This is a genomic window from Phyllobacterium myrsinacearum, assembly GCF_002980555.1.
GTDB lineage: Bacteria > Pseudomonadota > Alphaproteobacteria > Rhizobiales > Rhizobiaceae > Phyllobacterium > Phyllobacterium myrsinacearum.
This window is the reverse complement of record NZ_PVBT01000001.1, coordinates 856,249-911,252: the sequence shown is the minus strand read 5'-3', so window position 1 is coordinate 911,252 and position 55,004 is coordinate 856,249. Positions and strand designations below refer to the sequence as shown.

Genomic DNA, 55,004 nt, shown 5'->3' with positions numbered 1-55,004 from the left:
AATATTTCAATAGGTTGAATGGCTTTTTCAAAGCTGCGCGATGACGCTGCTTCAGTATGCCGGCTCCTGATAAAGCAGGCGTCCATTGTATTTGAGCGAGCGAATCTGGGCTTCACCCGAACCGGAGACGGCAATCACCGCATCGACGCCGCGTTCGCCCTGCACCTTCTCGACCGCACGGCCCCATCCTTCGGGGAGGTAATAGCGTTCAATGCCGTACTGCACCGCAAAGGCGCCCATGGCACCCGTCAGCGTCTGACCACGCATCTGGACTTCACCCGCCGCCAGATCCCGGCGCTTCTGCCAGGAGGCACCAGTAAGACTCCACCGGCCGTCCGCCCCCTCTTTCAGCGTGACATAGATGTCGGCAAGACCGGTGGTATCCGGCTTGGTGCCGCTCACCTTGTCGGCTTCGACGGATGAAATCCCATAGCCGAGCCGCACATATTCGCCGCGCAACAGGTCACGCGGATCGACCGGCTGCGTGGCCAGCGTGATCATTGTGCCATGGCGCAAAATCATCGCGTGCTTTTCCACCATGGCATAAAGCGCGCCCGACTGCAGAAGCGCAACAATCAAAGCCGGCAGCAAAAAATACTTTGTTTTCATGATGCTGCACCTTTCACCAGACTCTTTTTGTGAAGACGGCGCTCCATGCGGATAACGAACACCGCAAGCAACAGGACAAGCACGCCGACGGTCAGGAAGAAGCCCGCCGTGCCGATCATTGTGCCGATGGTCTCGAACGCGATGTAGAGGACCTCAAGCGAAAACAATCCATAGGCGCTCCACCGTATCGCGAGATTGCGATGCCCCGACAGGGCCAGACCGGCGATCGCCACGGCAAGGATGACAATACCCGTCATGACATCGCGAGTCCGGGCAAAGATGTGGTCATTGAACTGGAAAATCAGCAGCACCATCTGCACCGCGAGAAATCCATAAGCGCCAAGACCGATGCTCCATCCGGTCGCCCGGTCCAGTATGTCCGGATACAAGGCGTCGAGCAGAAACAGGCCAAGCCCGGCAATCAGCGTCATCCACAAGACGACAGTGACATCCCGGTCGAAGTGAACGATGCAGACAAAGGCCAGCACGAGGACAGCGAGAAAATGCCGGGCCACCTGCGCGCCCGTATACCATATCAGGCCCGCCGCAATCACCGCGAAGACCGGAACGATCCAGATATAGGACAGGCGCGATGCCGTTTCCGGTTCCAGGCTGGCCACGAGATAGAAACCGGCAATCACGATGCTAGTGGAGACCAGTGTCGACGAGCGCAACAGCAGCGCGGCGACAACCGTCCCTCCAGCCCAGAGCAGCGCCGCGGACGCCACATCCCCCGACAGATGATACATCTGGCCGACCAGGGCGATCCCCGCACCGAAGGCGATGGCCCCCAGGAGATAGAGCGCCTCACTGAAAATCGCATCGCCCTTGTTCGCCCGCCATGCGCCGCCGAGATAACCGCACCAGAGCACGGCAAAGATCAACCCGACGCGAACAAGGCGCGGCATGGCTTCCCAATTGGCGGCAATCAGCGACAGCAGGGCAGCGCCAAGCAGAATGACGCCCAGTATGGCCAAAACATTCCCCAGGCCGAAACCCGGGCCCTGCCCGGCAATATCCTTGCGCAGGCGTTCCGCCGTGGCGTCATCGATCAACCCGTCACGCTGCCACCGTGCAATGTGCTTGCGCAGGGTAAAACCGACTATCATGCATTCTTCTCCCGACTCGAGATGTAAGATTAGGGTCCTGCCCCTGATAATGCCAGCCACATTGAAAACGCAATTGCAGCCGGATTCGGGCTAAAGGTCATGAAGATGACATTTGTGCGACGCAGCAATTAAAATCGATTAATGATGCAATGCAACATATGCATAGCTGATCTGCAAACTTGGCTCTGCACATTCGCCAAGGCATCCACTATCTTCAGCTCAACGATCAAGAGTGATCAACGAAACAACTGAACCGAATGGTGAATGAAATGAACCTTATCCGCTCCTACAGCAACTGGCGCCGTTACCGTGACACGGTTTCCGAGCTGAACCGTCTGTCGACCCGCGAACTGAACGACCTGGGCATCTCCCGCTCGGACATCCCGTTCGTCGCCAAGAAGTCCGCAGTACGCTAATCGCATAACAGAATATCGCCGGGGTTCATCCTCCTCCCAGAGCCCCCGCGATCAAAGGCCGGCACTCCTCCTCCCAGCCGGTCTTTACAAAACGGCACCCACCGCACCTCCTCCCGCGGTGGGTGTTGTTGTTTCAGGGGTATGCGGTTCGAGACATCTGCTCACCGCCTGCATTTCAAACGACGTCCGTTGCAATCCACGCCTGCGACCATTCGGGTCAAAGCCAGGCTGGAAAGACGAACGCCGGAGTTCTACAGTCTGAGTCCCCCTTCACGTCCTCCCCGGGAGACTTACCATGCATAAACGCCCTCTTGGCCGCACAGGCCTGTCGATTGCTCCGCTGGTTTTCGGCGGCAATGTCTTCGGCTGGACCGCCGACAAGAAAACCTCCTTTGACCTGCTTGACCGCTTTGCCGATGCGGGCCTCAACACGGTCGATACGGCCAATGTCTATTCAAGCTGGGTTCCGGGAAACAGCGGCGGTGAATCGGAAACCATCATCGGCGAATGGATGAAATCCCGCGGCACCCGCGACAGGATGATCATCATCACCAAGGTCGGCGGCGACATGGGCAAGGGCAAGAACCTTCAGGCCGCCAATATCGCCGAGGCCGTCGAAGCATCGCTGAAGCGCCTGCAGGTGGATGCCATCGATCTCTACCTCTCCCATTGGCCGGATCCGGCAACGCCGCATGCGGAATCGCTTGCCGCCTACGACAAGCTGCTGAAAGCCGGCAAGATCAAATCCATCGGCGCGTCCAATTACGATGCCAACCAGCTGCGCGCAGCGCTCGACACCGCCAAGGCCGATGGCCTGCCGCGCTATGACGTGCTCCAGCCGGAATACAATCTCTATGACCGCGCCGGCTATGATGGCGCGCTGCGCGACCTGTGCATGGCCGAGGATATCGGCGTCATCACCTATTTCAGCCTTGCGCGCGGGTTTCTCTCGGGCAAATACCGCAGCGAAGCCGATCTTGGACAGAGCCAGCGCGGCGGCGCTGTCAAAGCCTATCTCAATGCGCGCGGCTACCGCATCCTCGCGGCGCTGGACGCGATTGCAGCCAAGCATGGCGCCAAGCAGGCCGAGATTGCCCTGGCCTGGATTATCGCACGCGAAGGCGTCACCGCCCCCATCGCCAGCGCCACGTCGCTGCAACAGCTGGAAAGCCTGATCAAGGCGGCGTCCCTGACACTCGACACGGCGGACATCGCCGAACTCGACAAAGCCAGCGCCTGACACACCGCAGGCCGCTGCGGAATATCCGCAGCGGCTTTTGCACCATTGAAGCCGGACGCCAAACGGTTTATTGGGGTCCTATGTCACACACACCCGTACACATCATTGGCGGCGGTCTCGCCGGTTCCGAAGCTTCATGGCAACTCGCCGAGGCAGGCATTCCCGTCATCCTGCACGAGATGCGTCCTGTTCGCGGCACGGACGCGCACAAGACGCAGGATCTTGCCGAGCTTGTCTGCTCCAATTCGTTCCGCTCCGATGACGCGCAAACCAATGCCGTCGGCGTGCTGCATGCGGAAATGCGTCTCGCCAATTCGCTGATCATGGCATCGGCCGATTCCCATCAGGTTCCCGCAGGCGGCGCCCTCGCCGTGGACCGGGACGGTTTTGCCCAGGCTGTGACGGCGAAGCTTGAAGCCCACCCGCTGATCACCATCGAGCGCGAAGAGATCACCGGCCTGCCCCCGGCAGAGTGGGACAAGGTCATCATCGCCACCGGGCCGTTGACGGCACCATCGCTGGCCGAAGCCATCGGCAGGCAGACCGGCGCCGATGCCCTCGCCTTCTTCGATGCCATTGCACCCATCGTGCACTTCGACAGCATCGACATGAACACCTGCTGGTTCCAGTCGCGCTATGACAAGGTCGGCCCCGGCGGCACCGGCAAGGACTACATCAACTGCCCGATGACCAAGGAGCAGTATGAGGCTTTCGTGCAGGCGCTGATTGCCGGCGACAAGACCGAATTCAAGCAATGGGAAGGCACGCCCTATTTCGACGGCTGCCTGCCCATCGAAGTCATGGCCGAACGCGGTGTCGAAACGCTGCGTCACGGCCCGATGAAGCCGATGGGCCTGACCAACGAACACAACCCCACGGTCAAGGCCTATGCCGTCGTGCAGCTGCGGCAGGACAATGCGCTTGGCACGCTCTACAACATGGTCGGTTTCCAGACGAAGCTGAAATATGGGGCGCAGACCGAGATTTTCCGGATGATCCCCGGCCTCGAGCATGCGGAGTTTGCGCGGCTGGGCGGCCTGCACCGCAATACCTACCTGAATTCGCCCATCCTGCTGGATCCGACGCTGCAGCTGAAATCCCGTCCGGGCCTGCGCTTTGCCGGTCAGATCACCGGCTGCGAAGGTTATGTGGAATCGGCGGCCATCGGCCTGCTTGCCGGACGGTTCGCCGCGGCGGAAAGACTGGGGCAGACTTTGGCACCGCCGCCGCTCACCACGGCGTTCGGCGCGCTGCTCGGACACATCACCGGCGGGCACATCGTCAGTGACGAAGAACCCGGCAAACGCTCCTTCCAGCCGATGAATGTCAATTTCGGCCTGTTCCCGCCGATTGAAGCACCGAAGTCAGAAGGCAAACGGCTGCGCGGCAAGGAAAAGACCAACGCCAAGAAACGGGCCATGAGCGCGCGCGCACTTGCGGATTGCCGGGCATGGCTGGGCCTGCCTGCGGTGGCCGAGGCTGCGGAGTAACGAGCAAAGCGTGTCGAAACACGCACAACGCTAACACCATCCAAGGCTAGCGCATGGATGCCCTGAACATCACCCACTGGCGCTTCAACGGTGAAACCACCGCTGTTTCATCGGCTGCGGCGGCGCCGCTGGCCTTGATCCCCTTCAGATAGGTTCTCGTCAGGCTGACCGGCAGATAGGCCGGACGCAAAGCGGCGGGGAGCGATTTTGCACCGGCCTCGTATTTGCCGAGATGATCTTCCGCCAGTGCAATCATCGCATCGATGGCGCGCTTGACCCCGTCCTTGTCGGCGCCGTCAAGCACTGTTTCGGCGCTGCAGCCGACGGCAGAAAGAATATCGGCCGGAATATAGACCTGACCGCGCCGCCGGTGCAGCGGCAGGAGACGCAGAAGGCCGGTAATGGCCTGCGCAACCCCCGCATGCCCCGCCATATCCGCATGGGCGGGCGCCTTTTGCGCATCGAGCACAAGACAGGCAAGCTGGATCAAGGCCGAGGCCGTCTCGCCGCAATAGCCCTCAAGATCGTTGCGGCTCGGCATCGGATCGTCATAGAGGTCGAAGATGCGGGCTTCGCAGTAATTGTCGAAAGCCGCGCGCGGCAGATTGTGGACCTTGATCGCCTCCAGCAGCGCCGCCGCCACCGGATTGCCGACGGCCTCGCCATGCTCCGTGCCGTTGATCAGATCGCGCCACCATTGCAGGCGCACCTCGCCCGGCAGCGGATCATGAATCAGGTCGCGGATACGGGCAATCTCGACATTAAAGGCGTAAAGGGCGGCCAGGGCACCCCGCTTGTCCTCCGGCGCATACAGCACCGAGAGGTAGCGGTCGGGGTCGGCATCGCGCAGCAATTGCAGGCAGTGGGTCTGGTTCGCGTTCATGGGGTTGAGATACAGAGAACCGCTGGTTTAATCCACTGCAATCAGTGCCGCAGCGACGGCGCGGTCTTCCGCCAGCAGAACATTGTAGGTGCGCACGGCCGCACCGGTGCTCATGGGATCGGAGGAAATGCGGTGCTCGCGCAAAAGGTCACGCAAGGCCTGCGGCAGGCGGCGCAACTCGGTGCCCGTTCCCACCAGCAGAATCTCGATATCGGCGGCCTCTTTGAACACGAGCGCCAGATCCTCCGCCGTCAGCGCGGTCTCGATCTTCGGTGCCCAGCCATGGATGCCCGATGGCAGGCACAAAATAGACCCGCGATGCGACATGTCGGCAAACCGGAATCCGCCATTGCCATAGGCATCGATGGGTGCCCGGCCCGGAAAATGCGCGTCGCGGATTTCAATGCCCTTGGCCACGGCCTTATGCCCCGCTCTGCCCGGCGGGGTGAGCATCGTCGATCACATCGCGTCCCTTGAGCCCGAACAGCATCAGCAAGGGTCCGGCAATGAAGATCGACGAATAGGTCGCAACGACAATACCGACCGCGATGGTCAGCGCAAAGGAGCGGACATCGTCGCCGCCATAGGCATAGAGCACGACCAGCGCAAGGAAGGTGGCCAGCGACGTCAGGATGGTGCGCGACAATGTCTGGTTGATCGAGGCATCGAGAACCGCCGACAGCGAAACGCTGTTGCCATGCCGCCGCAGGTTTTCCCGGACGCGGTCGTAAATCACCACCGTGTCGTTGAGCGAATAGCCGACAATGGCCAGAAGCGCCGCGATGCTCCAGAGATTGAACTCCATCTGGAAGACAATGAACATGCCAAGCAGCAGCACCACGTCATGGATGGTCGCGATGATTGCGCCAAGGGCAAAGTGCCATTCGAAGCGGAACCACACATAGGCGAAGATTGCCGCCAGAGAGAGCGCGACCGCCAGTCCGCCTGCCTTGGCAAGCTCGCCCGATACGGTCGGGCCGATGACATCAACCCGGCGGAATTCATAATCCTGATCAAGCTCGCCGCGGATTTTGACACCGACGGTCTGCTCGGCGTTTTCGCCCTCGCGCTGACTGCCGACCGTGATCAGCGCCCGGCTGTCCGATTTGAACGGCTCGATCTTCACATCGCCGATGTTCAGGTCATCCAGCCGGCTGTAGACATCGTCCAGATCGATCGGCCCTTCATTGGAGGCGATCTCGACCATGGTTCCGCCTTTGAAATCGATGCCGAAATTCATGCCGACGACAAGGAACAGCACGATGACGGCAATGCTCGACAGCGCGGAGAAACCCAGCGTCAGCCCGCGCAGGCGCATGAAGGGTATTCTGGTGTTGTTGGGAACGAGCTTCAGCGGCGCGCGCGGCACTTCCTTGGGCTTCGACCACTGCACCCAGGCGGATACCATCCAGCGCGTCAGCGTGAAGGTGGTGAACAGCGTGGTGACGATGCCGATGGTGACCGTGACGGCGAAGCCATGCACGGGGCCGGTGCCCAGGATAAACAGGACGAGCGCAGCAATCAGCGTTGTCACATTGGCATCGACGATTGTGGCCTGTGCGCGGGCAAATCCGGAATCGATGGCCTGAATGACCGAAAAGCCGGCGCGCCGGTCTTCACGAATGCGCTCATAGATCAGAACGTTGGAGTCCACTGCCATGCCGATGGTCAGGACGATACCGGCAACGCCTGCAAGGCTGAGCGGCACGCCGAATATGGTCAGAACCGCCAGGATCAGGACGATGTTGACAACAAGCGCGATGCTCGCAATCACGCCCAGCAGGCCATAGGTCAGCAGCATGAACAGGATGACGAGACCGGCGCCGATGAGCGCAGCGATCTTGCCTGCAGACACGGCAGCGGCGCCAAGGTCGGTACCGACTGAGCGTTCTTCAATCACGGTGACAGGTGCAGGCAATGCTCCGGCACGCATGACGATGGCAAGGTTGCTGGCACCGGACAGGTCGAAATTGCCGGTGATCTGGCCCGTATCGCCGGGAATGGCTTCGCTGATCACCGGTGCCGACAGCACCTGATCGTCAAGCACGATGGCGAAGGACTTTCCGATGTTTTCCTTGGTCGCCCGGGAGAACCGTTCCGCGCCGGCGCTGTCCAGCTTGAAGGTGATGACCGGCTGCTGGGTGGCCGTATCGACACCCGCCTGCGCCCCGACGAAATTCTGGTTGGTGACGATGGCTTCCTTCTTGACGAGGTAGGCCACGGGCGGATCGTCAAAGGAATAGACAACATCGGAGCCTTCCGGCGGCGTGCCGTCAATCGCCTGCTGCACCGGCACGGATGTATCGATCATGCGGAAGCTCAGCTGGCCGGTCAGGCTCAAAATATCCTTGAGCAGCTGCGAGTCATAGAGACCCGAAACCTCGACGAGCACACGCCCGCTTCTCTGGCTCTCCACATTGGGATTGGTATAGCCGAGTTCGCTGAGACGGCGGTTCATCACCTCGATGGCCGCGCCGGTCTGCGCCAGCTTGTCCTTGTCCACCTGCAGCCGGATGCGCGAGCCGCCTTCCAGATCAAGTCCGAGGGCAAGCTGCTTCTTCGGCAGCCAGTTCGGCAGGTTCGCCAGCTGGATGGGCGTAAAGAGATTTGGCAGAGCCAGGATCACGCCGACGAGAACAACGGCCCAGATGAGAAGTGTCTTCCAGCGGCTAAAATAGAGCATGCAGTCCCGACCTCAAGAATCAACAGGGCGGCCTGATGCCGCCCCGTCACTATGACTTATTTCTTGTTATCGGCAACCGGTTCACCTTTGACGCGCACGTCGGACACCAGTGCGCGGATGACGCGAGCCTTGACGCCCTCGCCGATTTCGACCTCGAGTTCACCGCTGTCATCGAACACTTTCGTCACCTTGGCAACGAAACCGCCGGTGATGATCGTATCACCGCGGCGGATGTTCTTAAGCTGCTCTTCGCGCTTCTTCATCTGCGTGCGCTGCGGGCGGATGATCAGGAAGTACATGATCACGAAAATCAGGATGAATGGCAGGATGCTCATCAGCATTTCCGGCGCACCACCGATACCTGTTGTCTGTGCATATGCGGGAGTTACGAACATAGAGACAATCTCCAGAGTAATACGTGTTTGAAAGTTTATAGAGCCTGCGCAATACAATGTTTGGAATGGGAAAAGCAACCGTGCAAAATCCCGTACCGCGCTTTTCGATTTCCCATCAACATGATAGTGGCTTGAACGTAGAAAAAACAAAGGCTTGATAAGAATGTCCGAGGAATTGCTGGCAGATAAGCTTGACCGTCTGATTGCAGTGCTGGAGCGCATGGCACCGCCAAAACCGCAACCCGTCGATCTCGATACGGCGGATTGCTTTGTCTGGAACCCGGACAAACTTGCCTTCGACCCCGTCAAAAAGGTCAACCGGGTCGATATTTCACTCATTCGCGGGGTCGATCGCGTCCGGGATATCCTCTTCGACAATACCAAGCGCTTTGCCGATGGGTTGCAGGCCAACAACGTGCTTTTGTGGGGCGCCCGCGGCATGGGCAAGTCATCCCTGGTGAAGGCCGTCCATGCCTCCGTCAACATGGCCGCACCCGACGATACCAGCACGCTGAAGCTGGTTGAGATCCACCGCGAGGACATCGACAGCCTCCCCTCCCTGATGGCAGCCATCAAGGACACGAAATATCGTTTCATCCTGTTCTGCGACGATCTTTCCTTCGACCATGACGATACGTCCTACAAGTCATTGAAGGCGGCACTGGAAGGCGGCGTGGAAGGCCGTCCCGACAATGTCATCTTCTACGCCACCTCGAACCGCAGGCATCTGTTGCCGCGCGACATGATCGAGAACGAGCGCTCGACGGCGATCAATCCATCCGAAGCCGTTGAAGAAAAAGTGTCCCTGTCGGATCGCTTCGGCCTATGGCTCGGTTTCCACAAATGCAGCCAGGACGATTATCTATCGATGATCGATGGCTATGCCGCGCATTTCGACCTGCCGATGCAGAAGGAACAATTGCATGCGGAAGCGCTGGAATGGTCGACCACCCGCGGTTCACGCTCCGGCCGCGTCGCGTGGCAGTTCACGCAGGATCTGGCCGGACGGCTCGGCAAGAAGCTCTGACAAACGAAAAGGCCCGCGCATCGCTGCGCGGGCCTTCTGATTCAAACCTGACCCGATCAGGATTCGAGAAATTTCGTCGGATCGACCGGGGTCGAGTTCTTGCGCACCTCGAAGTGCAGCTTTGGCGATGTCGCATTGCCTGTCATGCCCGACCGGCCAAGTTCCTCGCCGCGTTTCACCTTCTGGCCGCGCTGCACGTTCAGCTTGCTCGCATTGCCGTAAACCGTGACCAGACCATTGTCGTGGCGCACGAGAACGGTATTGCCGAACTCCTTCAGGCCATCGCCGGAGTAAATGACCACGCCGTTTTCAGCGGCCTTGATCGGCGTGCCCTCGGGAACCGAAATGTCGATACCGTCATTGCCCTTGCCATAATTGGCGACAACCCGGCCGCGAACCGGCCAGCGCATCTGCGATGCACCCGTGGCGGACGGTGCTGATGCAACATCCTTCTCGGCATCGTCGATCACCTTTTCGCTCGCCTGCGGCGGCGTATAGGGTTTTGCCTGGCCGTCGGCCTGCGGCGCAGCAATCGCCGCGTTCGGCGCTGTACTTGCAACAACCTTCGGCTGTTCAACCGGTGGCGTCGCGGCGGTCTTCACCTGATCGACGGAACCCTTCGATTTCATGTTGTTGGCGACATTCTGCGCCATCGAGGCACTTGACGCCGGAATAACCAGCGACTGGCCAACACGAACGGTGCCGTCCTTCATGTTGTTGGCCTGCTTGATGGCCTCGACATTGGTGCCCGTCTTGCGGGAGATCGCATGCAGCGTATCGCCGCTTTGAACCGTGTAGGAACCGGCATGGCTGGGTGGCGTCGTATTGTTTGCCGTCGTCGTTGCCGCGCCGTTCCGGTCCTTGACCTGCGGGGCCTGTGGAAGAATGGCTGCCGTGTTGGCGGATGCCTGCCCCGGTGTCGCCGGCTTGGTCGGCATGCGCGCTTCGCGGCCGTCCGGCGTCTTCAGCGTTCCCGCTGGCGCGGCAAGCGGCGGAGCCTGCACATTGCCCATGGGCTGCGCCGATGCCACCTGCTGGCGAACGGGGGCATTGTTGGCGACCTGACGCACCGGCTGCGAGGAGACCGGCGGAAGCGTCGAGGCGCTGACCGCACCCACCGGCGGCAAGGCGCCCCGCTGGACACCGCCCGCCGCTGGCACCGCATTGCGGTTGACCGAAGCCGTATAGGTTGAATCGACTGGAGGCGTGTAACCTCTTGCACCCGCATTCTGCGGCTGAATGATCGCACGCTGGTTGTCGCTATAGCCGGAGCTGAAGTCAGCACTGGTAAAGCGCGATACCCCGGAGCTGCAGCCTGCAGCCAAACCGGCAATCATGAGAATGCTGGCATTCAGTGCCAGCCGCCGTGACGCTTTGTCTAGTACACTCAAACGCATCGCTTATCCCGCCCGTACTCAATACAAGAATATTGAGCCATTAAACCGCGTTAATGTTACTCGACCGTTAAAACGGGCAGAAAATTTGTAAAAGATTCACCAAACCCGTAAAGGGTTGCGCCTGTCCTGCGGCAGAACGTCCGTGTCAAAGGGCTGTGGCGACGCCGTCCAGCAGCGGCAAAAAGCGCGCGGGCATCATATCCTCGCGCTCGAAACGGCTTCCGATCTTCGACAAGCGCGACACCACCTGCTTGCCGTCAACCGGACCGATCGGGGCAATCATGACCCCGTTCGATGACAGAAGCTCGACGAACTGGCGCGGCATGCTTTCAAAAGCGGCCCAGACGACAATGCGGTCAAACGGTCCGTCATGGGTCAGGCCAAGCTTGCCATCGGCGTGCTTGATGAAGATATTTTCGATCTTCAATGTCTGGTGGCGCTGTTGGGCAAGTTCAACCAGAGTGCGATAACGCTCGATGGACAGAACCCGTCCGGCAAGCCTGGCCATGATGGCGGCGGTAAATCCGGTGCCTGTGCCGATTTCCAGAACCCGGTGCGCCGGCTCAAGATCGAGTGCCTTGATCAGCCGCGCCTGCAGGTCGAGCCCTTCCATGAACTCACCGCATTCGATCGGCAGCATCCGGTCGCCATAGGCCAGCGTTCCCAGATTGCCGGAAACAAAGGCCATGCGCGACGTGGCTTCAAAGGCCGCCATAAGCCGCTGGTCCGACAACCCCAAAGACCGCATCCGCAGGACGAAGGCGGCAAAGCCCTCCCGTTCTGAAAGCGCAGGCTTCATGCGAACGCATCCTCCAAGGTCTGGCGCATCTCGTGTGCGGTCAAATCGAGCTGCAGCGGCGTCACAGAGATGTAGTTTTTGCGGATGGCCGCAACATCGCTGTCTTCCGCCGGTTCATCCTTGCCGCGGCCGTAGCGCAGCCAGTAATATGGCAGGCCGCGTCCATCCTGCCGCTCTTCGATGGTCAATCCATGGGAGAGCTTGCCCTGTGCCGTCACGCGGACGCCGGCCAGTTCGCCGCCGCTGCAGCTGGGGAAATTCACATTGAGAAGCACGCCTTTGGCCAGCGTGACGCCCAGAAGCTTTTTCAGGAGCGCCGGTGCCCGCTGTTCAACAATGTCCCATGGCAGGACGCGTGTCCCGCCATCCAGATTGTATTCCTGCGACAGGGCAATGGAGTTGATGCCGAGGAGCGTGCCTTCGATGGCCGCAGCGATGGTGCCGGAATAGGTGACATCATCGGCCGTGTTCGAGCCGGAATTGACCCCGGACAGGATCAGGTCAGGCGGCTCAGGCATCAGATGCTTGACGCCCATGATCACGCAGTCCGTCGGCGTACCGCGAACGGCGTAGTGCCGGTCATCGATCTGGCGCAGACGCAACGGCGTCGACAGCGTCAGCGAATGGGCCAGGCCGCTCTGGTCGGTTTCGGGTGCGATCACCCAGACATCGTCGGAAAGCTGGCGGGCGATACGTTCCAGAACAGCCAGACCTTCCGCATGAATACCATCATCGTTGGTCAGCAGAATGCGCATCGCCCTCTCCTATGCAGCTTTTTCGATTCGTTTCAGTCCACCCATGTAAGGCACAAGTGCTTCAGGAACTGTGACGCTGCCGTCCTCGTTCTGATAATTTTCGACAACAGCGATCAGTGCGCGTCCGACGGCAGTGCCGGAACCGTTGAGCGTATGGACGAAACGTGTCGATTTCTCGCCTTCCGGCCGGTAGCGCGCATTCATGCGGCGTGCCTGGAAATCACCGCAGACGGAGCAGCTGGAGATTTCGCGATAGGCCTTCTGGCCGGGAAGCCAGACTTCCAGATCATAGGTCTTCTGCGCGCCAAAGCCCATGTCGCCCGTGCACAGCGTCATCGTGCGGAACGACAGGTCGAGGCGCTTCAGCACTTCCTCGGCGCAGGCCGTCATGCGCTCATGCTCGGCAATGGAACCCTCGGCATCCGTCACCGACACAAGCTCGACCTTCATGAACTGGTGCTGACGCAGCATGCCGCGTGTGTCGCGCCCGGCAGAACCGGCCTCCGAGCGGAAGCAGGCCGTCAGTGCCGTCATCCGGATCGGCAGATCGCGAATGTCGAGGATTTCTTCGCGCACCAGATTGGTCAGCGGCACCTCGGCCGTCGGAATGAGATAGCGGCCATCGCCTGTCTTGAAGAGATCCTCTTCGAACTTCGGCAACTGCCCCGTGCCGTAAAGCACGTCGGCATTGACCAGAAGCGGCGGATTGACCTCGGTATAGCCATGCTCGGTCGTGTGCAGATCGATCATGAACTGACCGAGCGCGCGCTCCAGCCGTGCCAGTTGGCTCTTCAGGACGGTGAAGCGGCTGCCGGACAGCTTTGCTGCACGCTCAAAATCCATGTAGCCGAGGTTTTCACCAATCTCGAAATGCTCCTTGGGCTCAAAGGAGAAGTTCTTGAGATGACCGACACGGCGCGTCTCGACATTGCCGCTCTCATCCTTGCCAACCGGAACATTGTCGAGCGGCAGGTTGGGAAGCACCGCCAGCGCATCGTTCAACGCGCGGTCGAGCTGACGCTCTTCTTCCTCGGCACTCTGCAGGAACACCTTGATCTCGGCGACTTCGGCCTTCAGACGGTCGGCCGTGGCCTGGTCCTTGGCGCCCATGGCCTTGCCGATCTCCTTGGAGGCGGCATTGCGGCGTTCCTGTGCATCCTGCAATTTGGCAATATGCTGGCGGCGCTTCTCATCCAGTTCGATCAGGCGGGACGACTGCGGCTCGACGCTCCGTTTCGCCAAAGCTGCGTCAAGCGCCTGAGGATTCTCGCGGATCCATTTGATGTCGAGCATGGTAATAAAGCCGTCTTGAAGTGTTCGTTGGATTGAGGACGTGATTGTCCGGCGAAAGCTGGAGCTGCGTCAGGACGAGATATCGCTATCGCTGGACCCTGATTGTGCTTCGGCTTCAGCTGCCTCACGCTTTTTCTCGATCAGACGCGCCATCCAGATGGAAACCTCGTAGAGAAGGATCGTCGGGAGCGCAAGACCGATTTGGCTGAGGGGGTCGGGCGGGGTGATCACCGCCGCGACGATAAAGGCAATGACGATGGCATATTTGCGCTTCGACCGCAGGCCTTCATAGCTGACAAGCCCCACCCGTGCGAGCAGCGATGTCACCACCGGCAACTGGAACACCAGGCCAAACGCGAAAATCAGCGTCATGATCAGGCTCAGATATTCCGAAACCTTGGGCAGAAGCGAAATCTGCACTTCCCCGGCGCCGCCTGTCTGCTGCATGGCAAGGAAGAACCACATCACCATGGGGGTGAAGAAGAAGAACACCAGCGCGCCGCCCATCAGGAACAGCACCGGCGATGCGATCAGGAATGGCAGAAATGCCATCCGTTCATTCTTGTACAGGCCCGGCGCAACAAACTTGTAAATCTGCGAGGCAATGACCGGAAAGGCCAGAACAATGCCGCCGAACATGGCGATCTTGACCTGCGTGAAGAAAAACTCCTGCGGGGCGGTATAGATCAATTGCGCCTTTGCCGGATCAAAGCCGGCCCAGGACACGGCCCACTGGTACGGGATGACCAGAACATTGAACAACTGCCGGCCAAAATGGAAGCAGATCAGGAAAGCCACGAAAAATGCCACCAGTGCCCAGATCAGACGGCGGCGCAATTCGATGAGATGTTCGATCAGCGGGGCCGAGCTCTTATCAATGTCGTCGTCGGTCTTGCTCAAGATTTTGTCCCCGTATCGCCAGCTTTGGCCTTGGCACGCGGCTTGGTCGTTCTTTTCGCTGGTGCAGTCTGTGCAGGCGTTTCTGCCGGTGTTTTGGCAGCAGATGACCTGGCCGCAACTTTGGCAGGCGCGGCGGCCTTGGCCGCTGCCCTGGCTGGTGCCGCCTTCCCGGATACGGCGGCGGAAGCCGGTGTTTCAGCCGCGGCCTTGGGCTTGCTGGCCCGGCGGGCTTTCTTCGGCGCTGCGGCCGTCATCAAGGGCGCGACGGGCTCCATCGTCTGCGGCTGCAGCTGCGTCGCGCCGGGAGCAGACGGATCGGGTACGGCAATATTGGTTTTGCCAGCCGTGCCATCGTCTTTCAGAGATGAGCGGATTTCTTCGCCAATCGTGCGGACGGGATCGAAAACCTTGCGGATATCGTTGCGCGGATCGAGGCTCTTGGCATCGTTGATGATATCGCGCACATCATCAAGCTCCGCCTCTTTGAGGGCTTCATCGAATTGCCGCCGGAATTCACCTGCAGTCGCACGAAACTTTGCCGTCGCCTTGCCAAAGGCGCGCAGCATTTTCGGCAAATCTTTTGGCCCGACCACCACGATCACCACGATCACGATCACCAGGATTTCCGACCAACCAACATCAAACATTCATCATGCTCCGGCCGCAGCGAGGCAGCAAAGCCCCGCGCAGGAAAAAACTATATCAAGCCGCTCAGGACTTCGTTGTCTTTTCCTTGACGGAATTCACCGGCTGGTTCGGCTGATTGTCGATCGTCTTGGAATTGTCAGCCGTATCATCATCGGCCATGCCGCTCTTGAAGTTCTTGATGCCCTTGGCAACGTCACCCATCAGTTCGGGAATCTTGCCGCGGCCAAAAACCAGAAGCACGATCGCCAGGACGATCAGCCAGTGCCAGATTGAAAAACTACCCATTTTACCCTCGCATTCGCTCAACAGTTTGAGCTCATCTATGCCTTTTCCCCGTGCTTTTCAAACACAAGTGCATATTGTTGTTTCACATTCATGTAAGTTCGGCGCAAGTGCGAATTGAAATCTTCAGCACGAATTTTCCGAACCGGCATCTCCTGCGCCACCATTGCGCACAAATATGGCAAATAAAAATTCAATCGTGTTCGACACGCGGTGTCAAAAGGCCGAGTTCTTCCAGATCGATATCGGTTAGCGGATCTTCGTCCTCGGTCAGCTCATCGGGATCGTTGACCGGAATGGGAATGGCAAAATTGGCGGGCATGCGCGCGGACAACAGTCCGGCACCGCGCAATTCGTCGATACCCGGCAGATCACGCACTTCCTGCAGGCCGAAATGATCGAGGAACGAGGATGTCGTGCCATAGGTGATCGGCCGCCCCGGCGTGCGCCGGCGCCCGCGGAATTTGATCCAGCCCGTCTCCATCAGCACATCGAGCGTGCCCTTTGACGTCTCCACGCCGCGAATATCTTCAAGCTCGGCCCGCGTCACCGGCTGGTGATAGGCAATCACCGCGAGAACTTCGAGCGCGGCCCGGGACAGTTTCTTCTGCTGCACCGCCTCGCGGTTCATCAGGAAGGCAAGATCGGCGGCGGTGCGGAAGGCCCATGCGCCGCCAACCTGCAGAAGATTGATACCGCGCTTGGAATACACCGACTGCAGCTCGCCAAGCAGGGCCGGAACGTCGATCCCCGACGGCAGCCGCTCCTCCAGCGCCCGCACCGTCACCGGTTCGGCTGAGGCAAACAGGATGGCCTCGGCCATGCGCAGTGCATCGGATACGGAGATCGTCGACTTCCAGTCGGCCTCGCGGCTGTCGTTTTCATCATTGTCGGGCTGGATATGCAGGGGACCGGTTTCAGCCATTGACCACGTCCCTCATCGTCGTCAGCGGCGGCTGATCGGTCTTTTCCACTGGTCTTGGCGGCCGGTCCCGCAGGAAAATCGGCTTGAATGCGCCGGTCTGCTGGATTTCCATATGCCCTTCCCGCACCATTTCAAGGCTGGCGGCAAAGGAACTGGCAAGCACGGTGGCGCGCTCGCTGGGCGACGCGATGAAGTCGAGGAGGTATTGATCCAGCGCCGTCCAGTCCTTCATCTCGCCGACGAGGCGCATCAGGATGGTGCGTGCTTCCTTCAGTGACCAGACGCTGCGGCGGGCGATCTGCACGTGGGAAATCGCCTGCTTCTGCCGCTGCGAGGCATAGGCGGTCAGGAGTTCGTACAGCGTTGCCGAATAGATGTTGGTCTGGTCGACAATGACGGCTTCCGGCATGCCGCGCGCAAAGATATCGCGGCCAAGGCGGTTGCGGTTGACCAGCTTCGTGGCCGCATCGCGCATCGCTTCCAGCCGCTTCAGACGGAATTGCAGCGTCGCCGCCAGCTCCTCGCCGCTCTCGCCCTCATCGCCGGGGGTCTTCGGAATCAGCAGTTTGGACTTGAGGTAGGTCAGCCAGGCCGCCATGACCAGATAGTCGGCGGCAAGCTCCAGCCGCAAAGCCTGAGCCTGCCGGATGAAGATCAGATACTGTTCGACAAGGGCAAGCACGGAAATGCGGGCGAGATCGACGCGCTGGTTGCGTGCCAGATGCAGAAGCAGATCGAGCGGGCCTTCAAAACCCTTGATGTCGATCAGAAGCGATGGCTCGCTGACACCACGATCGGATGCACTTTCCCACAGCGCCTCCATGGGTGCCGCAGTCTTGCCATTGGTCTTTTGCTCCGTCGCCGTCAAATCTCTCTCGCTCTATGCCACCACTTCGAAGAAACGCTGGAATTCTTCCCGGATTTCCGCTTCATCCGAAGCATCCGGCTTTCTCGCATATTGGATTGCCCGCTGGGCCCGCTCCAGCGCCTTGCCGTTCAGCTCGGGCGTGCAGGAAGCAACGGCCGTCATCTGCTCCATAATGCCGTGGCAGTGAAGCACGATATCGAGGCCCGCCGCAAAGATTGCTTTGGTCCGGTCGAAATAATCCCCAGAAAGTGCATTCATCGACACATCGTCGCTCATCAGCAGCCCGTCAAAGCCGATATGGCCGCGAATGATCTCCTCCACGACCTTGCCGGATGTCGTCGCCGGATGCTTCGGATCGATGGCCGAGAAGATGACATGGGCGCTCATCGCCATGGGCAGATGCGCCAGAGCCCGGAACGGGGCAAAATCATGTTCGGCCAATTCATCGAGCGGTGTTGTCACGGTCGGCAATTCGTGATGGGTGTCGGCAAATGCGCGGCCATGGCCGGGAATATGCTTCATCACGGGCAGCATGCCGCCCGCCAGAAGGCCTTCCGCCGCAGCCCTGCCCATCGCCGTGACGATTTCCGGGTGGTTGCCATAGGCGCGGCTGCCGATGACCTCGTTGGCCCCCTCAACCGGAACATCGAGAACCGGAAGACAATCGACATTGACGCCGAGTTTCATGAGATCGAATGCGTGAAGGCGCGACAGCAGCCAGGCGGCGCGCAATCCCGCCTCCTCATCCTGCTTGAACAACGCGCCCAGCGCGGAACCGGCGGGGTAATTGGGCGCCAGCGGCGGGCGCAGACGCTGCACCCGCCCGCCTTCCTGATCGATCAGCACCGGGGCTTCGTCGCGCCGCACCAGATCACGCAGATGCGCGGTCAAATCCTCGACCTGCGCCGCTTCGCCGACATTGCGGGCAAACAAGATAAAACCCCACGGGCGTTCATCGCGGAAGAACGCGATTTCGTCAGGGGTCAGCTTCAGACCGGACGTGCCGGCAATCCATGCTTTTGATTCGCTCATGGGTAAAGTCTACTGCGTTGATGCAAAAAAGGAAAAGGCGGCCATTGGCCGCCTTTGCCGGATTACCGGATTGCGGATCACTGAGTGACGAAGCAGCTGCCGCCCGCTGACTTGAACTTGGTGCAGAGATTGACGGCAGCATCCTTGGTACCAGCCGGGATACGCACACGGTAGAACGTACCCTTGCCAGCAATTTCGGCCTGCTTGATATCGACACCGCGACCGGCGATCACACCGGGATAGCGCTGGGCGAGCGAAGCATAGGTCTTCTGCGCACCTTCCGCCGTCGGCTGCGAAGCCACCTGGATCAGATAGGTGCCCGGCGCCACGGCCGAAGCAACCTGCTGCTGCGGCTGACCGGCCGGCTTTTGCGGCGCAACGCGATCAACAACGTTGAGGGGCTGTTCAGCCGGACGGGAGTCGACAATCGGGACATTCTTCGGCGCAACGGAGGCAACAGTCTCTGCCGTGATCTTCTTGGTTTCAACTGTCTTGGCCGGAAGCTTGCCGGTTGCCGGAGCCTGCGGCTTGGCAACCAGGGGCTCAACTGCCGGTTTTGGCGTTGCAGGATTGCTGGCTGCCGCAAGCGAGCCGATCTGATCATTGCCGTCAGGCATTGCGCTGACCGGAGCCGGAGCTGCCGGTGCCGGACGTGCCATAGGCGCGGCGGCAGGGCCCGAGGCAACGGGATCGGCAGCCTGCGGAATAGCCGCAACCATGGTGCCATCGGGCTTCACCACCATGGTCTGAACCTTGCGCGGTGCGATGGCATCGTTCGGCTGGGCCTGCTGTTCGCTCGAAGCCATGTTGGCCGCTGCGGGATCGACCCTCTCCTCGGCCTTGGTTCCGGCAATATCCTCATCCGTATCGGCAGTCAGATCGACCGGCTTTTCCTGGGTCGTTACAAGCTGCTGCTGCTTTGGCGGAGACGTATCCGCGGTGGCACCCTTTTCATAAACGATCTTGTCCTGAGCGGGCGCCGTCGTGTTCGCCGTGGTTTCCGGCTGAACCTTGATCGGGGTTTTGTCGGCCATGATCACCACGGGCGCGCCGCCCGATCCGCTGGTCCATTTGTAGGCAACGGCACCGGACACCGCGAGGAGAACGGCCGCCGCTACGGCGCCCGGTACAACGAAGCTGCGCTTGCGGCTCACTGGCTGGGCATAGGTGGTCGCCGCCATGCCGACATTGTCGCGTTTTGGATCGTAGCCAAAATCCATGTCGTCTTCGGGGCCGTTGCTGTAGCTGTTGGCAACCGGACGGGACTGATGCGCGCTGGCAGCAGCCACGCCGACAGCCGCTGCTGCGGCAACACCGGCTCCGGCAGCCGCATAGCTTGCCGGGGTATAGTGCCCCTGTTCAGCCTCATTGCCGAAGACATCGGCAAAGATATCGGCATATTCATCCTTGGCGGCAGGCGCCGGCTGCTGCGGCTCTTCCTGCGGCGCCGCATGGGCAGCGCGGGAATCGTCCGCCTCGATCGAGCCGAAGACTTCAGAAAATTCGGTTTCAAGCTCGCCCAGGCCATTGTGCTGCGGAACATCGTCTTCGTAATGCACTTCAGGCAGATCAAGCGATTCCGTGTACTCGACCCGGTTCTCCGTCACCGCAACGGTGTGGACATCGGGCGCAGAGGAGATCGATGATGCGGCCCGGTCGAGTTCATCCGCATAATCGCTCAAATCCTGCGGTTCCGGCAGATGATGGGTCTCAGCGGCAACCGATGGCGCAGCTGGAGCTGGCTCCGGCTCACGAACCGCCGCATAGGAATGTGCGGGGCTCTGGTAACGGGGCAATTCAGCCTCCGGCGCATGCGCCACGGCCGTCTCATCTTCAACGTCCAGCGGCACTTCGAAATCGTCGAAGGCGGCCATCAGCTCTTCCGTGTCGAAGTCCTCAAGCGGATCGCCCTGAACCGCTGCGGTGCTTTCGTGCACTGGCGCCGGCTCGTAGGCTGGCGATGCCGGGACAGGCGCGGCCTGATAGGCGGCTGGTTCCGGCGCAGTGGCCGGTTTCGCCTCGGCGACCGGCTGGCTCACGGACGGCGCATAGGAGGTTGCGCGGCTGATAATGGGAGCAGCTTCGGTGCGGCCGATGACCGGCGCCTGCGAACCATATCCCCAGGACGCATTGGCCGAGCGCTGAACCACGGGCTTCGCCGAACCGGCAAGAAGCGTCTCAAGTTCATCTTCAAGGCTTAAGGACGGCGCGGCGACGACCGTGCGCTCCGGCTGCACCGGTTCGGGTGAAAAATGGACCGGCTCCTGCCCCTCGCCCGCTTCGCCGTCGGCATAAACTGCTTCCGGCTCATAATCGGCGTAATCGGGTTCCTCATAGATCGCCACCGGCTCGGAAACCACCTGACGAACAGGTTCGGCCGCGGCGTGCGAATGAGAATGATCCTCGTTCGACATCAATTCCCGCTCCACCGCATCCTGAAGATCGAAGTGGGCAAACTGATCCGTTTCACCATGATTGTGCGCGGGCGCCGGGGCTGCCGCTGGAGCGGCAACCTGAGGATGTTCCTCAAAATCGCCCATGAGCTCGCGCTCCAGATCCATGGCAAGATCCTCGCCAGATCCGGTTGCCGCATGCTCCTCTTCGACGGGCGTTCCCATGATACGGGAAAGCTCCATCAGAGGATCGTCGTTACCGAATCGCGAATCATCCTGCCGGTGAGAACGCTGAAGATAGTTGTCCGCCATGGCGTTAATCCTGTACTCTCAACTATGGACGTCAAAAGACGTCACGCATTGGCCATACCAGCGCAATGTGGGCAAAAGTTGACAGGATTTCCGCGCCTTTCAGCGCATTTCGGTTGGGGCGTCCGCACCAATGATAGACAATCCGGACGCCAAAACCTTAGAAACAACCTGCACCAGCCCTAGCCTGGCTTGGGACAAGTTTGGATCGTTAACCTTAATAAAACGTAAGTCCGCGTTTTCGGTTCCCTTATTCCACTGCGCGTGCAGCGAACTTGCCAGGTCGTAGAGGTAGAAAGCAAGCCGGTGCGGCTCTTGATGGACGGCCGCCGTTTCAATCAAACGCGGGTATTCGGCGAGCTTGCGGATGAGCGCAATTTCGCTTTCATCCGTCAGCAAACCGAAGTGCTGGGCACTGGCCGCCAGTGATTCTTCACCCAGTCCAAGCTGTTCGATCGCCTGCCGGAATACGGAATGGCACCGCGCGGATGCATATTGGACGTAGAAGACCGGGTTGTCCTTGGAATGCTCGGTGACCTTGGCAAAATCGAAATCCAGCGGCGCATCGTTCTTCCGGTACAGCATCATGAACCGGACGGGATCGCGCCCGACTTCTTCCACCACGTCGCGCAGCGTGACGAACTCGCCCGAGCGTTTCGACATGCGCACCGGCTCGCCATTGCGATAAAGCTTGACGAGCTGGCAGATGAGAACCGTCAGCTTGGCCGTACCGCCGGATACGGCGCGCGCCAGCGATTCCAGCCGCTTGACGTACCCGCCATGATCCGCGCCCAGCACGTAGATCATTTCATCGAAATGCCGGTCATACTTGTCCTTGAAATAGGCAACGTCGGCGGCAAAGTAGGTGAACTGGCCGTCAGACTTCACCAAAGGACGGTCGATATCATCCCCCACATCGGTCGAACGGAACAGGGTCTGCTCGCGATCTTCCCAATCCTCCGGCAGCTGGCCCTTGGGCGGCGGCAGCTTGCCCTTGTACACGTGCCCCTTCAGCGTCAAGTCATTGATCGCCGACCGGATCTGCTTGGCATTGTCCGCATGCAGTGTCCGTTCGGAGAAAAACACGTCGTGATGCACGTTGAGCGAGGCAAGATCGTCGCGGATCATCGCCATCATGGCATCGATGGTCCGGTCCTTGATGATCGCAATGGCTTCCTCTTCCGGCATCGTCAAAAGCTTGGTGCCGTAGTCGGCGGCAAGCGCCTGCCCGACCGGAACAAGATAATCGCCGGGATAAAGGCCGGCCGGAATCTCGCCGATATGCTCGCCCAGCGCTTCGCGGTAACGCAGCATCACCGAATTGGCGAGCACATCGATCTGCGCGCCCGCATCGTTGATATAATATTCCTTGGTCACATCGTAACCGGCGAAGGACAGGAGATTGGCCAGCGCATCGCCGACAACGGCGCCCCGGCAATGCCCCACATGCATTGGCCCGGTCGGATTGGCCGAAACGAACTCGACATTGACCCTATGGCCATAGCCCAGCTTCGACCGGCCGTAATCGAGACCGGCGCCCAGCATGCCCGCCAGCTGCCCGTGCCAGTATGTATCTTTCAAGCGCAGGTTGATAAAACCCGGTCCGGCAACGTCGACCGAGCCGACATCCGGGTCATTTTTCAGCGCATCGCCGATCTTTATCGCCAGTTCGCGCGGGTTTTGGCCGACAGCTTTCGACAGAACCATCGCGGCATTCGTTGCGATATCACCGTGGCTCGGATCGCGCGGCGGCTCGACACCAACACGGGACAGATCCACTTCGGCGCCATCAATGGTTTTCAATTCAAGCGCTTGCAGGGCTTTTTTAATCCGCGCATCGAAATCGGCGAAGATGTTCATGACGTTATACTCGATCGGGTTTTTCACGTTGGTGCGGTCATATGACCGCGATTGGCCCTTCGCTTAAGCCAATTCGGGCGTATGGTCAAACAAGCGGCGATGCTCGCGCACAGCATAAGTGTCGGTCATGCCCGCCAGAAAATCCGCGACCAGCCGCGCGCGCGGCGCCAAACCGTCCTGTTTCGGCCCCTCGCGCCAGCCTTCCGGCATCATCTGCTCGTCAGCCATGTATGCATCGAACAGATCCCGCACGATCTGATCCGCGGACTTCCTGATGCGGATGACGCTGTCATGGAAATAGAGATTTTTATAAAGGAACGATTTGAGCAGCTTTTCCTTGTCCCGCATGGCAGCGGAAAACCCGATCAGCATACGTCCGGCATTGTGAATATCGTCCACGCATTGCGGTTGCAGCGCCTCGATATTGGTCTGCGCCGTGAGGATCACGTCTTCGACCATGAGAGTGATCTGACGCCGCACGATTTCATGCGCCGTGCGCACTTCATCCAGCCCAGGGTATTTCTGTCTTACGCCGCGCAGGATGTCGCCCGTCAGCGGGACATCCTCCAGGGCCTCCAGCGACAAGAGCCCGGAACGCAGGCCATCATCGATGTCATGCGCGTTGTAGGCGATGTCATCGGCAATCGCCGCACACTGCGCTTCGAGCGAGGCAAAACGGTTGAGTTCGAGATCATGCTGGCTGTTATATTCGAGAATAGCCGCAGGCACGGGATGCTTCAGCCCATTTCCATCCGCCCCTGTCAGCGGACCGTTGTGCTTCACCAGTCCTTCAAGCGTCTCCCATGTCAGGTTCAGCCCGTCAAACTCCGCATAGCGCCGTTCAAGGCTGGTGACGATACGCAATGACTGGGCATTGTGGTCAAACCCGCCAAAATCCTTCATTTTTTCATTGAGTGCGTCCTCCCCCGTATGGCCGAACGGCGTGTGGCCAAAGTCGTGCACCAAGGCGATCGCCTCGGCCAGATCTTCATCAAGCCGCATCGACCGTGCCAATGCCCGGGCAATCTGCGCCACTTCGATCGTGTGGGTCAGCCGGGTGCGGTAGTGATCCCCCTCATGGGCGATGAACACCTGTGTCTTGTGCTTCAGGCGCCGAAAGGCGGTGGAATGGATGATACGGTCGCGATCACGCTGGAAAACCGTGCGCGTCGGACTCTCGTTTTCCGGAACAAGGCGGCCGCGACTGCTCTGCGGATCGCAGGCATAGGGCGCCCTCTCCCTGTATCCGAAGCCAATTCCCTGCATCGACATGATTGAATTGAATGCCTTTCCACTTTGCGGCCGCGCCGGTCGTTGACTTCGCGGTCGCCAATTCTTAGCTATGGTGTATGATGAATGGCAAGGTGTGACATGACAATGTCAACTTAAGCCGAAGCGCTGCGAACTTGGTTCGCCCCTGGAGCGTGAAGAAATGAGCGATGCAATGAATGTTTCCGTATCCGATGCTGCTGCCAAGCGCATTTCGGCAATTCTGAAATCCGATCCTGAGAAGACTGCCTTGCGCATTTCCGTCGAAGGTGGCGGCTGCTCGGGCTTTTCCTACAAATATGATCTCGTCGATGCCCAGGACGCCGATGACATCGTCATTGAGAAACTCGGCGCAAAGGTGCTGATCGATTCGATATCCCTGCCCTATATTGGCGGCTCGGAAATCGATTTCGTCGATGACCTGATGGGACAGTCATTCCAGATCCGCAATCCCAACGCCACGTCCTCCTGCGGCTGCGGCACCAGTTTTTCCGTCTGACCGGCGTTTCAGATTTCGCGCAATCAAAAACTCAGCAAAGTCGTTGTTTCCCATGAAAATTGTCACCTGGAACATCAATGGTGTGAAAGCGCGGATCGAAGTTCTGACGGCATGGCTGCAGGAATCCAACCCGGACATCGTCTGCCTGCAGGAAATCAAGTCCGTCGACGAGCAGTTTCCGCGGGCCGAGATTGAAGCTCTTGGCTATCACGTCGAAACCCATGGCCAGAAGGGTTTCAACGGCGTTGCCATCCTGTCGAAGAAGAGCCCCGACGAGGTAATCCGGGGACTGCCCGGCGAGGACAGCGACGAGCAATCGCGTTTCATCGAAGCGGTATTTTCGACGGAAACCGGCGCCATTCGCGTTGTTTCGCTGTATCTGCCCAACGGCAACCCCATCGATACCGAAAAATTCCCCTACAAGCTGCGATGGATGGAGCGCATGGAACGCTGGGCGGAAGACCGGCTTGCGCTGGAGGAACCGCTGATACTGGCGGGCGACTATAACGTCATTGCCCAACCGAAGGATGCCAAACACCCCGAGGCATGGCTGAATGATGCGCTGTTCCAGCCGGAATCGCGCCAGGCATTGCGCCGGCTGGAAAATCTCGGCTTTACCGATGCGACCCGTTCCGTCACGGACGAGGCCGGGACATACACATTCTGGGATTATCAGGCTGGAGCCTGGCAGAAGAACAACGGCATCCGCATTGACTACCTGATGCTGTCGCCGGAAGCCGCCAACCGCCTTGCATCAGCCAGCATCGAAAAACATGTCCGCGCCTGGGAAAAACCTTCGGATCACGTGCCTGTCGCAATCGCCCTTACATGATGTGCAGCTAAGGCCCCTCTCGGGCCAGATCTTGCCGATCAGAAGTCGCCGGTTTTGATGATGTCTTCGGCAAGCACAATGGCCGTCCGGCGGTCGGCTTCATTGGCAATGGAAAACGCCTGTTCCTGAATATCGCCGATCCACACGCGATCCTGTTTTGACGCCCGCTCGAATGCGGCGGTCATCATGGCCAGGCCGCGCACGGTCTTTCCGGCCTGGAACAGCAGGTTGCCCAGCATGGCCTGCGCGCCGGCATGGCCCTTCTGGGCCGACAGGCGGAACCAACGGGCCGCCTGGTTGGGATTGGGCTGGCCGCCCTCACCCTTCATCAGCATCTTGCCGAGTTCAAACTGAGCGTCGGAGTCACCGAAATTGGAGGCGGCCTGCAGATAGAGATCGCGCGCTGCGCTCGGATTGGACTTGATCGGCGAGTTCGGGATGCCGCGTTTGACATAACCGGCGAGAGCGACAAGCGCATCGGCCACATAGCTCTCGTTCTGCGTGCCCTGTTCGGCGCCCTCATGCACGACCTGCTCGAACATCTTGTAGGCTTCGTAGTCGTCTTCCTTGACGCCGTCGCCATCCGCATACATGCGGCCGAGCTTCCAGTTGGCGCCCTGATGGCCTTTCTCCGCGGCAAATCTCAATGCCTTGACGGCTTCATCCTTGTCGCCCTTCTTGTAGGCGGAAAATCCGAATTTGAAGAGGGCAAAAGGACTGGAATCCTCATTCATCTCATTGCTGGTGTCGAACGCGTGGCACGGCAGCGTCATGACACTCAAAGCAAGCCCGATCCCGAAAAACGGAGCTGCGAAGCGATCAACAATGAGCATGGCAATACACTTCCTTTGCCCGGACCGGATGCGTCGCAGCTTCGCTGCGCCCGGCACCCCCTGTCAGGACCCGATTGACGGCGGCACCGGCGAAAACGCCGCCTGCCGCCCCATTTTGAGCGCACAACTTTTGCGCTGTGGATGTTGTTGAGAATGAATATGACGCATCATTCCAGCGATCGTTTGACCGCTTTCCGGCAATAGTACGGCCAGAGATCAGGGAATGGGATGTGCCTGGAAAAGTGGAATCACCGGGGGAGCGCGTCAGTTCCGACATCGCATAAAGGCTGTTGATGTAAGCCAGTAAGATCGGTTTTGCGTCCATCATTGCCCCGGGCGGAACATCGGCACCATTGCACGACATTTCTTCAACCACTTATCGGTCGCCGCCCTATCGAGGTGCTCCGGGTTTGTGGCGCAAAATGGGCAAAATGGCCCCTTGCCTCCGCCTTGCAGATCATCGCTCAGAAGTGTTGCTGAATCGTCACAAAACGTAATGGAGAAACTCTTACTTTCGGAGCGCCGGCATTGCAGTGCACAACAAACCAACGTCCAAATACTGAAAAAGCCCGGTACGAATACCGGGCTTTTCTGTTTGATCCTGACCGGATCAGAACTTCATCTTGCCGGAAAGCGATACGGCGGTGACGAGATCATTGCCGAAGTCATAGGTGGCATCACCGCCACAGCTGCCCGACCTACTTGGGCAAGGGCGGGCACCGCCGTACGAACCAGAAGTCAGCATTCCAATTGCGCCGCCAAGACGAAGCTCAACATTCTTGTTTGGCGAATAAGCAATACCGCCCGAAAGGAGGTACGTATCTGTCTGGGTGGTCAGGCCGGTTGTCGTGCCCTTGTCCCAGCTGACCTGAAGCTGACCGCTCCACTGATCGTTGAACTTATGGCCGACACCACCAGTTACCGTCCAGCCATCCTTAAACATCAGATCCAGCGAAGTAAGATATCCCGCCGGCGTGCAGTTTGGATTTGCTACAGCGCAGAAACCAACAACATTCAAAACGCTCCAATCTACCCATTTCACTGAACCGTATGCCAGCCAATTTGGTGCAAAGCCGCTCTGAAGCTTAAACTCAACAGACTGTGGCATCGTTGCAGTGCCATACACATTGGTGATACGTCCACCAATTGCTGGTGCCAGTGGCGCCTGAGTGAGATCGAGGGTGCCAGTAACCGTTCCAAGATCGACCTCGGAATTATACATCAAGCTGGCACGCAGTGCGATTTCTGGAATTTCGTACGCCGCGCCAATGCGCCAACCAACACCATGCCCTTCGAGATCAAGCCGACCTGTACCATCAAACCGACCGGGGAAACCTGGAGTAACCTGACGCGTTTTGAAGCCGGAAACCTCCTGATAGGATACGCCACCAATAAGTCGAATGTCGCCCTTTTCACCGACATTAAACTTGTAGGAACACGTTAGACCCCAATCGTCACTGCTGACCTTGGTTTCGATGTTCTGGTTTACGCCAGCCCAATTGTTGCCTGGCTTGGTGTGAACGCCCCAAGGCTGGCTGTACGAGCCCAGGCAGTCCAGATCCGGTGTGATGCCGACCTTCGCGCCAAACTTGTAAACGGAATAATCCGGGGTTTCGTTCGCTGTCGAACTCTTATTGTTGTTATTTCCGTCCCGCGGATCAATATCCTTGGCATTCTTGATCTTGCGGTCAGGCATGACGTAGATCACGCCACCTTCGGTCACAAAACGCTCTTCACTAAAGAGGAGATCCCAGTTGTAGCCACCGCGCTCAAGCCCCCCCGCTTGTGCAGCAGTAGCAACACTTGCCAAAAGAAGCGCGCTGCCGACGATTGTGGAAATAGTCTTAGTCATTAAGTCCTCCCCGAGACCTGAAAACCTCTGAACCCGCGATCAAAGTTCAGCAAAATTGTTACCAATACGTAATAGGTAACAAAGCGGGCGAATCGTGCAACTTGTTTGCGAACAGGCTTTTGGCTGGGGTCGAGGCGTAAATTTTCAAAACATGGAAATTTCGCGATTTTTAGCCCGCATTTGCCCGATTTTTTGCGCATCAGACCATCGTCTAAGGCCTGAAACAGCTGATTTTCAGTGAAAAAACAGGAATGTTGCTCAAATGCAACGGCGGCCAAAAATGACCGAAATGGGGCGAATGACTGTCGAAAATGGGGTGTGCTCCCCCGTCATTCAAGGGGAGCACAGAATAATTCAATCAAATTGAGAATCAATTAGCCCAAAATGATTAGCTCGATCAGCCGGCTTCGCTGACGCGGCGAATGGCCGTTTCGATCTTTTCGATGGCTGCCTGCAGTTCCACCAGCCGTTCGCGTTCAGCCTCGACAATTTCCGGCTTTGCGTTGGCGACAAATTTTTCATTGCCGAGTTTCTTGCCGATCTTGTCGATTTCGTCGTTGATTTTCCCGGCTTCCTTGCCAAGCCGGGCGACTTCCGCCTTCACGTCGATCAGGCTGCCAAGCGGCAGGCAGGCGGTTGCTTCGCCAATGACAAACTGGGCCGATCCCTTGGGGGCTTCATCGGCGCGTTCGATCGTTTCGACACGTGCGCGCCATTTGATCGAAGCTTCATGGCGGGCCAGGCGCTCGCTGGTCACATCGCCTGCGCCGACGACCACCAGCGGTGCTGTGGCAGAGGCCGGAACGTTCATTTCCGCCCGTACGGAACGGATGCCGGTCACCAGATCGATCAGCCAGTTGATATCAGCGGCAGCTTCCCCGTCGAGGAAATCCGGCTCCGGCCAGCCGGCATGGCAGAGCAGGGTATCGCGTACCTGCCCCTCACCGGCCGTATGCGCCCAGAGCTCTTCCGTCATGAACGGCATGAACGGATGCAGCAGCTTGTAGATTTCATCGAGGACATAGGCGGCGCAGGCCTGTGCTTCCTCCTTGGCTTCCGCGTCCTCGCCATTGAAGACCGGCTTCAGCAATTCGATGTACCAGTCGCAGAACTGGTTCCAGACAAAGCGGTATGCCGCACCGGCGGCTTCATTGAAGCGATAGCTGGTGATGCCGTCTGTGACATCGCGCACCGCATTGGTCAGCTCCGTCAATATCCAGCGGTTGACAGTGAGCTTTGCGTCTTGCGGCCGGAACGCCGGATTGCGCGCAACGCCGTTCATCTCGGCGAAACGTGTCGAGTTCCAGAGTTTTGTTCCAAAATTGCGGTATCCGGCGATGCGGCTCGGATCGAGCTTCACGTCGCGGCCCTGCGCCGCCATGATGGCAAGCGTGAAACGCAACGCATCTGCGCCATATTCGTCGATCAGCTCCAGGGGATCGATGACGTTGCCTTTCGACTTCGACATCTTGGCGCCGTTCTTGTCGCGCACCAGGGCATGGACATAGACCGTGTGGAACGGTTCTTCATTCATGAAATGCAGGCCCATCATCATCATGCGGGCGACCCAGAAGAAGATGATGTCAAAACCGGTGACCAGCACGTCGGTCTGATAGTAGGTGGCAAGCTCCGGCGTCTTGTCCGGCCAGCCCAGCGTCGAGAATGGCCAAAGCGCCGACGAGAACCAGGTGTCGAGCACATCTTCGTCGCGCGTGAGAATATCGCCGGGCTTGAAGTCTTCGAGCAGGTTCTGCACATGGGCCTTCATCGGCCCCTCATGCGCGAGATAGTGCTGAACCGCGGCGCTGAGCGCTTCTTCCTCGGTCTTTTCAACAAAGACCTGACCATCCGGACCATACCACGCCGGAATCTGGTGTCCCCACCAGAGCTGGCGCGAGATCGTCCAGGGCTGGATGTTCTCCATCCACTCGAAATAGGTCTTTTCCCAGTTCTTCGGCACGAAATTGGTGCGGCCCTCACGCACGCTGGCAATGGCTGGCTTGGCCAGCTCCGCCGCGTTCACATACCACTGGTCCGTCAGATAGGGCTCGATCGGCACGTCGCCGCGGTCGCCATGCGGGACCATATGCGTGTGATCCTCGATTTTTTCGAGATAGCCGCCCTCTTCCATCATCGCGACAATCAGCTTGCGCGCGGCAAAGCGGTCTTTGCCATCGAGCGCATGAATCAGCTGATCGAGATGACTCGTTTTCTCCAGTCCTTCGAGGAAGTCGTTGTTATCCTTCAAGAAGATCGAAGCGTCGGTATTGAGAATATTGATCTGCCGAAGATCGTTGCGCTTGCCGACTTCCGCGTCGTTGAAGTCATGCGCAGGTGTGATCTTGACCGCACCGGACCCGGCTTCCGGATCAGCATAGTCATCGGCAACGATGGGTATCAGGCGGCCGACCAGCGGCAGCACGACATTGTTGTCGAGGACGGCATGATAGCGCTCGTCGGCGGGATTAACGGCAACGCCCGTATCGCCCAGCATGGTTTCCGGCCGGGTGGTCGCGACCACGATGTAGGTGTGCGGGTTTTCCGGATCGAAAGCCACGTTTTCGAGCGGATACCGGAAATGCCAGAGGTGCCCCTTGATTTCGCGCTGCTCGACCTCAATGTCTGAAATCGCCGTCAGCAGCTTCGGGTCCCAGTTGACTAGCCGCTTGTCCTTGTAGATCAGCCCCTGCTTGTAGAGCGTCACGAAAACTTCCAGAACCGCCTTCGACAGCCCCTCATCCATGGTGAAGCGTTCGCGCGACCAGTCGCAGGACGCACCCAGACGCTTCAATTGTCCGGCAATGATGCCGCCGGACTCGGATTTCCATTCCCACACGCGCTCCACGAACTTCTCGCGGCCCATGGCGCGGCGGCCCGGCTGCTGGCGCTCCATCAGCTGGCGCTCGACAACCATCTGCGTCGCGATACCCGCATGGTCCATGCCCGGCTGCCACAGCACATTCTTGCCGCGCATGCGTTCGAAACGCACGAGAATGTCCTGAATCGTGTTGTTCAGCGCATGACCCATATGCAGCGAACCGGTCACATTCGGCGGCGGAATGACGATGGCAAAAGGATCCGCGCCGGGCTTTGAACCGGCCCCCGCCTTGAATGCGCCAGCGTCGTCCCAGCGTTCTGCGATCTTCGGCTCTATGGCCGCGGCATCATAGGTCTTCTCAAGCATGCGAATAGTCCGTCATTTTTGCGGAAAAAGGTTAGCTACGGTGTAAACCGAATGGCTGGACATAAGTCAATGATGACTTGCCGAATGTCGACGATGCAATCTTGACTTAGAAGATCGGGACGCTACCGAATGAACTGTCGCACATCGCCGACTGGTAAGGGGGAAAGCATGAAATTCTACAAGCTCGTCACAGCATGCGCTGCTGTGACAATTCTGGCTGGCTGCGGGGTATCTGAAGGCCGGTATAAGGAAGTACAGGGCCTCCTGGCAAAACCCGAGAGGCAAAAAGCCGAAATAGGATACTGCTCCAATATGTTCGGCAACATGCCGATGAAAAGTCGCCAGAACATAGCCGTCATATCAGGACTGAGCGTTTCGAGCATGCCAACGATCCTGTGCAAACGACTGGTTCAAGGCATTGTCAGTGGCAAGCTCACCCGTGCTGACATCAATTCCGTGAGCAATGGCAGCCTTACGCCGGGTGCGTTCAAAGTGATTCAGGGCAGATAGCCACTGGAATGAAATCAGCGCTTGGCGCCGCGCGCCACGCGCTCGATTTCCTCGCGCACCAGCCGCTCAACCAGATTGGGAAGATTGTTGTCGAGCCAGTCCTGCAGCAGGGGCCGCATGATTTCCTGCGCAATATCGTCGAAGGACCGGCGCTGCTCGTGCTGAACGGCAAAGGAAAGATCATCGAAAGCGGCGCTGACCTGCCGTTCCGTTGCTTCCGACAGGATCGGTTCCAGCGCACGCTCAAGATCGAGCGAAACCTCGTCGCCGATGGCGGCCTCTGTCGATTCAGCCGTCGGTGCAACCGGTTCTGGCACATGCGCCGGTTCCGGTGCTTCGGCCAGAATGTCCTGCTCAACCGCCGGTACATGCGGCGGCACAGGGACAACAGGGGTTTGAATTTCAACCTGAGGTTCCGGCGCGGCAAAAGCCTCGGGCTCCGGAACGGCATAATCCGCCGGGTCATGAATCTCCGGCTCGGCAACAACCGGGGCCTTCAAAACCTCCGGCGGCGTTGCAACCGCTTCGCGCTCGACAAGCTTGGACTGCAGCGGCGAGAATGGCCGGCCCAATGGCATTTCGTAGGATTGGGGCTGCGGCTGCGAGACGGCAATGCCCTCGCGCGGCGGCAGGTCCGCCTCCTCATCATGCGCATCATAGGCGCGCGGCGGCGTCTGGATTGCGGCGGCGGGCGCTGGAACATCGGAATTGACCGGCGCCGGCACACTATCCTCCGTGCGCGTTGTATCACTCTCTTCGATGATACGACGGATCGAGGCGAGAATCTCTTCCATAGAAGGTTCACGCGCCACGCTGGAGGATTGTGCCATGATACTCTCGCCTACTACATCTTGTTTCGCTGCCGAGCAACGAATCTGCATTCAGTGTAGAGGCTTACATGGTCTTTGAGAATCCCTGCGGCGGGGAATACGGCCTAACCCACAGACTTTTCTGGAAAGGCCTCAAACCGGCAGGTCTGCCCTGCCAATGAAAATGCCGCCGGCGTGATGACACCAGCGGCATAAAAACAGTTGCGAAAAACAGGCCGTGGCCTAGCGGCCGTCCGGCGTGCGCAATCCGAACCACTTGTCCTTGACGGCGTCGTAGTGCTCTTCCGGCTTGTACTGGGCGACCTGCAGACCGATCTGTTCCGGCAGCAGCCGGCCGACCGCAAGCAGAACGGCGTAGCTTGTGACGACGCTGTCATGTTCGGCCTGAGCCAGGGCAATCTGCCCCGACAGAACCTGGGCCTGCTGGTTCAAGACGTCGAGCGTGGTGCGCTGACCGACCTTGCGTTCTTCGATAACGCCATTCAAGGCGAGCTGCGCAGCCGAGATCACGGCTTTCTGCGCAACGATGGATGCCTTGGCGGCTTCCAGCTGCGACCATGCCTTGGCAATCGCCTGGCGCACGCTGTCGCGGGTCACATCCACCTCAATCCGGCGCTGTGCCGCGGTTTCCTTGGCCTGACGGACAAGGGCCGGTGTCCGGCCGCCGCTATAGATCGGAATGGTCAGCGTGATGCCGGCCGATGCCGCCGTTCCATCGTTTTGCGAACTGTCATTGCCCGAAAACACATCCGTACGGGTCACACCACCGCTGAGGCCGATCTGCGGCAGCAGGGCGCCTTCATTCGACTTCACCGAATAACCCGCAGCATCAAGGGCGTATTGCGTTGCGAGAATTCCCGGATGATCCTTTGCCGCAATGGCAAAGGCGGAGTCCATCGACTTCGGCAGGTGTTTTGCCGCAATGCTTGCAGGCTTCAGCCCCGTCGGCGCTGCGCCGACAATCTGGATATAGGTGGCTTCGGCGGTTTTCACGTCGGAACGGGCCACATTCAGCGTGGCAATTGCCGATGCCTTCTGTGCTTCAGCCTGGGCAACGTCTGTACGGGTGCCTTCACCGACATCGAAACGCGCGCGGGCTGCGCGCAGCGTCTCATCAAGGAATTCCAGGTTCTTCTGGCGCAGGACCACAATCTGCCGGAACATGTACACATCCATATAGGCCTGTGCAGCGCTGAACAGCAGGTTCTGCGTGTTGTTCCGCAGATTTTCGCGGGCGGCCAGAACCTGGGTCTTGGCCGAAGCAACATTGTTCTTGGTCTGGAAGCCGTCGAACAGCATCTGATTAATCGAGATACCGAACGTGCCGACATTCGAATTGCTTGTGCTGCCCCCATCAATGCGGCGTGACGTCGCCGTCAAACCCGCTGTCGCCGAAACGGTTGGCCGGTAGGTTGACTTGGCAATCGCAACGCCCTCATCCGTGACCCGCACACCGGCGCGATCCGCATTGAGGGTCGAATTGTTGTCATACGCCTTGGCCATTGCGCCAAAGATCGTTTCTGCCATTGAAGGCGTAGAGGTCAAGACCGTCGCCGTCAGCAGCGCCGCGGTGAGTACTCGCTTACCCGGTATGAACACCATAAACCCCTTCATTCTCTAAACTTGGAAACCCCAGACCGAACCGATTGGTTCGACCACATGTCGTTCATTAGCTTTCAATTTGCAAGATGGCCACAGGCACATTTTTCGATATGCGAACAAAGTGGTCAACCGTTGCACTTTTGTCTCATGTGCGACACTCAAAACTCGAACTCAGGCACCCTCTCAAAACCGGGAAGCGGCTTCACGGCAGAGTTGAAAGCAGGACGGCCGGATACGACCCCGTCATTCTTGACATAGATCATGGCCTGCCCGGAATTGCCCGCGCCCTCAACGGCAACGAGGCGTCCCCCATCCTTCAACTGGTCAAACAATGGACCAGGAACATGATCAATGCCACCCTCAAACAGAATCACATCATAAGGCGCTTCCGCAGCATATCCTTTTTGCAGCGGCGTGCTAACCACCACCACATTATCATATCCGAGCTGCGCCAATGTGGCAGTCGCCTGCTCCGCCAGCGCCTGATCGCTTTCAATCGCAATCACCGACCCGGCAATGCGTGAAAGCACCCCTGCCGAGTATCCGGTTGCGCAACCGACATCGAGAACCACATCTTCAGGCTGAACATTGGCCAGCTGCACCAATTTGGCGAAAGGGGAAGGCTGCATCAGGTAACGCGCACCCGATTCGGCGCTGGCACCCAGCACGAGAACATCGTCATCGATATAGGCGAGCGGCTGACGGGCGCTTGGTACGAATTTTTCGCGGGGAACATCGAGGAACGCCTGAAGCAACGGTTTGTCGGTCACATCAGTCGTACGCAACTGATTGTCGACCATCTTGATGCGAAGATCTTCAAAGTTCAGCGTCATGGTCCACAAGCTTTCCTGGCAAGGCACTTGCAACACAGAGCGCTTGCAAGCGCGTAACGGGCCCCTGCCGGATGATTTCAGCAGAAGCAATAATTTAGGACAGGATGTGGCAAAAAATTAAGCCATCGTCAATCAATGTCTGCCGTGGCGAGGCGACACACGGGCCATTTGCACGCGAATATCGCATCTTTCTGACGCGGCGTAATCTTTGTGCAACTCTTGCCGCATTTTTCGGTGGCTATGACGCCGGCATCGGCGTGCCATCAGGCGATTCTTTCCGAATCTCCCGCAACCGGAGACGCGCAATTCAGGATAAGCCCGGCAAGACCCTGAAAGCCGATATCCGGTTATCGCCTCGCAACAAAGAGATGTCGAATTGCTCGCAAATTCGTGCTAAAGTAGCGAAAGTAAAGTCAGTTTTATTTACCTTGCCATTGTTTTCCGCTCACGCATGCACCCAATTCTGTTATTGAACTGACAGCAAGCACCTGCCATTGTCACAAGCAGGCACAAGGAATCGGTAAGCGGCGATAGGAATTATGCGTAAATGATTGATTTCAAAGGACTAGGCGATTTCCCCGTCAGTCACGACGAACTCACCGGGCTGGCCGACAGGGATGCACTTGAAGAACATCTTGATAGTCTTTGCGCATCTTACAGCGAAAGTGACTTTGTTGACCGCATTGAATTTGCGATTCTTTGTATCGATATTGACAACTTCAAGGTCATCAATGAACAACACGGCCGCATTGAAGGCGATAACCTTCTGAGACTGGTTGCGGACCGGCTCCAGTCCTGTCTGCGCAAGAATGATGTTGTGTATCGTCTTGGCGGCGACGAGTTTGCAATTGTACTGGTTCAGGTCACGTCGGAAGAAACCGCCCGCGTTGCCGACCGGATCATCGGCTCGATCTCGCAGCCCTATGATTTGGGCGGCGATACACCCATCCGGATAACCGCGACAATCGGTGCTGCCCTCGCCCCGCGTGACGGACAAACGCCGGAGAGCCTGCTCTGGTGCGGCGACGCCGCGCTCTATATCGCCAAGAACGCCGGCCGGGGTGTTTATCGCCGCTATTCCGAGCGCCGCTCCAGCTAAGAGGCTCACCGGCCGCGCGGCTTTCATGAGGATGCCCCAGCAATGACCGATTCCATGCACCCGAGAGAACGGGAGGCTTTCGATCAGGCCAATGAAGGCATCCGGCTCGGTGCCGCCGGCGACCATCTGCACGCGGTCAGACACTGGGAAAAGGCTTCCCGCATCGCCGACGAATACCTGCAGGGCACGGATATCGGATTCTGGATCAAAAGCGGCTATGGCGCCGCACTCTTCGACGCCGATCGCTATGGCGAAAGCATCACCGCGTCCGAAAGCGCCCGTTCATGGTGTCTCGGCCATGGACAGCCGCTGGCGTCGCTTTCCATTGCCCGCTCCTATCTCGCCCTCGGCCAGGCCGGAAAGGCGCGCGCCTATCTTCGCGAAATCCACAGCTTGATCGGCAATGAGATATTCTCGGCGTTCAAAGATTCAGACGAGGCAAAGATCCGCAATGCGCTCTCACCTGATGATGAAAATTGAAATAAGCGGTGTAACAACAATACTTTAAATCGATTTTACTGGCCAATTTCCAGTCGAACACAAGTGCGGTCATATCACTTGTTGAAAATTGAAATTAAAATCTCCGCCGCCTCCGCGGATTTTGTAATAGACCGTCGCAATTGTTGATTTGAACTGCGGAACTCTTGCCTATTTGGATCGTTTGACGTCCGGCAATTCAATTCGGAGCATGATAGAATGACGATCAAGACCGTTCCACAGGAAGTCTACCAGCGCCATGAGCGCGAATGGCAGGTGCTGCGCGAGGCTTTGGCCAAGAACAAATCCGCAAGCGATTCCCAGCCCATTGCTGCGCCCAGCCTGCCCGCTGACCTGATTCCCGGCGCCTTCCCTCAATAACCCCGCCTATCGTTTCAAACCCGCATGGTCCACCGCAACGGCCGTGCGGGTTTTGCTTTGCCGGCATACGGACCAGATTCCGCATTGTGCTATCCGGGGGAGCGGGCATCAACATGTCAGGCTTCCAGCAGCGTGTTGACAAGCACGGCACGCGGGTCTAGTTGGCCAATTACAGTTGCGCGTGCAGCCAGCTGTCGTAGGCGTTACCGTCATCCAACGCGTCCTTTGTCGAGAGGATCCCAGCAGGGAGTTCTCGATCCAAGAGGCGCTTATGGTATGATATCGTTTTCCAACCTCCCATTCCCGGCCGTTCGACGGCTCCAGCTGTGTTCCCGGCATCGGGTACGCTGCGGCGCAATGTCGTGCGGCCTGAGCAACAGGGAGCCGTTCGGCAAAACCCTTTCTCCATTGGCGCCAACACCTCGAGACAGAGGCCCGAACACGGTCAAGCCGTCGGCCTCATGTCCGGATTGAAACCAAGGAGCAACATACTATGCAAATGACTGGCAACACGATCCTCATCACCGGCGGCACCAGCGGCATCGGGCGTGCACTGGCTGAAGCGTTCCACGACCGCGGCAACCGCGTCATCATCACGGGGCGGCGCGTATCCCTGCTTGAAGAGATTGCAGCCGCCCGGCCGGGTCTGGTGGGACTCCCGCTTGATCTCGGTGATCCGGACTCGTTGGCTCATCTTGTCAGCGAGGTTCGCACACGCTTTCCAGCGCTTAACATGCTCATCGCGAATGCCGGCATCTCGCGGCCGGAGGACATGACGACGGATGACTGGGACATTTCCGCCGCTCACTCGATAATCGAGACGAACATCCTGGGCGTGCTGCGCGTGACGGCGGCGTTCCTGCCGCTGCTGAAAACCCGGACCGGTGCGACGATCCTCGCGACCAGTTCAAACCTCGCCTTCATTCCCCGCGCCGATTTCCCCACCTATTGCGCCAGCAAGGCCTTCCTGCACTCATGGCTGCAGTCGCTGCGTCATCAACTCCGCAATATTCCGGTCGGCGTGCTTGAGCTGGCACCGCCTTATGTCCAGACGGAATTGACCGGCGACCGGCAGGCATCCGATCCCCGCGCCATGCCGGTTGCCGCCTATGTAGCCGAGGTCATGCAATTGCTGGAGGCGGAAAACCATCCGAGAGGCGAAGTCCTGGTCGAGCGCGACCGTGCCCGGCGTTCGGCGGAGCGGGAGGGCCGCTACGAGGAGACTTTTGCCGCAATGAACCCGTCTTAAAGCAACTGCACGACATTGAAACGAGGAGGCCCGACATCTCATGAAAGCCGGGCCTCGCACTGCTCGCGGCCCTGTGAACGCCACGCTTCCGGCGTTCAATGCAACCGGCAGCGTGCCGGATACGTTGAACGCCGATAGGTCAAGCGTTCCTCAGGAATGCATGCGTCCGGTCTTGATATAATCGACCATCTGGCTGACCACGGTGCCCCAGCCCTCGTGAAAACCCATCTCTTCGTGCTTCTTGCGGTTGGATTCGTCACCATGAATGGCAATCGCACGATAGAGCGTGCCGTTTCCGTTGCGCGCAAGGTCGAGCGTGGCTGTGAAAAACGGATTGGCTGACGGCCGGTAACCGCCGATCAGCGCGTCGGTGATGACCAGGCGCTCGTGCGGCTTCACTTCGAGATAGCAATGGGTGTTCGGATACTCCTGGCCATCGGGCGAACGCATCGTGAAGTTGACGGTTCCACCGGGCCGCAGGTCGATGTCGCAAGCGGTGATTGACCATGGTTTTGGTGCGAACCACTGGCGCAGGTGCTCCGGTGTTGTCCAGGCGCGCCATACAAGCTCCACGGGAACGTCGAGATCACGTTCAAGCACGAGATCGAGTTTGGGATTGATCGTGATGTCGGGTAGCTTCATTTGCTTTCCTCCTCCTTGAGTTTCATGAGATAGTTGTCCAGTTGATCGAGGCGGCGTTTCCACAGCACGCGTTGGCGCCCGAGCCAATCTTCCGCAAGCTTGAGCCGTTCCGCCGCAAGTTCGTATGTCCGCACACGTCCGGTTTTGTGCGACCGGACAAGACCGCTTCCCTCCAGCACTTTCAGGTGCTCGACGAAGGACGGCAGTGCCATGCCGTAGGGTGCTGCGAGTTCGGATACCGAAGCGGGGCGGACGGTGAGCCGTTCAAGCACATCGCGCCGCGTCGCGTCGGACAGCGCGCGGAAAATATGATCCACGACAGCCGGATCTGGCATGGGGTGGCGTGGCGGCATGCTGCCGCCGGTCTGTGGTATCACGGGCCCCTCCCTTGAAAGCATCCACGTCGATCTGGACCGAAGCGGGTTATAGGCTGGTTCAAAACTTAGGTCAATCCCTTAGTATTACCCGACAACAGCGGACCGTTTCCGCAGGCATTCAATCCCGGGCGAGCGAACGAAGGCTAAAGGCCTCCAAAGCGTTGAGCAGATCAGCCGGCAGATCAATCGATGGCAGGACAGGCGCGCGACCCGGAATATGAATGCCTTTGCTGTGCAGCCGGTCCAACTGGGCCGCAAGACGTGCCGGGAAATCTGGAGCAAGCAAATTGGGTTGTATGGCAAAAACAAACAACCCTACCCCTGGCGAAACAGCGCCTTGCGAAAAGGATGGTGCATCAAGAGACCAATTCGAACCAGTCAATCCTGCGGCAAGCGTTTCAACCATCAGTGCAATATTCGCACCTCGCGTGCCGCCAAAGGCAAGGAGTGCGCCCCGCATTGCTTCACCGGCATCCGTCGTGGAACGGCCTTCGGCGTCTATGGCCCATCCCTCGGGTATCTGTTCTCCCTGTTCGGCAAGTTGCCTTATGGTGACGAAAGCTGTGGCGCTGGAAGCTTGATCAATCACCAGTGGACGCGAATTCTCGCTTGGCGCGGCAAAAGCAAGGGGATTGGTGCCAAACACCGCCTCACGGCTCTTTCCCGATGTCATCAGGGCAGGACTGTTCGTTGCCGCGAATGCGACCAATCCGGCATCCGCAAGACGCCTGACGTAATATCCCAGCTCACCTGTTGTATAGCTGTTGTGCAGGGCGAGCGCCGCGAGCCCAAATGTACGCGACCGCGTGACCAATTCATCGATCACAAGATCAAATCCGAGATGCGCTATTCCCCCCGCGGCATCAACACGAATAAGTGCAGGTGCTGGAAATGCAACCTCCGGTTCGGCATTGCCGTTGATGCGCCCCTCCGAATATGCGGCCAGATAATCCAGAAGATGCCGAAACCCCACGGCGCTGCGTCCGTTGCACTCAGCGGCAACGGTTGCATCTGCAAGTGCATTTGCGTTTGCACTGCTTGCCCCTACGGAAATACAGGCCCGCCGGGCAAGCGCTTTCGCATCGTCAATCGTTATTTCCAATTGGCTTCCTCTCCGCTGGATTCGAATTACCGGCTTGAAATCCACCCATATGATGGTTCGCGCTCATGGGCTCGAGCCACGATTCACGCCTTCAAAGGGCGGTGTCCTGCCATTAGACGAGGCGGGATTATGACCGATTGGTAGTGTGTGAACCCTTGCCTGTAAAGCAGTCGAAACGCTGTGTTCTGAGCGCATGCATAATTGAACTTGACCATAATCTGTGATCCAGTCGGGGGAACAGATGGCAGGAACCCTTGACGCGATGAACGTGAGTGAAATTTTGCCGTTTCTTGGACATACCGAGCAAAGCGCTGGGCTCTCCAGTCTTCTCTTATCTGCCGGGTTTGATGTTGCCCAGATGCTGGGCCGCGTGCAGCGTGGGCACGGTGTCGGGCATCTTGAACTCAAGCCCCTCGGCATCGAACTCGCCTTCCAATTTCACACCGATTACAAAGAGACCTATGGAACACCAGAGGATGAAGGAAAGGCGGTTCTGTCGGGTGTCTTTGCCTATGACAAAGCCAAGAAGGATCGAAAGGCCTATAATGGCCCTGTTCCCTTCACCCGCGGTCCCCTTCGCAACCGTTCCGATGCACTGCGCGAATTCGGAGTTCCGTATCACACGGAACAGGACGACGACGAAATCGATTGGGATTACTGGCTCAAGGGTGGCGTACAGGTCGGTGCGTTCTATCGGCCAGACACCACTATAGAACACCTATCCTTTTCCGTACCATTCAAGACCACTCTCGAAAGACTGAACCGCACCCATACCAATAGCGATTGATCTGGCGTGGCCGGGCATGCGGCGACAGCATTGCCGTTTTGGCTGATCGCGGCCATATGGCGGTAGCGGAAGGATTTTGTCTGGAATGACTTGACGCCGCTGACTTCGTCTCATAGACAACGGCACCGGAGATTCACAGGCTTGTGTCTTGTGTATTGTCTCCAGTGACGAGGCCTCGTGGCGGAGTGGTTACGCAGAGGACTGCAAATCCTTGCACCCCGGTTCGATTCCGGGCGAGGCCTCCAAATTATTCTTCAAACTGTATATCCCGACGTCAATAATCCGGTTCATCGGCACCCGCATCGACAACGCCCCTTCTAAGCCGGGAAAGTCGCGTCGCCCTGCCCCAGCGGCCTTTGCATGAGCACCGTGTCGACCCATTGGCCGAACTTGAAGCCGGCGGAGCGCAGCGTACCGACCGGCGCAAAACCAAGCCGCTCATGCAGCCGCAGCGACCCCGTATTACCGCTATCGCCGATGACCGCCACCATCTGCCGCCAGTTACCGGCCTCGCACCGCCGGATCAGCTCGCCGAGCAGCAGAGATCCTATCCCGCAGCCAGCCATGCCGTTGGCGATATAAACCGAATCCTCCACCGTGAAGCGGTAGGCAGGGCGCGGCCGGTAGGGCGTTGCATAACAGTACCCCGCGATCTCTCCGTTCACCTCGGCCACCAGATATGGCAGCCCTGCAGCAAGCACAGCCGCCCGGCGCGCTGCCATCTCGCCCGCCGCTGGCACCTCGAGTTCAAAGGAAGCAATGCCATTGAGCACGTGATAGGCATAGATGGCCCGTACCGGCTCCATATCGCGGTCTTGCGCATCGCGCACCCGCACGGCGGCGGAATCAAGATGAGAGAGTTTTTCTGCAAACAATTGATTATCCAATGAATGTTTCTCCGGTTTGCCGCGCCGGATGTCCGCCGGCGTCAGACCAATATCCCGCAACAGGTGCGGCTCGAGCGCCCGCAATGCCTCAAGCTGATGCCATCGCGATTGCGGCGCGGCGGTCAGAAAGCAATCCACCCGATGCAACATTGTGCGGATACCACCTGCTCGACCGCTCACGTCCTGTCTCCTGCGTATCGTCTCGCCCCGGTCCGGCGGGGAATCCGGTGGCATTTTGCATTGCGGGAGATATAAAAGAAGCTTTGAGTGACTATACGAACTATAAGGAAAGCTTTGTGTCTTCCCTCAGCCTTGATCAACTGGCCACCTTTGTCGAAGTCATCGAACTCGGCAGCTTTTCCGCCGCCGCCGACCGGCTGAACATCAGCCAGCCAGCGGTGAGCCTGCAGGTGCGCCAGCTGGAAAAGCGGCTTGGCGTCCGCCTGATCGAGCGCATCGGCCGCAAGGCCACTCCCACTGCCGCCGGTATGGAGCTTCTGGCCCATGCCGGGCGTATAAACCGGGAGGTTTCAGGCGCTCTGGACGCCATGGCCAGATACACGACCGAGACAATCGGCCGGGTGCGGCTGGGGACCGGAGCCACGGCCTGCATCTATCTGCTGCCGCCGCTCCTGCGCAGCCTGCAGCAAGGATTTCCGTCGCTGGATATCACCGTCAGCACCGGCAACACGCAGGACATGGTCAAGGCGGTGGAAGACAATGTGCTCGACATTGCCCTGGTGACAATGCCCGCCTCCGGCCGGATGCTGGAAATAAAGTCGATACTGCGCGACGAATTCGTTGCCGTCGCCCCCGCCGGCGTGGTCATGCCGCCGGAGGTGACAGCAGAGGAACTGTCAAAAAATCCGCTGATTCTGTTTGAACCCTCAGGCAATACCCGCCGGATCATCGACCGCTGGTTTGAACAAAGCGGTGTAAGCCTGCGGCCGGTAATGTCGCTGGGCAGCGTCGAGGCCATCAAGGAACTCGTGCGCGCGGGGTTGGGATGGGCCATATTGCCCGCCATGTCGGTGCGTGAACCGGAGCAGCGCAGGCCCTTCACCGTACGCCCGCTGATGCCTCACCTGCACCGGGAACTCGCGCTGATCATTCGCCAGGACAAGACAATCACGCGCGGCCTGCGCGCGCTGATTGCCGCCATCACCGAAGCCGGGACGCGCAGGCGCCTCTGAGCGGCAGCATCGCAAGGGCGCAACGGGTTTGTGGCGAATCAGGCTTTGCTGCTGGCTGCAGCGCGGCTGCCTTTCCAGCGGCGGCCAAATTTCACCTCCAGCTGACGGCGCTTGCGCCGGACCAGCGCAGAATCATGTGAAAGCACCACGAGCCCCAGCGGAATCATCCAGAAGCCCAGAATCGGCAGAAAACCCAGTGTTCCCCCGGCGACAAGTGCACCGCCGAGCGTGCGACGCATTGCCACCGACTGTGGAATAGGCACATGACGGCCAAAAATCCGCATATGCCTGCGTTTTGGTGCGGCGGAATGCTCATCGGCACCATCGGGCCCATGATTGCTGGTGTTTTCGAGGCGTTCGGTCACGCGGTTCTTCATCCTTTCCGTGTTCAACAGACCCGGATGTAGGAATGCAAAAGCGGCATGTCATCATTTCTGTGCACATTATATGAAAAAAAACGAAATGGTCCTTTGCAAAAGCGAAACCCTTTTGCTATAGGCCACTTCGCTGATGACTGAGTAGCTCTTCCCCGGTAGCTCAGTGGTAGAGCAACCGGCTGTTAACCGGTTGGTCGCTGGTTCGAATCCGGCCCGGGGAGCCAGTCACCTCAAAGGCTTAGCAGCTGACGCTGCTGAGCCTTTTGCTTTTCCGCCCTCCCCATCGCCATCATCGCCTGTCATGACCGCCAATGCTCTTACCGCCCGCGGCCAATTGGTGCTATGAACAGCCAAGCCAAACATCCGCGTGGAGACATGATGTTCCTGCTCACCGTTGCCGCCATCTGGACCATTGCTGCACTCACTCCGGGGCCGAACTTCTTCCTGATCATCCGCTGCACCCTCACCGGTTCACGCAAGATCGCCTTCTCGGCGGCCGCAGGCACCCTGACGGGCACCCTGTGCTGGGGCCTTGCCGGCTGGCTCGGCATCGGATCGCTGTTCATGGCCGCCCCCATTGCCTATATGGGCCTGAAGATCGCGGGCGGCGTCTATCTTCTCTGGCTGGGCCTGCGATTGCTGTGGCAGATACGCCGGCCGGCTGGCGAGATGACCATCCCTGCGAGCAAGGTCAGGCTGACACCCCTTGGTGCCTGGCGCCTTGGGCTTGCCACCAACCTTGCCAATCCGAAATCGGCGCTGTTTGTCGCCAGCCTGTTTGCCGCCACCATGGCGCCGGGCACGCCATGGACCCACGGCGCGGCAGCCGTCGTCGTGATGGTGACCATATCGGCGATCTGGTATGCGGGCCTCGTCGCAGCGCTCAGCCACCGCACGGTCGCCGGCGCCTATCAGCGGGCCCGGCGTGCCATTGATGCCTTTGCCGGGGCAATTTTCATTGGCTTCGGCCTGAAATTGGCTCTGTCCGATCGCTGACCGCAGCATGACAACCGGTAAAGCAAGACAATCATCCTGAACTTTTGTACTTTGGTTGAATTGAAAGTGCGAAATCTCCATGTTAGTCACGTGGCCTGGAGATGACATCATGTCTGTTTTTGCAATCACTGCCTTATGCGTCATCGCCACGTGGGTGGCGTGTCTGCTGTTTCCACGATTTGACTGAAACACGGGCCAAGCGCACGCCGATAGGACGCGCCAGCGCCTTGCCCTCCGCCGCAATCCCACCTATCTTTGCCAGGCATCCAAACAAAAGGAGGTTGCCTATGACATCGCGGGACGCCTAATCCGTACCTATCAGGAATTTTGCCGGGTTCGTGGAATTGATTTTTCCCTGAACTTGTCAGTCCGCCCTTTCGACAGCACGACGCTGTTCTGTAGCGCCGGAATGCAACAGTACAAACCACTGTTTCCCGACGCAGCCTTCAAAGGCACATTCGCCAATATCCAGTCCTGCCTGCGGCTGGGAGATCTCGATGAGATCGGCGATGGAACGCATTTTCTCCATTTCGATATGATCGGGCTTTTCTCCTTCCGGCAAATGACGCTGGAAGAAGCCATTGATTTCTGGCTGGATTTTCTGGCCGGGATCGGTGCGTGGCCAGATCACGTCACGATCCACCCGGACAGGATGGCTGACTGGGCACCGCTCTATCGCGGGCGCCTTCCGGTTGTTCCTGATCCCGAATGCCTGTGGAGTGACGGCACTATGCGCAGCTATTGCACCGAGTTCTACAAGCAAGGGGTCGAAATCGGCAACATCGTCAATCCCTTGGGCAGTTGCATCGATGCCGGATTCGGGCTCGAGCGGCTGGATATGCTGATCAACGGCACACCACCCGCTGCGCCGCAGGCAATCCTGCAGGATGCCATCAGCACGATCATTGCCAGCGGCTACCGGCCGGGCAACAAGGAACAGGGCTACGTCCTGCGCAAATTGCTGCGCCGCCTGGCAGTGATGGGCGGCGCGCTGGATCATCCGTTCTTCCAGGAGGAACTGATCCGTCAGCAGCGGTTGCAGGAACGATACGTGCGGCTCAAACCCAAACATCCGGACAAACCGGCACAATGGTGGTTTGACACCCATGGCATTGATATTACCGATATGGAGAGGCGGGATTGACCCGCCTTTTCATCCTGACCGTAAATGGCTGGGGCTAGTGGAACGAATTTGACATTCGCATCCCATTTCACATCACGCGGAGCACGCAAATGTCAGAATCGGACCACTAGCGCACCCAGGTGGTATTCTCCACATAAATATCGGCCTCCATGGTCGCCTGGACGAAGACCGAGCGGGCCATGGCGGGTGAGGCATGGCCTTCCATCGCCTCATTGCAGGCCATCCGGGCGAGCAGGTAAATTCTTCCCCGCTCGCCCGGCCAATCGCTGGACAAAAATTCAGCCGCCTCCGCCACCGAACCAATGTTCCGCAGCTTGAAGGAATGGAGTGACTCGACGGTCACCGGTTTGAACTGGGCATCTTTCATGGCCTAGAAACGCGGATCATTCAGACTGGTTCCAATCTGAAAAGCGCCTGTGGCAAAATTGCGATGGATCAGCGTTTGTGGGCCCCGATCACGATCATGTGCAGGTAATCCTGGCGGCTAAACGGGCTGACGGAAATCCAGCCAGCGGCGGTCACTGTCCGCATGCTTCAGGCATGCGCGCATCGCCGGGCTCAGATTGATGTCGCAAAGCAGATGTTCATTGAGGTCGGTCAAGCGGCCGGCCGGACCCGTCTCCTGTTTTCCCTGGCCCGGAAGCACGCGCGAAGCGTTCAGGCCCAAATAGCGAACTTCGGTCATTCCAGACTCCTAAAGTCATCAATCTCATTTCTATGTCTGGATAAATAGTTGTTTATTTATAGGAGAACCAACGTAAAATACGGTACAAGCCATCAAGCCGTTTAATGGATAGATCATGTCCTCCCTGCCATTGCCCGCCATCCGCGTCTTCGACTCCGTTGCCCGCCTGCAGAACTTCACCAAGGCTGCAGAAGAGCTGAACATGACCCAGTCGGCGGTGAGCTATCAGATCAAACTGCTGGAGGAATTCGCGGGCGCCCCGCTGTTTCACCGGCGCGCCCGCGGGGTCGCTCTGACGGACAAGGGCGAATTGGTTGCGCCCGTCATCCGCCGTTCCCTGGCTGAACTGAGCGAAACGTTCCGCGCCATCCGCGACAAACAAAATTCCGTTCTGGTCGTCTCCACCATGCACACCTTCGCCAGCAACTGGCTGACCTCGCGCATTGTCGATTTCCAGACCCGGTTTCCCGATATTTCCGTGCGGTTCGACATCACGTCGCGCCTGGTGGATTTTGCCGCCGAAGGCATCGATTGCGGCGTGCGTATGGGGCAAGGACGCTGGCCCGGCCTGAAGTCGCATCTGCTGCTTCCCGGCGGCTTCACGCCGCTTGCCAGCCCCGCATATCTTGAGAAACACGGCCGGCCGCAAAAGCCGGCCGACCTGCTCAAATACCACCTCATCACTCCTGATGATGACTGGTGGCCGCTCTGGTTTCGTCAGGCCGGTGTGGAAGGGCCGCTGGTGATGACCAAACCCGGTTTCGACATCGATACGCAGCAGATCATCGCCAATCTCGCACTTTCAGGCGGCGGCGTTGCACTTGTCTCGGCGGCCTTGTTCAAGACGGAAATCGATTCAGGCAGGCTTGTGCAACTGTTCGACACCTGCGCCTCGACCGGATGGGACTACCATCTCGTTTACCCCGACGGCAGACAGCTTTCGCCTAAACTGCGCCTGTTCCGCGACTGGATACTGGAACAGGCGGGCGCCTGATCTCAATTCTTGCCGTAAGCGGCGAGAAACACCCGCACGCCTTCCCTGGCGTGACGATGCAGCTCTTCCGGCTTGGGAATAGCGATGTCTCCCAACAGCATCACCCGGTTGACCGGTTCGGCCATGACGAGCCAGTTGAAGTGCGATGCGGCGACGGAAGCGTCGTCGACGACAAGCAGACCCTGTCCGGCAAGATGGGTGAATGTCGCGGCAAGCGATGCCATCGCGCGTTTGGGACCACGCTCATAGAGCACCTCGGCCAGTTCGGGGAACCGGCTGACCTCGCCGATCACAAGGCGCCGCAACTGCATCAGCTGCGGCGTCAGCACCACACTCAACTGCTGATAGCCATAGTTGACAAGATAGGCGGCAAGGTCTTCGCTTCCCCTGAATTGGGGGATTCTCTCATGCACCGTATCGCCGGCAACACTGACCATGCTGGTCACGATTTCGATGAACAGCGCCTCCTTGCTCTCGAAATGCTTGTATACCGTTTGCTTTGAAACAGCCGACAGCGCGGCAATATCGTCCATGTTGGTGCCCAGATAGCCATTTCTGAGAAACACCTGCGTGGCCGCGTCGAGGATTGCCTTGTGCTTACGCTCGGAACGGTTCAGCCCGGCGGCCATTGATGGATTAGATGAAGTCATTCTCGTCATAAAACCGATTGCCTGCAATTCCTCAGCCTACCATGATTCCCGACCGGAGCGAGCGGCTGACATTGACATATAGTACTGGACAGTCTAGTTTGATTCAAGGGTATCCGCAGGCTGATCCACAGCGCCTTCACAGGCAAAGGCCATCCGCCTGCCGATCGCTTACTGCTTCATCGAACAGGAGTTGCACCATGACCTTCCCCAGTAAAACCGGTGCCGTGAAAGTGCCCGGCGCGAACATTTACTATGAGACCAAGGGATCAGGGCCGCTTGTGCTGCTGATCCCCGGCGGCCCCACCGATGCCGGGATTTTTGCCGAACTGTCCGCCCATCTTGCTGACCGGTACACGGTGGTGGCCTATGATCCGCGCGGCAATTCACGCAGCACCCTTGATGGCCAGCCGGACGACCAGAATCTCGACACCCACGGCAACGACGCCGCCCGGCTGATCGAAACGCTGGGCAATGGCCCGGCCTTTGTCCTGGGCAGCAGCGGAGGCGCACAAATCGGGCTCAACCTGGCAGCGCGTCATCCCGCACTGGTGGATACATTGGTGGCGCATGAGCCGCCATGCCTCATGCTCCTTCCCGACCCGTCGGAAGAACTGGCCGGCAACCAAGCCATTTACAACACCTATCACAAGGAGGGTGCGGAGGCCGCAATGCAGAAATTCATGGCCATGGCGGGACTGGATGAAGATGGTGCGGAAGAAGCTCCGCAATCGCCTCCCCCGCCGGAAGCCCTCGAGACATTCGAGCGGATCATTGCCAATGTCGACTACTTCCTTGCTCATGGGCTGATGCCGCTCTCGCAGTATCAGCCGGATGTCGATGCGCTGCGTGCAGGCAGCCCCCGCATCGTGATCGGCGTCGGGGCAGACACTGCCGGGCAGATCGCCCATCGAACGGGCGTGGCTTTGGCCGAAAAACTCGGCACCGAACCGCTGCATTTTCCCGGCGATCACAGCGGTTACCGCCAGCATGCCGAAAACTTCGCCAAGATTCTGCACCAGGCCTTTGCACAGGGCTGACCGGCGCCGGTCACTTCAGGAGAACTGACATGCATATACAATTTGCCGAGCTGCCCGTGTCCGATCAGGACCGGGCCAAGCGGTTCTACATGGAGAATTTCGGCTGCGAGGTTGCTGCCGATGTTCCCATGAGTCCGGATGGATGGCGGTGGATCGAACTCAGGTTTGCCGGCGCGGAAACGGCGCTGCATTTCGTCAGGCGCCCGGACGATACACCATCCGCCCAACCGGTCATGGTTCTGGTGGATGACGACGTGGCCGGCATTGCAGCGGCGCTCCGCTCAAAGGGGATTGAAATCATCACCGCGCCCCAGCCAGCACCCTACGATCCCGGTCGCACCATTGCCGAATTCAGGGACAGTGAAGGCAACCGCATGGTGATCAGCAGCCGCTGAACACGGCGGGCCAAACCAGGAAGCTGCGCCATGCGTCAGCGGTAGGCTTCCGTCACCGCCTGCGCCGCACCCGCGATAATGGCCGAACGCTGTGTCGGCGTTTCGCGGGAATCGGCGACAAACACGGCAACGGCGATTTTTCCGCCATCCGGCGCGGTCAGAATCCCCACATCGTTCGTGGCCACATTGACGCCTTTCCATGTCCGGCTCGTGCCAGTCTTGTGGGCAACGGCCCAGCCCTCGCCAGTCCCGGCGCGCAGCCGGTCGGGAAATGTCACCGTCTCGGCCATGATGGCCAGAAGCTTCTGTGTCGACCCTGTGGACAGAAGTTTTCCATTCATCAGGGCGGCGAGGAATTCGGTCATTGCCCGCGGGGTTGCGGTGTCGCGCGGATCTTTCTGATAAGCCTCAAACGCCGCGTCCCGCTCGGCCTCAGGAACCGCCTTCATCGCTTTTTGCAGCACTTTCGCATCGACATAATCCGGTTTCCAGCGCAGGCCGACGGTTTCGGTCTGCAAATGCCGTTCGTCGCGATCAACCCGAATGCCCAATATGCCTTTCCCCTCGGCAAACTGATCGACCTTGGCCGGACCGCCGAGCCGTTCGATCAGGATATCCACCGCCGCGCTGTCACTGTCGACAATGGCGCGGCGCACAAGGTCATCGGCATTCGTTCGAAAGACACCTTCCCTTTCAACGATCTTGGCCAGAGGCTGGACCGACAGGCTCAGGTTCTCCGGTTTGACAACAATCGGTTCCTTGAGATCCGTAAGCCCCCGGTCTGCGGCATCGAACACTGCAGCGCCCGCAATCAGCTTGACCACACTCTGCAGGGAGAAGCGCTCCTCGCCCCGGACACAGACCGCCGTGCCTTTCTGGTCCTGCGCGCAAATGCCGACACGTCCATCCTTGCCTTGAACCAGCGCTTCCAGACGATGCTTGAGCGCCGCCGGATCGGCAATCGCACCCGCATGCGAAACGGCTGGCATGCCGAGGAGCCAGACAACGGCGGCGAGAAAACCAGCTGATTTCATGATCAGATATCCCTGTTAGGCGCTCTTCACAAAAGGATATTGCCCAAAGCGCTCCTTTGGAAAGGCCATCCATGCTTCATATCGAATGAAGATTACACCAGCGTTGCTGCCACCTTACCGATATGACAAGCATCATCCTTGCACCACCAGCGGCGGCGCGCTTAACATCAACGGCGGCTACGGCGGAGAACAGCATGCGGACAGTATCGGGATATGGTCTGGTGGTATTGGGCGCCTGTCTTGTCGCCGCGGCCATGTGGATATGGGTGGGCCACGACTATCTGCGCATCGACCCGTTCTGGATCAGCTGGCTCATTTTCACATGGCTGCAGCCAGCAAGCATACCCCAGACGTTTTACGACATCCTTGTCGGCGTGACGGCATCCGCCGGGATAGCCGCCTATAGCCAGGGCAAATATCTGCTGCGGTCGGCACAAACAGCCAAATGACTTGTCTGCGCCGGTTTCCTGTGCTGAAATTTCAGAACAAGCAAGCAAAACGGATGTACAACCATGTCCCTTCGCCCGCCGCAGAACCTGACATCCCATCTTAGTCAAGGCAGGGCGCCCAGCGCCCTCGAGTATGAAATGATGGGTGAAATGGCGGCATCGCTGGGCCGGGCTGGCGCGAAGGTCGAACAGACGCTGGCACAACTGGCCGCTGCCGCCATGCCGGAACGGGACATGCGGCTGAAGGCTGCGGCACGGGCCGTCCACGCCTATTTTATCCAGCGTGAACTCTGCGGCTTACGCAATCACGATGCCGCTATTCTGGATTACAATATCCCGCGCGCCGTGCTGATACGGCTCGGCGCGAGCTGATCCTCAAAACCGGCGGCCGGAAACGGCGTTTCCTATTTGCCGGAGGATTCTTCCTCAAACATGACGGCCACATCGGCATTTGCCGATAGCCTCACCTTGTTGCCTTCGATCTCGGCAACCAGTGCCGTCGAGATATAATGGTGATGGCCCCTGTGGCTGCCCTCACCGCTATCCTTTTTCGTCAGCTTGATGCGGGCACCGTCCACATGATCGACTGTCCCGACGTGAACGCCATCGGCGCCGATGACTTCCATATGTTCCTTGATGCGTGTTGCAGGCATGATCTTCTCCAATGTTTGCCAAGGGGAAACGCATGAAGCAGGCTTTGGATGCATCGGCGGACAAGAAATTATCGATCACCGCTCACCGGTCACCGCATCCCGTCGCGTGCTGGAATTGCCGCTTGTGTCCTGCCCGGCTGCCCCCTACCATTTCTCTGAAAAGACCAGTTCGGGAAAGCACCGTTTGAAATGGCAGATGAAATTCTTACCCCCACGGAAATGGGCGAGGCTGACCGGCTGACCATTGCCGGGGGATCGATTGACGGCTACCGGCTGATGCTGCGGGCGGGCTATGCGGTCGCGCGTCACGTTCTGGACTGCCATGGCGATGCACCGGACTTCCACGTTCTGTGCGGTCCGGGCAACAATGGCGGAGATGGCTATGTCGTTGCCAGCCTTTTGGCTGAAAGCGGCGTGAACGTTCACGTATGGGCTGATGACAAGCCGCGGGCTCATTCCGATGCGGCTATCGCCCGGCGCGATTGCAGCGTGAAACCAGCCGCGCTCTCAGGCTTCAAACCTGCGGCCGGCAGCGTGGTCATCGATGCGCTGTTCGGCGCAGGATTGAACAAGCCATTGGCTGGCAAGGCCGCCGCAGCCGTTGAACGGAGCAATGCGGCGGCTGTCACCCGTATCGCCATCGACGTGCCCTCCGGCCTTGACGGGGCAACGGGCATGCCGCTTGGCACCGTCTTTAACGCCGATTGCACCATGACGTTCTTTCGCAAGAAACCGGCCCATTTGCTTTGTCCGGGACGCGGCCTGTGCGGCACGATTATCGTCGCCGATATCGGCATCCGGGACGACGTCCTTTCCCTGATCAAGCCCGCTTGTTTCGAGAACACACCGGATTACTGGCGTGCGCTGCTGCCTTCTCCCGGTGTCGAAACGCATAAATACACGCGCGGCCACGTTGCCGTATTTTCCGGCGGCGCGACGTCGACGGGCGCCTCCCGGCTGTCAGCCATGGCCGCTGCGCGCAGTGGCGCGGGTGCCGTCACCCTGCTCTCTCCGGCCGAATCGCTTGCCGTCAATGCAGCGCATCTGACGTCGATCATGCTTAGGCGCTGCGAAACCGACCGTGAGCTGCGCGCATTCCTGAGCAAGCGCCAGCCGTCTGCCGTGGTGCTCGGCCCCGGTTTCGGCATAGGCGCCCGCACATGTGACATTGCCCTTCTGCTGCTCAAGGAGAAGCTCCATCTCGTCTTGGATGCCGACGCCATCACATCCTTTGAAGGCAATGGCGATGCGCTTTTCGCCTCGGCACGCGGCACCCCGGAAACCCGGCTCGTGCTGACGCCGCACGAAGGAGAATTCAGGAGACTGTTCCCGGCGATAAGCGACGGGAATACACCGTCAAAGCTCGAACGCGCCCGCGCCGCCGCCAAACAGGCGCATGCCGTCATTATCTACAAAGGCGCCGATACCGTCATCGCGGCGCCGGACGGACGGGCCCTGATCAACGGCAACGGCACCCCGCTCCTGGCAACTGCCGGATCGGGTGATGTTCTTTCAGGTGTAACGGCAGGCCTGATGGCACAGGGCATGCCGCCCTTCGAGGCCGCCTGTGCCGCGGTTTATATCCACGCCGCAGCGGCCGGCGACCTTGGTTACGGCCTGATTGCCGAGGACCTTCCCGCAGCTGCCGCAAAAGCGATCGGCCACTTGCACCGTTTCTGACAGGCCAATCGCCCCGTTTTTGAAATTTTCGGCGTGAGTTAACCCTGTCTTTACCTTGATGGGGCACCTTCAGTTCAAGCGCGATTTTGTACTGCGTACGCGCTTCCTTATTTTATGAGCGTCATTATTCTGTCGCAATGTCAGGGTATTGCTTCTCATGTAGCGAATAGCTTGTTTCCATTTTTGACCACGGATGTACTGGCACTGGTGTTGAGGCAAGTTTAGGAAGGTCGGGTAGCTCCCGGCCTTTTGCTTTTTCAGAACCAATTTCTGCTTTTCTGCAGCATCAATCACCGATGAGGCCGCGATTTAATACGTAACCGTCACGATGATCGTATCGCTGTAGACACCCGGCGATGGCGTAACTTGCGGCGGAACCCGGCCATAGACAGGGATGGCCTGCGCTGTTCCGTTGCCCACGCCCGCAACCGTATTGGTCGGTGGTGTATTTCCCCACGGCACGGTCCGATTTACATCCTGATAAAGGCCGTAGGTGATGGATTCACCGCCTTTGGTCATCTTGCGGGCTGTTGGGCTGGTGCCCGTCCCGCCCAGTCCGAGCGCAACATTATAGGACACCGCTGGCGTACAGGTGATATTCACCTGCCCTGCACTATCCACATTGGCACTCAATATCCCCCGGGGACCGAAATCGATGTTCTGGGCAGTGACCACGCAATCATTGGCCTGGGTGAACTGAACCGTGAACGATGCCGTTCCGGTAAAGGCGCCATTCAATACGGAACATCCGGCACCATCATCGTAACGAAAATGAAATGTGGCGTTGGCGCCTGCAAATGTCGAGAGATAGGGTCCTTGCGGCGTGCCCTGCTGACCGGGGAGTATTTGGCCATAAAGCGTGATGGTGTTCGAACCTCCGCCGAGAATGGGCCCGAGAATCGTGGTGAATTCGACCAGAAACCCCGGTGCGCGCGCTGCATAGGGCCAGGTGATGGACCCCCAGACGATTGAGCGGGCCGCATCTTGAAACAGCTGATAGTTGAGAGAACTCGTGCCGTTGAGCATTTTGCGTGCACCGGCGGTGGCGCCGCCGCTGCCCTCATTCAGATCCGGACACACCAGCACTTTTCGGCCAAGCCCGAGCAATCCCTGGCAATCGGCCGTCACCGGTGTCGTGGTGTTGATGGCAGCTCCGGGA

59 protein-coding genes and 3 tRNA genes (1 of these 62 running past the window's edge) are annotated in these 55,004 nt (G+C 58.9%); 24 read left to right on the top strand and 38 right to left on the bottom strand.

The window, feature by feature from the left end; genetic code table 11:
- Positions 1–51: 51 nt before the first annotated feature.
- Positions 52–609, bottom strand: coding sequence for a GDYXXLXY domain-containing protein (locus tag C5750_RS04365; protein WP_105732603.1), 558 nt, complete (start codon positions 607–609; stop codon positions 52–54).
- Positions 606–1,718, bottom strand: a complete 1,113-nt coding sequence (locus tag C5750_RS04360) for a DUF2157 domain-containing protein (protein ID WP_105732602.1) — start codon at positions 1,716–1,718, stop codon at positions 606–608. Before C5750_RS04360 ends, C5750_RS04365 begins: the two co-directional genes overlap by 4 nt.
- Before the next feature lie 269 nt (positions 1,719–1,987).
- On the opposite strand from C5750_RS04360, the gene C5750_RS04355 reads away from it, so the two are divergent.
- From C5750_RS04355 to trmFO, 3 genes are all read left to right on the top strand, one after another.
- Positions 1,988–2,134 carry a DUF1127 domain-containing protein gene (locus C5750_RS04355; RefSeq protein ID WP_091878374.1) on the top strand — a complete coding sequence of 49 codons (147 nt, stop codon included), beginning with the start codon at positions 1,988–1,990 and terminating at the stop codon, positions 2,132–2,134.
- A 295-nt stretch (positions 2,135–2,429) separates the two neighbouring features.
- Positions 2,430–3,374 (top strand): aldo/keto reductase, encoded by a 945-nt coding sequence (locus C5750_RS04350; protein WP_105732601.1) that lies wholly within the window; start codon positions 2,430–2,432, stop codon positions 3,372–3,374.
- Between the two features lie 80 nt (positions 3,375–3,454).
- Positions 3,455–4,864: a methylenetetrahydrofolate--tRNA-(uracil(54)-C(5))-methyltransferase (FADH(2)-oxidizing) TrmFO gene (gene trmFO, locus C5750_RS04345; RefSeq protein WP_105732600.1), complete on the top strand. Its 1,410-nt coding sequence runs from the start codon at positions 3,455–3,457 to the stop codon at positions 4,862–4,864.
- 46 nt (positions 4,865–4,910) lie between these two features.
- Here the strand turns inward: trmFO and C5750_RS04340 are convergent, their stop codons facing one another.
- The 4 genes from C5750_RS04340 to yajC are packed head-to-tail and all read right to left on the bottom strand — an operon-like array spanning position 4,911 to position 8,825.
- Positions 4,911–5,747, bottom strand: a complete 837-nt coding sequence (locus C5750_RS04340; RefSeq protein ID WP_105732599.1) for a phytoene/squalene synthase family protein — start codon at positions 5,745–5,747, stop codon at positions 4,911–4,913.
- 27 nt (positions 5,748–5,774) lie between these two features.
- Positions 5,775–6,164: an Mth938-like domain-containing protein gene (locus tag C5750_RS04335; RefSeq protein ID WP_105732598.1), complete on the bottom strand. Its 390-nt coding sequence runs from the start codon at positions 6,162–6,164 to the stop codon at positions 5,775–5,777.
- A gap of 4 nt (positions 6,165–6,168) precedes the next feature.
- Entirely contained in the window at positions 6,169–8,430 is a 2,262-nt protein-coding gene (gene secD / locus C5750_RS04330) for a protein translocase subunit SecD (RefSeq protein ID WP_105732597.1), read from the bottom strand.
- A gap of 56 nt (positions 8,431–8,486) precedes the next feature.
- Entirely contained in the window at positions 8,487–8,825 is a 339-nt protein-coding gene (yajC, locus tag C5750_RS04325) for a preprotein translocase subunit YajC (RefSeq protein ID WP_105732596.1), read from the bottom strand.
- 163 nt (positions 8,826–8,988) lie between these two features.
- On the opposite strand from yajC, the gene C5750_RS04320 reads away from it, so the two are divergent.
- Positions 8,989–9,852, top strand: a complete 864-nt coding sequence (locus C5750_RS04320; RefSeq protein WP_105732595.1) for an ATP-binding protein — start codon at positions 8,989–8,991, stop codon at positions 9,850–9,852.
- A gap of 56 nt (positions 9,853–9,908) precedes the next feature.
- Here the strand turns inward: C5750_RS04320 and C5750_RS04315 are convergent, their stop codons facing one another.
- From C5750_RS04315 to C5750_RS04255, 13 genes are all read right to left on the bottom strand, one after another.
- Complete coding sequence (locus C5750_RS04315; RefSeq protein WP_105732594.1) at positions 9,909–11,249, bottom strand: M23 family metallopeptidase; 1,341 nt, start codon at positions 11,247–11,249, stop codon at positions 9,909–9,911.
- Positions 11,250–11,394: 145 nt separating this feature from the next.
- Entirely contained in the window at positions 11,395–12,048 is a 654-nt protein-coding gene (locus C5750_RS04310) for a protein-L-isoaspartate(D-aspartate) O-methyltransferase (protein ID WP_105732593.1), read from the bottom strand.
- Complete coding sequence (surE, locus tag C5750_RS04305; RefSeq protein ID WP_105732592.1) at positions 12,045–12,803, bottom strand: 5'/3'-nucleotidase SurE; 759 nt, start codon at positions 12,801–12,803, stop codon at positions 12,045–12,047. Before surE ends, C5750_RS04310 begins: the two co-directional genes overlap by 4 nt.
- 9 nt (positions 12,804–12,812) lie before the next feature.
- Positions 12,813–14,096 carry a serine--tRNA ligase gene (gene serS / locus C5750_RS04300; RefSeq protein ID WP_105732591.1) on the bottom strand — a complete coding sequence of 428 codons (1,284 nt, stop codon included), beginning with the start codon at positions 14,094–14,096 and terminating at the stop codon, positions 12,813–12,815.
- A gap of 69 nt (positions 14,097–14,165) precedes the next feature.
- Entirely contained in the window at positions 14,166–14,996 is an 831-nt protein-coding gene (gene tatC / locus C5750_RS04295) for a twin-arginine translocase subunit TatC (RefSeq protein WP_105732590.1), read from the bottom strand.
- Positions 14,993–15,643 (bottom strand): Sec-independent protein translocase protein TatB, encoded by a 651-nt coding sequence (gene tatB / locus C5750_RS04290; protein WP_105732589.1) that lies wholly within the window; start codon positions 15,641–15,643, stop codon positions 14,993–14,995. Before tatB ends, tatC begins: the two co-directional genes overlap by 4 nt.
- 64 nt (positions 15,644–15,707) lie before the next feature.
- A complete protein-coding gene (locus tag C5750_RS04285; RefSeq protein ID WP_105732588.1) occupies positions 15,708–15,929 on the bottom strand; it encodes a twin-arginine translocase TatA/TatE family subunit in 222 nt (73 codons plus the stop codon).
- Positions 15,930–16,119: 190 nt separating this feature from the next.
- Positions 16,120–16,851, bottom strand: coding sequence for an SMC-Scp complex subunit ScpB (gene scpB / locus C5750_RS04280; protein WP_105732587.1), 732 nt, complete (start codon positions 16,849–16,851; stop codon positions 16,120–16,122).
- Entirely contained in the window at positions 16,844–17,674 is an 831-nt protein-coding gene (locus tag C5750_RS04275) for a segregation and condensation protein A (protein WP_105732586.1), read from the bottom strand. Before C5750_RS04275 ends, scpB begins: the two co-directional genes overlap by 8 nt.
- A gap of 57 nt (positions 17,675–17,731) precedes the next feature.
- Positions 17,732–18,751 carry a beta-N-acetylhexosaminidase gene (gene nagZ, locus C5750_RS04270; RefSeq protein WP_105732585.1) on the bottom strand — a complete coding sequence of 340 codons (1,020 nt, stop codon included), beginning with the start codon at positions 18,749–18,751 and terminating at the stop codon, positions 17,732–17,734.
- Positions 18,752–18,828: 77 nt separating this feature from the next.
- Positions 18,829–21,456 carry an SPOR domain-containing protein gene (locus C5750_RS04265; RefSeq protein ID WP_105732584.1) on the bottom strand — a complete coding sequence of 876 codons (2,628 nt, stop codon included), beginning with the start codon at positions 21,454–21,456 and terminating at the stop codon, positions 18,829–18,831.
- A 99-nt stretch (positions 21,457–21,555) separates the two neighbouring features.
- On the bottom strand, positions 21,556–23,313 hold the full coding sequence (argS, locus tag C5750_RS04260) for an arginine--tRNA ligase (protein ID WP_105732583.1): 1,758 nt from the start codon (positions 23,311–23,313) through the stop codon (positions 21,556–21,558).
- 63 nt (positions 23,314–23,376) lie between these two features.
- A complete protein-coding gene (locus C5750_RS04255; protein ID WP_105732582.1) occupies positions 23,377–24,585 on the bottom strand; it encodes a deoxyguanosinetriphosphate triphosphohydrolase in 1,209 nt (402 codons plus the stop codon).
- 160 nt (positions 24,586–24,745) lie between these two features.
- Between C5750_RS04255 and erpA the strand changes: the two genes are divergently transcribed.
- Both erpA and xth read left to right on the top strand, forming a co-directional pair.
- The gene (gene erpA, locus C5750_RS04250; RefSeq protein WP_162800193.1) at positions 24,746–25,081 is read left to right on the top strand and encodes an iron-sulfur cluster insertion protein ErpA; all 336 of its coding nucleotides are present in this window, start codon (positions 24,746–24,748) and stop codon (positions 25,079–25,081) included.
- A 52-nt stretch (positions 25,082–25,133) separates the two neighbouring features.
- Positions 25,134–25,913 (top strand): exodeoxyribonuclease III, encoded by a 780-nt coding sequence (gene xth, locus C5750_RS04245; protein WP_105732581.1) that lies wholly within the window; start codon positions 25,134–25,136, stop codon positions 25,911–25,913.
- A gap of 38 nt (positions 25,914–25,951) precedes the next feature.
- Here the strand turns inward: xth and C5750_RS04240 are convergent, their stop codons facing one another.
- From C5750_RS04240 to C5750_RS04225, 4 genes are all read right to left on the bottom strand, one after another.
- Positions 25,952–26,746, bottom strand: a complete 795-nt coding sequence (locus C5750_RS04240; RefSeq protein ID WP_105732580.1) for a tetratricopeptide repeat protein — start codon at positions 26,744–26,746, stop codon at positions 25,952–25,954.
- Positions 26,733–27,122, bottom strand: a complete 390-nt coding sequence (locus C5750_RS26310) for a hypothetical protein (RefSeq protein WP_130502061.1) — start codon at positions 27,120–27,122, stop codon at positions 26,733–26,735. Before C5750_RS26310 ends, C5750_RS04240 begins: the two co-directional genes overlap by 14 nt.
- A gap of 234 nt (positions 27,123–27,356) precedes the next feature.
- Positions 27,357–28,598: an OmpP1/FadL family transporter gene (locus C5750_RS04235; RefSeq protein ID WP_105732579.1), complete on the bottom strand. Its 1,242-nt coding sequence runs from the start codon at positions 28,596–28,598 to the stop codon at positions 27,357–27,359.
- A 397-nt stretch (positions 28,599–28,995) separates the two neighbouring features.
- Positions 28,996–31,782, bottom strand: a complete 2,787-nt coding sequence (locus tag C5750_RS04225) for a valine--tRNA ligase (RefSeq protein ID WP_105732577.1) — start codon at positions 31,780–31,782, stop codon at positions 28,996–28,998.
- 168 nt (positions 31,783–31,950) lie between these two features.
- Between C5750_RS04225 and C5750_RS04220 the strand changes: the two genes are divergently transcribed.
- Positions 31,951–32,292, top strand: a complete 342-nt coding sequence (locus C5750_RS04220; RefSeq protein ID WP_105732576.1) for a hypothetical protein — start codon at positions 31,951–31,953, stop codon at positions 32,290–32,292.
- A 14-nt stretch (positions 32,293–32,306) separates the two neighbouring features.
- Here C5750_RS04220 and C5750_RS04215 read toward each other — a convergent pair whose 3' ends face one another.
- The 3 genes from C5750_RS04215 to C5750_RS04205 form a co-directional block, all read right to left on the bottom strand.
- Positions 32,307–33,122, bottom strand: coding sequence for a PopZ family protein (locus C5750_RS04215; RefSeq protein WP_158531244.1), 816 nt, complete (start codon positions 33,120–33,122; stop codon positions 32,307–32,309).
- A gap of 222 nt (positions 33,123–33,344) precedes the next feature.
- Complete coding sequence (locus C5750_RS04210; RefSeq protein ID WP_245420975.1) at positions 33,345–34,724, bottom strand: TolC family outer membrane protein; 1,380 nt, start codon at positions 34,722–34,724, stop codon at positions 33,345–33,347.
- Between the two features lie 158 nt (positions 34,725–34,882).
- A complete protein-coding gene (locus C5750_RS04205) occupies positions 34,883–35,557 on the bottom strand; it encodes a protein-L-isoaspartate O-methyltransferase family protein (RefSeq protein ID WP_105732573.1) in 675 nt (224 codons plus the stop codon).
- A gap of 104 nt (positions 35,558–35,661) precedes the next feature.
- Between C5750_RS04205 and C5750_RS26305 the strand changes: the two genes are divergently transcribed.
- From C5750_RS26305 to C5750_RS04190, 5 genes are all read left to right on the top strand, one after another.
- On the top strand, positions 35,662–36,030 hold the full coding sequence (locus tag C5750_RS26305) for a hypothetical protein (protein ID WP_146118180.1): 369 nt from the start codon (positions 35,662–35,664) through the stop codon (positions 36,028–36,030).
- Positions 36,031–36,104: 74 nt separating this feature from the next.
- Complete coding sequence (locus C5750_RS04200; RefSeq protein ID WP_105732572.1) at positions 36,105–36,656, top strand: GGDEF domain-containing protein; 552 nt, start codon at positions 36,105–36,107, stop codon at positions 36,654–36,656.
- 42 nt (positions 36,657–36,698) lie between these two features.
- A complete protein-coding gene (locus C5750_RS04195; RefSeq protein ID WP_105732571.1) occupies positions 36,699–37,136 on the top strand; it encodes a hypothetical protein in 438 nt (145 codons plus the stop codon).
- A 216-nt stretch (positions 37,137–37,352) separates the two neighbouring features.
- Positions 37,353–37,514 (top strand): hypothetical protein, encoded by a 162-nt coding sequence (locus C5750_RS26495; protein ID WP_158531243.1) that lies wholly within the window; start codon positions 37,353–37,355, stop codon positions 37,512–37,514.
- Positions 37,515–38,007: 493 nt separating this feature from the next.
- Positions 38,008–38,763: an SDR family oxidoreductase gene (locus tag C5750_RS04190; protein ID WP_105732570.1), complete on the top strand. Its 756-nt coding sequence runs from the start codon at positions 38,008–38,010 to the stop codon at positions 38,761–38,763.
- Between the two features lie 150 nt (positions 38,764–38,913).
- On the opposite strand, the gene C5750_RS04185 is transcribed toward C5750_RS04190, so the two are convergent.
- The 4 genes from C5750_RS04185 to C5750_RS04170 all read right to left on the bottom strand — a co-directional run bounded on the left by C5750_RS04185 (position 38,914) and on the right by C5750_RS04170 (position 41,009).
- Positions 38,914–39,405: an SRPBCC family protein gene (locus C5750_RS04185; protein WP_105732569.1), complete on the bottom strand. Its 492-nt coding sequence runs from the start codon at positions 39,403–39,405 to the stop codon at positions 38,914–38,916.
- Complete coding sequence (locus C5750_RS04180) at positions 39,402–39,740, bottom strand: ArsR/SmtB family transcription factor (protein WP_105732568.1); 339 nt, start codon at positions 39,738–39,740, stop codon at positions 39,402–39,404. The genes C5750_RS04185 and C5750_RS04180 overlap by 4 nt, the downstream gene beginning before the upstream one ends.
- Positions 39,741–39,900: 160 nt before the next feature.
- Positions 39,901–40,929, bottom strand: a complete 1,029-nt coding sequence (locus C5750_RS04175; RefSeq protein ID WP_245420974.1) for an Ldh family oxidoreductase — start codon at positions 40,927–40,929, stop codon at positions 39,901–39,903.
- A gap of 8 nt (positions 40,930–40,937) precedes the next feature.
- Positions 40,938–41,009 (bottom strand) — tRNA-Gln (locus C5750_RS04170).
- 116 nt (positions 41,010–41,125) lie between these two features.
- On the opposite strand from C5750_RS04170, the gene C5750_RS26300 reads away from it, so the two are divergent.
- Together C5750_RS26300 and C5750_RS04160 are read left to right on the top strand one after the other, a co-directional pair.
- Positions 41,126–41,671 carry a hypothetical protein gene (locus C5750_RS26300; RefSeq protein ID WP_130502062.1) on the top strand — a complete coding sequence of 182 codons (546 nt, stop codon included), beginning with the start codon at positions 41,126–41,128 and terminating at the stop codon, positions 41,669–41,671.
- Positions 41,672–41,842: 171 nt separating this feature from the next.
- A tRNA-Cys gene (locus C5750_RS04160) sits at positions 41,843–41,916 on the top strand.
- 72 nt (positions 41,917–41,988) lie between these two features.
- On the opposite strand, the gene C5750_RS04155 is transcribed toward C5750_RS04160, so the two are convergent.
- The gene (locus C5750_RS04155) at positions 41,989–42,738 is read right to left on the bottom strand and encodes a GNAT family N-acetyltransferase (RefSeq protein ID WP_342588451.1); all 750 of its coding nucleotides are present in this window, start codon (positions 42,736–42,738) and stop codon (positions 41,989–41,991) included.
- 116 nt (positions 42,739–42,854) lie between these two features.
- Here C5750_RS04155 and C5750_RS04150 point away from each other — a divergent pair, with 116 nt between their 5' ends.
- Positions 42,855–43,751, top strand: a complete 897-nt coding sequence (locus C5750_RS04150) for a LysR family transcriptional regulator (protein ID WP_105733108.1) — start codon at positions 42,855–42,857, stop codon at positions 43,749–43,751.
- 38 nt (positions 43,752–43,789) lie between these two features.
- Here C5750_RS04150 and C5750_RS04145 read toward each other — a convergent pair whose 3' ends face one another.
- Positions 43,790–44,035, bottom strand: a complete 246-nt coding sequence (locus C5750_RS04145) for a hypothetical protein (protein ID WP_105733107.1) — start codon at positions 44,033–44,035, stop codon at positions 43,790–43,792.
- A 242-nt stretch (positions 44,036–44,277) separates the two neighbouring features.
- Here C5750_RS04145 and C5750_RS04140 point away from each other — a divergent pair.
- The 3 genes from C5750_RS04140 (at position 44,278) to C5750_RS04130 (ending at position 46,268) form a co-directional block, all read left to right on the top strand.
- A tRNA-Asn gene (locus tag C5750_RS04140) sits at positions 44,278–44,352 on the top strand.
- 151 nt (positions 44,353–44,503) lie between these two features.
- Positions 44,504–45,124 (top strand): LysE family transporter, encoded by a 621-nt coding sequence (locus C5750_RS04135; RefSeq protein WP_245420973.1) that lies wholly within the window; start codon positions 44,504–44,506, stop codon positions 45,122–45,124.
- A 409-nt stretch (positions 45,125–45,533) separates the two neighbouring features.
- A complete protein-coding gene (locus tag C5750_RS04130; RefSeq protein ID WP_245420972.1) occupies positions 45,534–46,268 on the top strand; it encodes an alanine--tRNA ligase-related protein in 735 nt (244 codons plus the stop codon).
- A 106-nt stretch (positions 46,269–46,374) separates the two neighbouring features.
- Here C5750_RS04130 and C5750_RS04125 read toward each other — a convergent pair whose 3' ends face one another.
- Both C5750_RS04125 and C5750_RS04120 read right to left on the bottom strand, forming a co-directional pair.
- Positions 46,375–46,635 (bottom strand): DUF982 domain-containing protein, encoded by a 261-nt coding sequence (locus tag C5750_RS04125; RefSeq protein ID WP_105732563.1) that lies wholly within the window; start codon positions 46,633–46,635, stop codon positions 46,375–46,377.
- Between the two features lie 117 nt (positions 46,636–46,752).
- Positions 46,753–46,953 carry a hypothetical protein gene (locus C5750_RS04120; protein WP_105732562.1) on the bottom strand — a complete coding sequence of 67 codons (201 nt, stop codon included), beginning with the start codon at positions 46,951–46,953 and terminating at the stop codon, positions 46,753–46,755.
- Between the two features lie 115 nt (positions 46,954–47,068).
- Here C5750_RS04120 and C5750_RS04115 point away from each other — a divergent pair, with 115 nt between their 5' ends.
- Positions 47,069–47,947 (top strand): LysR substrate-binding domain-containing protein, encoded by an 879-nt coding sequence (locus C5750_RS04115; RefSeq protein ID WP_105732561.1) that lies wholly within the window; start codon positions 47,069–47,071, stop codon positions 47,945–47,947.
- Between the two features lie 2 nt (positions 47,948–47,949).
- On the opposite strand, the gene C5750_RS04110 is transcribed toward C5750_RS04115, so the two are convergent.
- Positions 47,950–48,606 (bottom strand): TetR/AcrR family transcriptional regulator, encoded by a 657-nt coding sequence (locus C5750_RS04110; RefSeq protein WP_425350407.1) that lies wholly within the window; start codon positions 48,604–48,606, stop codon positions 47,950–47,952.
- Between the two features lie 188 nt (positions 48,607–48,794).
- On the opposite strand from C5750_RS04110, the gene C5750_RS04105 reads away from it, so the two are divergent.
- Together C5750_RS04105 and C5750_RS04100 are read left to right on the top strand one after the other, a co-directional pair.
- Positions 48,795–49,634: an alpha/beta fold hydrolase gene (locus tag C5750_RS04105; RefSeq protein WP_105732559.1), complete on the top strand. Its 840-nt coding sequence runs from the start codon at positions 48,795–48,797 to the stop codon at positions 49,632–49,634.
- A gap of 29 nt (positions 49,635–49,663) precedes the next feature.
- Positions 49,664–50,029, top strand: coding sequence for a VOC family protein (locus C5750_RS04100; protein ID WP_105732558.1), 366 nt, complete (start codon positions 49,664–49,666; stop codon positions 50,027–50,029).
- Positions 50,030–50,064: 35 nt separating this feature from the next.
- Here the strand turns inward: C5750_RS04100 and bla are convergent, their stop codons facing one another.
- Positions 50,065–51,063 carry a class A beta-lactamase gene (gene bla / locus C5750_RS04095; protein WP_105732557.1) on the bottom strand — a complete coding sequence of 333 codons (999 nt, stop codon included), beginning with the start codon at positions 51,061–51,063 and terminating at the stop codon, positions 50,065–50,067.
- Positions 51,064–51,257: 194 nt separating this feature from the next.
- Here bla and C5750_RS04090 point away from each other — a divergent pair, with 194 nt between their 5' ends.
- The gene (locus C5750_RS04090) at positions 51,258–51,512 is read left to right on the top strand and encodes a hypothetical protein (protein ID WP_105732556.1); all 255 of its coding nucleotides are present in this window, start codon (positions 51,258–51,260) and stop codon (positions 51,510–51,512) included.
- Between the two features lie 63 nt (positions 51,513–51,575).
- A complete protein-coding gene (locus tag C5750_RS04085) occupies positions 51,576–51,884 on the top strand; it encodes a DUF6665 family protein (RefSeq protein WP_105732555.1) in 309 nt (102 codons plus the stop codon).
- Between the two features lie 32 nt (positions 51,885–51,916).
- Here the strand turns inward: C5750_RS04085 and C5750_RS04080 are convergent, their stop codons facing one another.
- Positions 51,917–52,165, bottom strand: a complete 249-nt coding sequence (locus C5750_RS04080; RefSeq protein WP_425350406.1) for a DUF2171 domain-containing protein — start codon at positions 52,163–52,165, stop codon at positions 51,917–51,919.
- Positions 52,166–52,354: 189 nt separating this feature from the next.
- Between C5750_RS04080 and C5750_RS04075 the strand changes: the two genes are divergently transcribed.
- On the top strand, positions 52,355–53,845 hold the full coding sequence (locus tag C5750_RS04075; protein WP_105732554.1) for an NAD(P)H-hydrate dehydratase: 1,491 nt from the start codon (positions 52,355–52,357) through the stop codon (positions 53,843–53,845).
- 309 nt (positions 53,846–54,154) lie between these two features.
- Here the strand turns inward: C5750_RS04075 and C5750_RS04070 are convergent, their stop codons facing one another.
- Positions 54,155–55,004: the 3' portion of a Csu type fimbrial protein gene (locus tag C5750_RS04070; protein WP_105732553.1), read on the bottom strand. The gene runs 119 nt beyond the window's last position; only the last 850 of its 969 coding nucleotides appear in the window; its start codon lies beyond the right edge, outside the window; the stop codon is at positions 54,155–54,157.

What these genes read in the sequence shown, in the direction of transcription:
- C5750_RS26300 (WP_130502062.1), top strand. Translation starts at nt 41,126, where the DNA reads ATGGCAGGAACCCTTGACGCGATGAACGTGAGTGAAATTTTGCCGTTT.
- C5750_RS04235 (WP_105732579.1), bottom strand. Translation starts at nt 28,598, where the DNA reads ATGACTAAGACTATTTCCACAATCGTCGGCAGCGCGCTTCTTTTGGCA.
- tatB (WP_105732589.1), bottom strand. Translation starts at nt 15,643, where the DNA reads ATGTTTGATGTTGGTTGGTCGGAAATCCTGGTGATCGTGATCGTGGTG.
- C5750_RS04320 (WP_105732595.1), top strand. Translation starts at nt 8,989, where the DNA reads ATGTCCGAGGAATTGCTGGCAGATAAGCTTGACCGTCTGATTGCAGTG.
- C5750_RS04190 (WP_105732570.1), top strand. Translation starts at nt 38,008, where the DNA reads ATGCAAATGACTGGCAACACGATCCTCATCACCGGCGGCACCAGCGGC.
- C5750_RS04240 (WP_105732580.1), bottom strand. Translation starts at nt 26,746, where the DNA reads ATGCTCATTGTTGATCGCTTCGCAGCTCCGTTTTTCGGGATCGGGCTT.
- argS (WP_105732583.1), bottom strand. Translation starts at nt 23,313, where the DNA reads ATGAACATCTTCGCCGATTTCGATGCGCGGATTAAAAAAGCCCTGCAA.
- C5750_RS04265 (WP_105732584.1), bottom strand. Translation starts at nt 21,456, where the DNA reads ATGGCGGACAACTATCTTCAGCGTTCTCACCGGCAGGATGATTCGCGA.
- trmFO (WP_105732600.1), top strand. Translation starts at nt 3,455, where the DNA reads ATGTCACACACACCCGTACACATCATTGGCGGCGGTCTCGCCGGTTCC.
- C5750_RS04085 (WP_105732555.1), top strand. Translation starts at nt 51,576, where the DNA reads ATGTCCCTTCGCCCGCCGCAGAACCTGACATCCCATCTTAGTCAAGGC.
- C5750_RS04360 (WP_105732602.1), bottom strand. Translation starts at nt 1,718, where the DNA reads ATGATAGTCGGTTTTACCCTGCGCAAGCACATTGCACGGTGGCAGCGT.
- C5750_RS04075 (WP_105732554.1), top strand. Translation starts at nt 52,355, where the DNA reads ATGGCAGATGAAATTCTTACCCCCACGGAAATGGGCGAGGCTGACCGG.
- C5750_RS04200 (WP_105732572.1), top strand. Translation starts at nt 36,105, where the DNA reads ATGATTGATTTCAAAGGACTAGGCGATTTCCCCGTCAGTCACGACGAA.
- C5750_RS04115 (WP_105732561.1), top strand. Translation starts at nt 47,069, where the DNA reads ATGTCCTCCCTGCCATTGCCCGCCATCCGCGTCTTCGACTCCGTTGCC.
- C5750_RS04225 (WP_105732577.1), bottom strand. Translation starts at nt 31,782, where the DNA reads ATGCTTGAGAAGACCTATGATGCCGCGGCCATAGAGCCGAAGATCGCA.
- C5750_RS04120 (WP_105732562.1), bottom strand. Translation starts at nt 46,953, where the DNA reads ATGACCGAAGTTCGCTATTTGGGCCTGAACGCTTCGCGCGTGCTTCCG.
- C5750_RS04315 (WP_105732594.1), bottom strand. Translation starts at nt 11,249, where the DNA reads ATGCGTTTGAGTGTACTAGACAAAGCGTCACGGCGGCTGGCACTGAAT.
- C5750_RS04350 (WP_105732601.1), top strand. Translation starts at nt 2,430, where the DNA reads ATGCATAAACGCCCTCTTGGCCGCACAGGCCTGTCGATTGCTCCGCTG.
- C5750_RS04195 (WP_105732571.1), top strand. Translation starts at nt 36,699, where the DNA reads ATGACCGATTCCATGCACCCGAGAGAACGGGAGGCTTTCGATCAGGCC.
- C5750_RS04090 (WP_105732556.1), top strand. Translation starts at nt 51,258, where the DNA reads ATGCGGACAGTATCGGGATATGGTCTGGTGGTATTGGGCGCCTGTCTT.
- C5750_RS04275 (WP_105732586.1), bottom strand. Translation starts at nt 17,674, where the DNA reads ATGGAGGCGCTGTGGGAAAGTGCATCCGATCGTGGTGTCAGCGAGCCA.
- C5750_RS04185 (WP_105732569.1), bottom strand. Translation starts at nt 39,405, where the DNA reads ATGAAGCTACCCGACATCACGATCAATCCCAAACTCGATCTCGTGCTT.
- yajC (WP_105732596.1), bottom strand. Translation starts at nt 8,825, where the DNA reads ATGTTCGTAACTCCCGCATATGCACAGACAACAGGTATCGGTGGTGCG.
- C5750_RS04080 (WP_425350406.1), bottom strand. Translation starts at nt 52,165, where the DNA reads ATGCCTGCAACACGCATCAAGGAACATATGGAAGTCATCGGCGCCGAT.
- scpB (WP_105732587.1), bottom strand. Translation starts at nt 16,851, where the DNA reads ATGGCTGAAACCGGTCCCCTGCATATCCAGCCCGACAATGATGAAAAC.
- C5750_RS04105 (WP_105732559.1), top strand. Translation starts at nt 48,795, where the DNA reads ATGACCTTCCCCAGTAAAACCGGTGCCGTGAAAGTGCCCGGCGCGAAC.
- C5750_RS04180 (WP_105732568.1), bottom strand. Translation starts at nt 39,740, where the DNA reads ATGCCAGATCCGGCTGTCGTGGATCATATTTTCCGCGCGCTGTCCGAC.
- C5750_RS04205 (WP_105732573.1), bottom strand. Translation starts at nt 35,557, where the DNA reads ATGACGCTGAACTTTGAAGATCTTCGCATCAAGATGGTCGACAATCAG.
- C5750_RS04365 (WP_105732603.1), bottom strand. Translation starts at nt 609, where the DNA reads ATGAAAACAAAGTATTTTTTGCTGCCGGCTTTGATTGTTGCGCTTCTG.
- C5750_RS04135 (WP_245420973.1), top strand. Translation starts at nt 44,504, where the DNA reads ATGATGTTCCTGCTCACCGTTGCCGCCATCTGGACCATTGCTGCACTC.
- C5750_RS04285 (WP_105732588.1), bottom strand. Translation starts at nt 15,929, where the DNA reads ATGGGTAGTTTTTCAATCTGGCACTGGCTGATCGTCCTGGCGATCGTG.
- C5750_RS04110 (WP_425350407.1), bottom strand. Translation starts at nt 48,606, where the DNA reads ATGACGAGAATGACTTCATCTAATCCATCAATGGCCGCCGGGCTGAAC.
- xth (WP_105732581.1), top strand. Translation starts at nt 25,134, where the DNA reads ATGAAAATTGTCACCTGGAACATCAATGGTGTGAAAGCGCGGATCGAA.
- C5750_RS26495 (WP_158531243.1), top strand. Translation starts at nt 37,353, where the DNA reads ATGACGATCAAGACCGTTCCACAGGAAGTCTACCAGCGCCATGAGCGC.
- C5750_RS04215 (WP_158531244.1), bottom strand. Translation starts at nt 33,122, where the DNA reads ATGGCACAATCCTCCAGCGTGGCGCGTGAACCTTCTATGGAAGAGATT.
- C5750_RS04210 (WP_245420975.1), bottom strand. Translation starts at nt 34,724, where the DNA reads ATGGTGTTCATACCGGGTAAGCGAGTACTCACCGCGGCGCTGCTGACG.
- serS (WP_105732591.1), bottom strand. Translation starts at nt 14,096, where the DNA reads ATGCTCGACATCAAATGGATCCGCGAGAATCCTCAGGCGCTTGACGCA.
- nagZ (WP_105732585.1), bottom strand. Translation starts at nt 18,751, where the DNA reads ATGAGCGAATCAAAAGCATGGATTGCCGGCACGTCCGGTCTGAAGCTG.
- C5750_RS04220 (WP_105732576.1), top strand. Translation starts at nt 31,951, where the DNA reads ATGAAATTCTACAAGCTCGTCACAGCATGCGCTGCTGTGACAATTCTG.
- C5750_RS04355 (WP_091878374.1), top strand. Translation starts at nt 1,988, where the DNA reads ATGAACCTTATCCGCTCCTACAGCAACTGGCGCCGTTACCGTGACACG.
- C5750_RS26305 (WP_146118180.1), top strand. Translation starts at nt 35,662, where the DNA reads ATGTGGCAAAAAATTAAGCCATCGTCAATCAATGTCTGCCGTGGCGAG.
- C5750_RS04145 (WP_105733107.1), bottom strand. Translation starts at nt 44,035, where the DNA reads ATGCGGATTTTTGGCCGTCATGTGCCTATTCCACAGTCGGTGGCAATG.
- C5750_RS04340 (WP_105732599.1), bottom strand. Translation starts at nt 5,747, where the DNA reads ATGAACGCGAACCAGACCCACTGCCTGCAATTGCTGCGCGATGCCGAC.
- C5750_RS04130 (WP_245420972.1), top strand. Translation starts at nt 45,534, where the DNA reads ATGCAACAGTACAAACCACTGTTTCCCGACGCAGCCTTCAAAGGCACA.
- C5750_RS04125 (WP_105732563.1), bottom strand. Translation starts at nt 46,635, where the DNA reads ATGAAAGATGCCCAGTTCAAACCGGTGACCGTCGAGTCACTCCATTCC.
- C5750_RS04310 (WP_105732593.1), bottom strand. Translation starts at nt 12,048, where the DNA reads ATGAAGCCTGCGCTTTCAGAACGGGAGGGCTTTGCCGCCTTCGTCCTG.
- C5750_RS04100 (WP_105732558.1), top strand. Translation starts at nt 49,664, where the DNA reads ATGCATATACAATTTGCCGAGCTGCCCGTGTCCGATCAGGACCGGGCC.
- surE (WP_105732592.1), bottom strand. Translation starts at nt 12,803, where the DNA reads ATGCGCATTCTGCTGACCAACGATGATGGTATTCATGCGGAAGGTCTG.
- secD (WP_105732597.1), bottom strand. Translation starts at nt 8,430, where the DNA reads ATGCTCTATTTTAGCCGCTGGAAGACACTTCTCATCTGGGCCGTTGTT.
- bla (WP_105732557.1), bottom strand. Translation starts at nt 51,063, where the DNA reads ATGAAATCAGCTGGTTTTCTCGCCGCCGTTGTCTGGCTCCTCGGCATG.
- C5750_RS04255 (WP_105732582.1), bottom strand. Translation starts at nt 24,585, where the DNA reads ATGTCGATGCAGGGAATTGGCTTCGGATACAGGGAGAGGGCGCCCTAT.
- erpA (WP_162800193.1), top strand. Translation starts at nt 24,746, where the DNA reads ATGAGCGATGCAATGAATGTTTCCGTATCCGATGCTGCTGCCAAGCGC.